Here is a 43102-nt window from a genome sequence, read left to right on the forward strand (position 1 = left end):
CTCACCCCTCCCCGTGACAATCTGCCATATCCGACAGATCAGCTCCGTCAATTGCTCCGCATCCAGGCCTGTAGTAGAGTCGTACCGCATCGGCTTCCCGTTCCGAAAATAGCGAGCTTTGGAACTTCTATTCTCCCGAATGGGAAGCCGATGCCTCGGAACGACACGCCCGAATCAGACCTTATGAATAACGCTCAAAATCTTCTCGAGAGCGCTCCAATTCCTTCGTATAATTACTCAGCCAGTCTTTGTACGCTTGGCCCTGTGCTCTCGAGCTCAGGAGCCGAGGATTCAGATGTGCCGTCTCGTGGATGCGACCGAGCTCATGTCCGAGAAGGGCCCTTGTATTCAATTCAATGTGAGAAAGCTGAGCGAATGCCATCGCCCGCAAGGTGGCGTCGAAGCGGTAAAGAGCGACCACGTCGGCGAGGGTGGTGCCAGGGTAGAACTGATCGAGGCGCGAGGTGCCGGCGAGCCGGCGAAAGGGGTACCAATACCCACTGAGGCGGTAATAGCTTGAGGTTGTGAGTGTCTCAATCGCCTCGTCGACGTCGCCCACGTCCATGCCTCGTGCGGAAAGAAGTGCGACTTGATCGCGGTAAGACTTGAACGTCTTGATCGGCGTCGGCAAGGTACCCCACACAGAGTGAAGACCGGCCCTGGACCTATGTATTAGGCGGAACCGGTCGTAATGATGGCCACTGTACACCGCGTGGAACGTCCGAGCAAGCGGCCGGGTCACCTGAAGGCAGGGACCATGAGAAGAGCCAGCGGCAGCCCGCGCCTCCTCGAGGGAGATGCCGCGTCGGGCGTTGGAGCGGTGTCGCGGAGAGGGCGGAGTGGAGGATCCAGGGCGGGCTCGTCTTCGACGACTCCCTCGCCTCCCCGCCGCCGCGGCAGCTCGGACTAGCGTGATCCCCGTCCCCCGACCCCGCAGGAGGCGCCGTGCCGCTCGATCCGTACCTCGCCGCCCGGCTGCCGCTTCTGGACGGTCTCGCGTATCCGCTCGACGCCGAGCAGGCCGCCCGAATGGCCGCGTTCGAGGAGGATCCCGGGCCGTGGTCGCTGCCCGGCGGGATCGTCGTCAGCACGGAGGTGGCGGCCGGCCCGCACGGACCGGTTCCGCTGCGCGTGTACTCGCCCACCGCGCCCGAGCGAGCGCTGCTCTGGGTCCACGGGGGAGGATTCGCCGCCGGCAGCATCGACATGCGCGAGTCGCACGTCGTCGCGGGGGAGCTCGCTGCCCGCGCTCAGGCCCACGTCGCCTCCGTCGACTACCGGCTCGCCGGCGCCGACATCCGCTATCCCGTTCCGCTGGACGACGTGCACGCGGCCTGGCGTCACCTCCGCGGGAGGACCCGCGAGGCGCAGCCGGTCGCGATCGGCGGCGCGAGTGCGGGCGCGGCGCTGGCTCTCGGCGCGGTCCTGCGCGAGCGCGACTCCGGTGCGTGCCTGCCCGATCACGTGCTCCTGGCCTACCCGTTCGCGCACTTCCCCACCCCCTCCCTCGACGACGCGGTCGCGGCCGAGCTGCGCCTGCTTCCGCCGATCCTCCGCTTTCCCCCGTCGAGCATCGAGAGCATGGTGCGCACCTACATCGGGCGGATCTCGGACCTGCCCGCCGAGGCGCTCCCCGGATCCGCGCCGCTGGCCGGGTTGCCCCCGGTCACGGTCCTCGTGAACGAGTGCGACGAGCTGCGCGGGTCGGCCGAGCTGCTCCTGCGCCAGCTCGCGGAGGCGGGCGTCGCCGTGACCGGGCACCTCGCCGCGGGGATGCCCCACGGCCACCTCAACCGGACTCCGGCGCTGCTCGAGGTCGACCGGTCGCTGCACCTCTTCGCCGCTCAGCTGCGCGCGATGGGCTGAGGCGCCCCACTCCGTTCAGGCCCGGTCGTGCAGGGTGATGTGGTAGCCGTCCGGGTCGACGAACGTGAAGGTACGGCCGAACGGGCCGTCGATCGGAGCCGCGACGACGGCCTGCCCGTCAGCGACGAGTGCGTCGTGGATCTCTTGCACGCCGGTCGCGTGCAGCCAGATCGCGGTGCCGACGCCGGGCCGGGAGGTGGAGTCGAGGTCGGTGCCGGGTGCGAGGTCGCGCAGGGCGAACGCGATCGGCGTGGTCGTGAAGACGACGGCGTGCGGCGGACCTGCGGGCGAGCGGACGAGGCCGAGGTAGTGCTCGTAGAACGCTTGCGAGGCGTCGAGATCGCGGACCTGGAGCGAGACGAAGTCGGGGCCGGTGACGGGCATAGGTTCCTCCTGGGCTTGTGTCAGATTTCTGACACGAGAAAGCGTATGTCAGGCTGTTGACATGAGTCAAGGCGGCATCGACCTCGAGACCTCGCTCGGCTACCTGCTCAAGGAGGCGTCGAGCGCCCTCCGCGCGGCGATGGAGGCGGTCCTCCGTCCGCTCGGGATGACCGTCACCCACTACTCCTGCCTCGAGCTGCTCGCCCAGCGCCCCGGCCTCTCCAACTCCGAGCTCGCCCGCGGCGCTTTCGTGACCCGGCAGTCGATGAACGTGCTCCTCCGGACCCTCGAGCGCGAGGGCATCGTTACGCGGCCCGACGCGGCTCCGGTCGGCAAGGTGCTGCCGACGCGGCTCACCGAGCGCGGACGCCGCAGCCTGGCCGAGGCCTCCGCCGTTGTCCGCGGGGTCGAGCTGCGGATGCTGGAGGGGCTCGCGGAGCAGGAGCGCGAGACCGCGGCGCGGCTGCTCCGCGGGATGATCCGGTCGTTGCGGGCGGGGGAGGGAAGCGCGACGCAGAAGTGATGCTGGGCGTCGACTCAGGTCGCCCACGGGCACCACACGGCGGCCGCGCCCGCGTTCACCGGCGTCGTCTATTCTCGCGGTCGTCCACGCCCCCTCCCTTGGAAGGAACCCCGGATGACCCAGCAGGACGTCCCTCAGATCATCGTGCCCCTCGGCCGCCCCGTCGCCGTCGAAGCGCTGCGCTACACCGCGATGTACGGCCCGAAGCCGTTCCCCGAAGCGCTGCTGATCCTGTTCGACAACGGCTCGTACAAGATCCTCTCGCCCGGGGAGGAGCACTACGGGAGCTACGTCTCGGCCATCGATCCGAGTGAGCCGCTGCGCCACATCGCCTTCCTCTCCTGGCCGTCGAGTGACTGGGAGAGCAACGTCGCGTCGCACACCCTCAGCTTCGAGCCGGAGACCCGCGCGTTCATTCAGACGCTGCTGCTGCCCGGCGCGCCGGTGCCGCACGCGCAGCACGGCTACACCGAGACGATCGAGGATCCGGCGAGCGTCGACCTCGGTGCCTCGTGGGAACAGGTGCGAGAGACCTACGCCGCCGTCTTCGAGCGGCTGCTCGATCGCGTGACGCGCGGCTGACGGGTCCGCCGTCGTCCGAGCGCTCGACGCTGGGGCGACGGCGGGCTACTGACGGCGCTGCTGCGCGGGCCGGTCGGTCGGCGAGGTCTCGGCTGAGGAGTGTTCATTCTCTTGTCGGAGGACTGACCTCACCGGCCTCGTCCTCGAGAAGGCGGCGGTTTCTGCGACGGATTCTGATGAGCTGGATTCCGTAGACGATTCCTCCGGCGAGGAGGCCGACGGCGGCCGATGCGACGAGACTCCAGGGAAGCTCCAGATTTCGGATGAGCGGCAGGGCAAGGAGTCCTGCTCCGAGAACGACGGCGATCGTCAGTGTGGGATGGGGACGCTCCGCAGCGTTGAGCATCAGCAGTCGATCGCTCCGGCTGCGCTCCCGACGATCCTTCCGAAAGCGAATCCCAGGGGTACCGACTTTTCGGCCCCTTCTTGTGCTTGACACGATAGCTTCTTACTCTCCTCGGCGGACGGCGAATGCAGGAGGGGCCACAGCCTTCGCTCGTGCGGAGTCGAAAACTGCGACGATCGAGAAGGCTACCTCTCGGGTCAGGTCCGGTCAATGACGTCCCCACTCCTCCCCCGCGAAGCCAACAGGCGTCGATCTCCCATTCGCCTGGCGCTTATCTGTCAGTATCGACAGGATCGACTCTGCGAGTGCGCTATCGTCGCGGTGGTGAATGGTCGGTCATCATTCCCGTGAAATGCCGTGTCTATTCTCATGCTCTCTCGGCGGCTCCTGATCTGCGTGTCACCGCCTTCGGCGAGACGCACTGTGTCGAAGGATCGGCGCGTGGCAAGCTGGCCGCATGGATCTGGAAGTGCGGCCCGGGCTGGTCGTGCCGGCGTCCGAGCTGCAGTGGCGGTTCTCGCGATCGTCGGGGCCGGGCGGGCAGCACGTGAACACCTCGGACAGCCGCGTGCAGCTCACCTGGAACGTCGCTGCGTCGACGGCACTCAGCGAGGAGCAGCGCGCCCGCGTGCTCGAGCGCCTCGGGCGGCGCTTGGTCTCCGGGGCGATCACCGTCACCGTTGCGCAGGAGCGTTCGCAGCTGCGCAACCGCGAGACGGCACTCGAGATGCTCCGCGGTCTCGTGAGCACCGCCCTCGCACCTCCCTCCGCCCCGCGGCGACCGACCCGACCCACCCGCGGCTCCACCCGCCGCCGACTCGCGGCCAAGCAGCAGCGCTCGGCGGCCAAGCAGCAGCGCCGTCGCCCGCCGGGGGAGTGACCTGAACGGAACCGAGGGTGGAAGGCGGCGATCCGCCCGCAGAGGGTCCGGCTGGGCCTCCCGCCCTCGGGTTCCGCACGCCGACCCGGCCGGCGCAGGGCCGGCTCAGGGCCGGAAGAACGCCTCGATCGCCGCGGTCAGTGCGACCAGATCGTCCACATGGGCGAGTTCGCGCGCCGAGTGCATGGAGAGCAGCGGGACTCCCACGTCGACCGTCGAGATGCCGAGCCGGGTCGCGGTCAATGGTCCGATCGTGGAGCCGCACGGTGCGGAGTTGTTGGAGACGAACTCCTGGTACTCGACGCCTGCCCGCTCGCAGACATCCGCCCACAGCGCGGCTCCCCGCGCATCCGTCGCGTAGCGCTGCGCCGCGTTGATCTTCAGCAGCGGCCCCTTCCCGGCGACCGGCTGGTTCACCGGGTCGTGCTTGTCGGAGTAGTTGGGATGCACGGAGTGGCCCGCGTCGGCCGAGAGGCACCAGGAGGCGGCGATCGCGCGGGCGCGCTCATCGACGCCGGCGCCCAGGGCCGTGCCGATGCGGGAGAGCACGTCCTCGAGGAACGGGCCGCTCGCTCCGGACCGGCTCGCGGAGCCGAGTTCCTCGTGGTCGAACGCCGCGAGCACGCTGATGTGCCCGGCCCGGGCGTCGGCGCTCGCCGCGAGGAGCGCGACGAGGCCGGCGTGCACCGAGCTGAGGTCGTCCATCCGACCGGCGGCGAGGAACATCTCGTCGAGGCCGAAGCGGCGGGGAGCCTGCGTGTCGGCGGTGAGCAGGTCGTAGCCGGCGATGTCGGAGGCGCCGTCGAGTTCGGCGTACGCGCCGAGCAGGTCGAGCAGGTCGACCTCGGCCGCGTCACCGACGCCGAACACGGGGACGGTGTGCTTCTGCCGATCGAGGGTGAGGGAGTCGTTCGCCGTGCGGTCGAGATGGATCGCGAGCTGCGGGATGCGCAGGAAGGGCCCCGTGCGCAGCAGCCGCGTCGAGCCGTCGCGCAGGATCACGCGGCCGGCCAGCTCGAGCTCGCGGTCGAGCCAGGAGGTGATCAGCGGGCCGCCGTAGATCTCGACGCCGGCCTGAAGCCAGCCCTTCGAACCGATTGTCGGCCGCGGCTTGAGCATGAAGCCGGGGGAGTCGGTGTGGGCGCCCAGGATGCGGAACGGCGTAACCGCCTCCGCGCCCTCGGGCAGGTGCCAGGCGATGATCGCACCGTCCCGGACGACGTAGTAGCGGCCGGGTTCCGCGGGCCACGCCCGCGTCTCGTCCAGCCCGGCGAATCCGGCGACGTCTAGGCGACGCGCCACCTCGGCCGCCGCGTGGTAGGAGGAGGGGGAGGCGGTCAGGAACTCGGCGAAGTCGGCGATATGGTGCTCACGCGTGGTCATCCCTCCAGTGAAGCACGCGCCTTCGCGGCGGCTCCCTCTGGCACCCCTCGCGTCGAGACGCCGGGATGGGGGCCCAGACACCGCTGTGGAGGCGGTGCCTCGGCGGCGCCGCGAAGACGGTTCCCGGAGATGTCGTGCAAGCGGACGTGTCGTTCCCTGGATAGCCGACCTGAGTGCCTATACCGGATGTTTTCAGCAGATCCATACTTTCTCTTTGCTGGGCGGATGAGCGCGCGATCACGCTTTCCCCCGCGCTCTCCCTCTTGCGTTCGGGGGCTCCGGGGCGTACACCATTGAGTGGAACGTCTCCGAGGCGCCTTGCTTCGATTGCACAGTGAACTTCTCCGCTTCAAGGGTCTGATGATGCTGAAAACAAGCGCCCTTTCTCTACTGGGTATGGCGACGGCGACACTGCTCGTCGGTGCGGGTGTCGAGGCTCCAGCCGCAATGGCCGCTGGCTCGCAGACCTCTGCCCGCTATTATCTGCCGAGTGGTTATCGTGATTTTCCCGCTGGGAGTGATTCTCTCGAAGCCAGTCTCTTGGACCCCGGGACGATCGGTCTGTGCAACATCGGTTTCGGAGATGTGAGCATCGCGTCGTGGGACGACACGGTTCTGGGGCATGTCGACCTGTTCTGTGGCGACAGCGCCAGTGGTTACATCCACATCCGTGACGGAGACGGTTCGCTTAACGATATCGGCCATGAAGCAGACTGGCAGGATGTCGTCGACTCGTTCGGCGGAGGGCTCTGGGATGACTTCATGCTCTACGCCACAGGTGAGGCTATCGTTAGCGACAAGGCGCCGGACGACCACGGAAACGACAAGCTCTGCTTTACTACTCCCATCGATATCTACACCTCTGACGGCACGTACATCACCACCTATCAGCCCACCGTCATCGTGTCCGCGAACAACAAGAGCGTCGTGACGAGCTACCCGACTCACTTCCAGTCGGACTGCTGACGATGGCGTCACGATGGTATGTCGATGGACCCGTCCCCGCCCGTGAGCCGGAGGGGAGAGTGACCCTGCGCCTGCGCGTCGACTACGGGCAGCGTTGGCCGTTGAACGATCACATCGGGGCGAGGCCCGCCGACCCGATCGAGTGGCGCAGCATTCTCTCGCCCGAGCTATACGACCGCCTGGTCGCCTGGGCAGCCTTCTTCAATCAATACGCCGACCATCGCACCGGGCTCTACGGCAGCGAGGAGCGTCGCAAGTGGTTCGACCAGGAGGGTCGCCGGCTTCTCATCGACCTGCGACGCGAAGCCGGAGACCGCTTCGATTTCACGCTGCACCTCTGGTTCTGACAGCGCCGTGAAGCCCGCCGCACCGGTGAGGTGCGACGGGCTCCCGGTGCGTCAGCCGCAGCTGCGCGCGCTGTACGGCGCCGTGGCCGTTGCCGTGACGGCCGTGCCACCGACCGTGGCCGTGCCGGTGACCGTCGCCTGGCCCGCGGCGAGCTGCGTCGAGCGCACCGTGTAGGCGGCGGACGCGGACGCGCCGGACTTCACTCCGGAGAACGTCTTCACGCCCTCCGAGGTGCTGACCGAGACGTCCATCGGCACGGTGTCGCCGTTCTTGGCAACCACCGTCAGCACGACCTTGCCCGCGACGCAGCGCGACGAGGCCGTCGCACTCACCTTCAGCGAGGACTGCACGGTGACGGTGACCTGCACCGGCATGCGCGACGCGTCCTGCGCGACTCCCGAGACCGTGAAGGTCCCGGCCGAGGCGTACGCGGCGGGCGCGACGGCGTCCCACGCCACATCGACCGTGCTGGTGGCACCGGCGGCGGTCGTGATGGTGGCACGGGGCAGGACCGGCGCGGTACCGGCCGTAGTCGTCGCGGTCAGCGGAGCGACCGAGGCAACGGCCAGGCCGGGCGCGTAGCCCTCGAGCACCTTCTGGTACTCGGCGCGGGTCACCGGGATGACGGTGCCGTGGCGGGGCTTGCCGCCGTCGGCGTTCTGCGGCAGGCCCGTGCGGAGCTTCGCTCCAAGCGGCTGCCAGGAGTCACCGTTCGCGAGGTCGTCGGTGCCGAACGGGATGTAGTGGTTCGGCCCGTCGTGGTAGTTCGGCTGGTCGATGAAGAGGAACCAGTCGAGGCCGTTCACGTCGCCCTCATTGGCGGGGAAGACGTTGGGGCCCTCACCGCTCGTGAAGGTCTTGCCGGGCTCGCCGTTGGGCAGGCCCGAGGCGACCCGCTCCTTGACCAGCGACCACTCGTCCGCGGGTCCGCCGGTGCCGGGCAGCGAGCCCGAGACGGTGGCCAGCAGGTCGGTGCTCTTCTCCTCGCGCAGCGTCATCGACGCCTCGTCCTTGGTGAAGCGGTAGTAGGTGTCGCCGTCCTTCGCGACCGTCGAGTCGATGGTGCCCTTGCCGGTGCCGCGCTTAACGTCGATCCACGGCTTCGCCTCCGAGAAGGAGGTGAAGTCCTCGGTCGTCGCGTACATCATCTGGTTGTAGGTGACGGCGGTACGGTCGGCGGTGTTCGTCGTCGGGTACATGTTGGAGGCCCAGAACACGACGTACGTCTGGAGCTCGTCGTCCCAATACGCCTCGGGAGCCCAGGTGTTGCCGGCGAAGTCCGTGGAGACCTTGATGTGGCGCTGGGCGGACCAGTTCACCAGGTCGGTCGACTCCCAGACCTCGATGTACTTCGACCCCGACTTCTGGGCGGTGTCGAAGCCGCCGGGGAGCCCGTCGATCTTGAGGTCGGTGGCGAGCATGAAAAACGTGTCGCCCTCGTGCGAGCGGATGATGAACGGATCACGCAGTCCCATCGTCCCCAGGTTCGAGGTGAAGACCGGCTTGCCATCGTTCAGCGTGTTCCAGCTGAGCGCGTCGTTGCCCTTCGAGGCGGCGAGGCTGATGCGCTCGGCGCCGTCACCTTCTCCGGTGAAGAACGCCCAGACGTACGCCTGGGTGTCCTCGGTGCCCGCGGGTAGCGGCTGCACCCGGAGGGTGACGTCGCGGGTGCGGGTGACGGATCCGCTGGTCGCGGTCGCTCGGACAACCACGTCGATCGCGGGGCTGCCGGTTGCGGGGCGGTCGACGTCGATGGTGCGGGTGCCGGCGGCGCTGCCGTCGCGGACGGTCGCTCCGCTCGGACTGACGACGCTCCAGGCGATGCTCGAGCCGAGCGTGCCGGTGGAGGGCACCGAGACGTTCGTGCGGATGTCGCCGACGTTCGGGATCGCGATCGCGGCGAGGTCGCGCTGGACCTTCGTGGCGTCGTCGAGTTGCGCGGCGACCCGCACCAGGTAGTCGACCGAGCGGGTCTCGGAGCCGACCGTGTACGTGGCGGTGAGGGTCGCGGAGGCGTCCGGTTGTCCCGCGGCGGGACGCGTGACGGTTGCGGTGCCGCCGGTGATCGCGACGGCTGCGCTGTTCGACCTCCAGGTGATGCCTACCCCGCTGGCGGTGGTAGGCACCGTGAATCCGGCGGTCGCCTCCGTGGGCACCGTGACCGACGCGACTGCGCGGTCGAGGGCCTCGGAGGAGTAGAGCGACTGCACCGCGGTGCTGCTGAGGGCGCTGTCGTAGACGGCGAAGTCGTCCATCTCGCCGTTCCAGCCCGGGTCGTTGTACGTCGAGCGCGCGATGTACGCGACGAGCGACGAGCCGAACGAGGAGACGTTGCGGGCGATCGTGCTCTGCGAGATCTGGGCGCCGTTGACATAGACGGTGAGCTTGCCGGTCGTGCCGTCGATGACGGTCGTGTAGAGCGAGAGGCCTGAGGGGGTGCGGGCGCCAAGGGTCGGGGTGCTGGTCGCTCCGGCGCCGACCTCCGTGTTGTAGGGAGCGTTCGCGTTGACGGAGTTGGTGACGACCGACTTCGTGTAGCCGGAGAGGTTGCTCGGGTTGAGCAGCCAGTAGCCGGAGGAGAACGGCGCCCCGGCGGCGACGGGTGCTCCGACGAACGCGGCGGCGACGTTGCCGGTGCCGCCCTTGTTCGCGAGCCAAGTGGAGAAGGTGAGGTCCTTCTTGCCGACGAGGCCGGCGGTGGGGATCTCGAGGTAGGGCGCGGCCGAGGCGGATCCGCCGGGGAGGCTGATGAGCCCGTTGCGGAACTGGGCTCCGGAGCCGCGCAACGTCGCGCTGTAGCCGTTGCCGCTGGTGTCCGCGACCGTGGTGCCGGTGGGGGCGGTGTCGAACGTGTAGTGGAGGAGCGGGGTCTCGGTGGCTCCGAAGGCGGAGCTGGGGACCGTGGCGCCGAGTAGCGCCGTGGCGGCGACGGTCGCGACCGCCAGAGCGGTCCTCACCGCCGATCGTGATCGTCTCATGCAGATGGCCCTCGTAATCGGGTGCAGCGTCGAGGCACGATCCGCAGGGCGGTGTGCGTCTTCGCACGGAATGTGAACGTGAACACTCTATGCGCGAGCCGTGCTTTCTGACCAGGGGCTCGAGGTCCGCAACACAACGTCAGCTGAGAGCACATCTCATCCACGATCGTCGATGAGACGTGCTCTCAGCTGATGTTGCGTCGCTCATCGGGTGCACGATGTCGGCATGGCCTCCGATCGCCCCGTCCTGCTCGTCGTCGACGTCGCCGACGGCGGCCGCGAGGATCCCGCGTACGAGATCGAGCTGCAGCTGCTGACCGCGAGCGTCGTTTCCGCCGCCACCGGCTTCGTCGTCGACCGCGTCCCGGCCGAGCAGACCGACACGGCCGAGCTCGAGCGCAGGCTTGCCGCCGCCGACGCCGTCATGTTGACCGGCGGGGAGGACGTCGATCCTTCTCTCTACGGCGGCCGACGGGATGATCCGCACCGCGGCCAGTCGTTCCCCACGGCCGATCGCGCACAGGTCGCGCTCGTCCGCCGCGCCGTCGAGACCCGGACTCCGCTGATCGGCATCTGCCGCGGGATGCAGCTGATCAACGTCGCTCTCGGGGGCGATCTCGTGCAGCACCTCGCCGGTGGCGGCCACGTCGGCCGGTCGATACCCGGCGAGCACCTCTCGGGAATGATCGACCACCGCGTGGCCCTCGATCCGGGGAGCGCCCTCGCCCGCATCCTCGGCGCGGTCGAACTCGACGTCCGCAGCTCACATCACCAGGCCGTCGACCGCCCGGGTGAGGGACTCGTCGTGGTCGGCCGCGCCCACGACGGCACCGTCGAGGCCCTCGAGCACGAGTCCGCGCCGCTCTGGTGCGTGCAGTGGCACCCGGAGGACGCGGGCTCGCGTGGCACCGTGCTCACCGACCTGCTCGGGGCGGCGCTCGCCGCGGTCCGCTGAGGCCGCTCACGAGGCGGGCCTCAGGAGGGCAGATCAGGAGCCGGGTAGCCGTCCCAACCGCCGTTGATACCGCCCTCGCTCGACTCCGCGGCGATCCGGCGACGGATGTAGGCGCCGAGGTAGGGGAGCGAGAACTGTACGTGCCCGTGGCCGGCCGGATGCACGTAGCCGGAGTCGATGAGCCGCTTCTTGTAGACCTGCACATAGGCATCGGACACCCCCATTCGACGAACGATGTCCGCGACTTTGCTCCGATCCTCGTCCTCGGCCATCGCGCCCAGGAACTTCTGGTCGACATCCGAGAGGTCCCCGTACACGCGACTGATGACCCGGCTCTCGACGGCGCGGATGGCTCGATCGTGTGCGACGGTGGCGTCGGCCAGCGTGATCGACGGGGCGGTGCTGTCGTTGCGCCAGGCGTAGTCGCCCGCAAGCTGGACGAGGTAAGGATAGCCCTGGGAGAGGGAGACGAGGGTGCGCAGCGCCTCCTTGTCGATGCTGCGCCCGCCCAGGCCCGCGGTCTCGACGAAGACGCGCTGCGTCTCAGAGGCGGACAGGCGCTCGAACTGCACCTCGCGGGAGCGTCGGAGGAAGGTGGTGTGCTCGGCCGCGAGGAGGGCGTCGAGACTGACCTTCACTCCGGCAAAGACGATCATGATCGGGGCGCCGTCCTCGAGCGCGTGCGAGACCTGCAGAGCGAAGGAGCTGAGCTCGCGCAGGCGGACTTTGCCGGAGGAGACCTCGTCGATCGTGATGAGAATGCCGCCGCTGCCGGCGAGCGCCGAGGACAGGGCGACGAGGTCCGTCCGGAGTTGCGGCTTGACCGTCCGCTGGCGATCGACGTACTGGACCTCGGCGCTGAACTGCCAGACGCCCAGCTTGGTGAGCCTTGCCCGGGTGGCAGGAGCCATCCCGTTGAGGAGAGCGGGGATGGCGGAGTCCATGATCCGCCCGGTGAGGCCTGCGCTGGCGTCATCGCTGATGACCAGCCAGCCCGCGTCACGAGCTGCGTCCTGCAGCGTGGTGAGGAACGAGGTCTTTCCCGCTCCGCGGAGTCCGGAGACGAGCACCGAGTGGTTCTCGCCGAAGTCGAGGGTCTCGAACACCGACTGGAGTTCGCGGAGCTCTTCCCCGTGGCCGCCGAAGACGGCAGGCTTCTTCCCGTACCCGGGTGTGAAGGGGCTGGGCGCGCTGCCGGTCATCAAGGCCTCCGAATCGTATTCATTTTATTCTATTCGGCGGCGCACGGCCCGGCCGGCGTCGGCCGAGACGGCCCGGCCCGCTTACGTGATCGACCCGCGCATCACTCCGCTGACCACCCAGGGCTGGGCGAACAGGTACACGATCAGCAGCGGCGCCATCGCCATCAGGTAGGACGCGAAGGCGACGGTGTAGTTCGTGTTGTACTGCCCCTGGAAGACGTACTCGGCCAGCGGCAGGGTGCGGGCGGACGGGTCCGAGAGCACCACGAGCGGCAGGATGAAGTCGTTCCACGCCCACACGCAGGTCAGGATGCCGACGGTCGCGTTCATCGGACCGAGCAGCGGGAAGATCACCTGCCAATAGGTGCGCCAGGTCGAGGCGCCGTCCATGCGAGCCGCCTCCTCGAGCTCGATCGGGATCGACCGGATGAACGCCGTGTAAAGGAAGGTGTTGATCGAGTGGCCGAACACGGCGTAGAGCAGGATCAACCCGGCCTGGTTGTCCAGGCCCAGCAGGGCCGTCTCCTTCACGACCGGCAGCATGATGATGGGGAACGGCACGAAGACCGCGGCGAGCAGGTAGAAGTAGACGCCCCTGAAGAACGGCCTGTGCATGTTGCGGGCGATCGCGTACGCGACCATCGAGTTCGAGAACAGTGTCAGCACGACCGCTCCGACTGTGATCAGCGCCGTGTTCACCACTGCCTGCGGGAAGCGGGTCGCCGTCCACGCCTCGGCGAAGTTGCCCCACGAGATAGAGGTTGGCAGCTCGAAGCCGGTTCCGCCGAGCTGGTCGGGCGTTTTCAGCGCCGTGACCACGGCGAAGGAGAGTGGCAGGAGGATCGTCAGCGAGCAGACGGCGATAAGCGCGGTCGCCCACCAGTTGATCCGGCGCGTGTCGCGGGAGGGCCGGCGCTGCCCCTCGGGCTCGCCGAGGGCGAGGGCGGTGCTGGGAGTGATGGTCGATGTCATCAGAACGAGGCCTCTCTGCGGCTGAGGATTCGGAACTGGATCAGCGAGACCGCGATGATGACAAGGAAGTAGAGGACGGCGTTGGCCGTCTGATACGCGTACTCGCCGCCCTGGAATCCGCCCCGGTAGATCAGCAGCGTGATCGACTCCGTCGACGTGCCGGGGCCACCGTTGGTGAGGGCGATGATGTGGTCGAACACCTGGAGGAAGTTCTTCATCGAGATGACCATGTTGATCGTGAAGAAGGAGGCGATCAGCGGGAACGTGATCGAGGTGAACTGCCGCCACGTCCCCGCTCCGTCGAGCGAGGCCGCCTCATAGAGCTCGCCCGGAATGCTTTGGAGCCCCGCGAGGTAGATGATGATCGAGAAGGCCGATGCCTGCCAGACCGCCAGCACCACGATCGCCACCCACGCCCAGTCGGCATTCGCCAGGATGTTCTCGCCGATCACCGGGATCGCACCGAGGATCTGCGGCAGCGAATGCGCAAAGAGGTACTGGAACACATAGCCGATGACGAGGGTCGAGAGCACGTAGGGGATGAAGTAGATCCCGCGGAAGGCCGTCTGGAATCGGATCTTCGCGTTGAGTCCAATGGCGAGGGCGAGCGAGATCACGTTCACCAGCACCGTCGCCACAATGGCGAAGCCGAAGGTGAATCCATAGGCCTTCCAGACCCGGTCGTCCTGGAGGAGCGCCAGATAGTTGGAGGCGCCGATCAGGTCCCAGGAGCCGTAGCCGGCGTAATCCGTGAAGCTGAAGAAAATGGCGGTGAGCACCGGAACCGTGTGCAGCACGAAGAAGAGCAGGACGGCGGGGACTGTCATCCAGTAGAAGGTGGTCGAGGTGCGCTTGCGACGCGCGGGCGGCGCAGGCGCGGTCGCCACCGCCTGCGCGGCGACCGTCGTGGTCGAGGTCATGGTGTCACTTCCTGGTCGTGCGTGCCGAAACTTTCCGCCACTCACTGTCGAGGGTCCGTAGCGCCGCGTCGGCGTCCCCGCTGGCGAGGAACTCCTGAAGCGTGGGGTTGAGCGGGATGCTCGCGGGGATCTGGTGGTCGACGAAGCCGACCAGCCGTCCCTGCTCGAAGTAGGGCTGCAGCTCGGCGAGCGTCGGATCCGCGGTGGGTGCGGCGTTGACCAGCGGCGAGAAGGCGGCCTGGCTCTCGACGTACGGCTCGACGACTCCGGGGGTCAGCAGGAAGTCGACGAAGCGGCGGGCTGCCTCCAGCTTCGGAGTGCCCCGGCCGATGGCGATCGCCACGTCGACGCCCGAGGTGACCCGCGTGTGGGCCGGGTCGTCGAGCACCGGGTAGGGGAAGACGCCCAGGTCGATGTCGGGGTTGTTGGTGCGCACCGGGTTGATCGCCCAGATGCCCTGCGGGTACATCGCCGCCTCGCCCGCGGCGAAGGCCCGGTTGCCGTCGTCGTAGCTGCAGCCGAACGAGCCCTCCTGGGTGTAGGAGAAGAGCTGCCCGAGCCGCTCCATCGTGCTCGCGTAGTCCTTCGAGAACGAGACGGGCGAGTCCGGGCCGAGGGTCGCTCCCTCCGCACGCATCGCGTCGAAGAAGCCGTCCGGTTGCAGCTGTCCGCCGAGCGCGTTGAAGGCCGGGGAGCCGGTCCAGTTGTCGAGCAGGGCGCCGTAGATCGCAGTGACGCCCGCGGCGGTGAGCGCGTCGCAGACGGCGATCAGCTCGTCCCAGGTGGTCGGCACCTCGATCCCGTTGTCGGCGAAGATCGTCCGGTTGTAGAGGATCCCGTCCGCATTGTTCGAGAAGGCGAGTGCGTTCACCTCTTTCCCCTCGTAGCTGCCGAGCGCGGCGACGATATCGAGGGCCGCCGGGTTCACCCGGTCGACCAGCTCGTCGCCGGTGAAATCGTGGAAGACGCCGGCCTTGGCCAGACCGGCGTAGTAGCGGCTGCCGTTCACGGTCAGCACGTCCGGCACCTTGTCCTTGACGAGCAGGGTGCGGATGGCCGTGTCCGGGTCGGGCACAGTGTTGGCGATCACGCGGATGTCGGGGTTGGCCGCCTCGAACTCGCGGATGATCCGCGCGAAGTCCTCGACCGCCTCCGCCTTGGATTGGAAGAAGTCGAGTGTGGTCACCCCGTCGCCGGCGCCGGCGCAGGAGGCGAGGGTGGCAGCGGACGCCGCGGCGAGCGGGACCGAGAGGAACAGGCGCCGGGAGAACTCGGGGGGACGATGACGTGCGGACATGCGGCGCCTCCTGACGCGCGGGAACAGGTCGGTGCCGAGCGGCGACTGACCGGGCCGGCCGAGCGGCGAGGGCCACGGCGGAGATGCGCCGCGGATCAAGGCCCGGGAGCGTCATCCTGCCCGGCGGGTAGCCCTCGCCCGCGCCGACGGCGGCACCCCAGTGCGCGGAGGTGGCGAGACGGGCGTCGACGCTGGTGCCGCCGTCCGCAAGGTGGAAGAGGCGGGATTCCCGGCCGATGAGGGCTACCGTGTCGTTCGTTGGGGCGACACTGGGGTGCATGGCTAGTTTCTAAAGCAGAACGAATCGGAGTGTCAAGAGCGGTGATGGCCCCCGTTTTCGTTCCTTTTGCCACTCGAGGCCGGGAGCTTCGTACCAGGCCGGAAAGAAGGAGCCCCGTGACCGACACCATTGTCGCCGAGGACGCCGCCGGGAGCTCGTCCGAGCTTCTGGCGCGCGAGGTGCTCATCCACGGTCCCGTTTCGCGCGCCGAGCTCGGCCGCCGCCTCGGTCTCTCGCCGGCCAGCCTCACCCGGCTCGCACGACCCCTCCTCGACGGCGGCCTCGTCGTCGAGGGCCCCGAGCAGAGCATCGGCGTCGGCCGCCCCGCCCGCCCGCTCGACATTCGCGCCGACGCGCTGAGCTTCGCGGGCGTGAAGATCACCGGGACCGAGGCGCTCGCGGTGCGCACCGACCTGCGCGCGCGGACCGAGCGGGAGCTGGTGCGCGCGCTGCCGAGCACGGAGCCCGCCGACGTGATCGCCGCAATCGTCTCGGTCGTCCACGAACTGGGCGGCGCCTCCGCCTTCGCCGGCCTTGGTGTGACACTCGGCGGCAGCATCGCCGCCGACGGCCGGGTCAGCCGCGCCCCATTCCTCGGCTGGCGCGATGTGGACCTTGCCGCTCCGCTCTCGGCCGCCCTCGGGCTGCCGGTCGCCCTCGAGAACGACGTGGTCGCCCTCACCGGCGCCGAGCACTGGTTCGGGCGGGGCCGCGGCATCTCGCACTTCGCGGTGCTCACCGTCGGCGCCGGAGTCGGCTATGGGCTGGTCGTCCACGACCGGGTGGTCGCGCCCCCGGAGGCGGGACTCGGCCTGGGTGAGCACTACCCGCTGGACGCCACCGGGCCCGTCTGCGAGGCCGGCCACCGCGGCTGCTCGACCGCGATGCTCAGCCTGCCCTCGCTCCTGCGTCAGCTTTTCGTCGCCACCGGGCGCGAGCTGACGCTGGCCGATGGTTTCGCGGCCGCGCGCGCGGGCGATGCCGGCGCCGCGCGCGTCCTCGCCGACTCCGCCCGCGCGCTCGGCACGATGATTGCCGCGATCGGCGACCTTTCGATGTCCGGCACGATCATCCTCGCCGGAGAGGGGGTCGCCCTCTACTCCGAGCAGGCGGCAGCGGTGGACGCGGCGATCGCGGCCGCGCGCGACCCGGATGCTCCGCCCCTGTCACTGCTGGTCGTCGACGGCGGGCTGGTGGAGTGGGCGCGGGGCGCGGCGGCCACGGCGATTCAGCGACTCCTGCCGCGGATCGCGCTCCGGGCGCTGATCTGAGCCTTCACCGCCCGCGCTGAGCCCGTCATGCGCCCGGCGGCCCGCGCACGCCGCGTCGGCTACTCCGCTGCTCGCACCGCCGCCTGTCCTGACTCTCAGAGGCTTCCTGGTGCTGCGCGACACGGCAGAGCAAGGATGATCAGCACTCGGCCTCGCTTCGGAGTGAGGGACCGGGTTCTCCGCTCGCCTTTTCGCGAGAGGGGAGGGGTTCGCGTGTCCGCGGTCACCCAGCTGCCCCAGAGGCATCGCCGCCCGCGGCCCCTGCCTGGGGGACGTTGGGTCCGCGGTCGTGTGCTTCGTGGAGACGCGCACGCCGGCGCTCGATCAGAGGGAGCCGGGATGACGCGACAAGCGCCCCACCGTCGTCGATCAAGAGGAGACACCATGACCAACCACACCGTCCGACCGCGATCCGCGGGAGCACTCGCCGCGGTACTCGCGGCCACCGCTCTCGTGACACTCGGAGCCGCGGCTCCGGCCTCCGCGTCCGGACCGGCGTGTCCCACGGACACGATCATCGACGGATCACGACTCGCGTCCATCAGTCCCGAGTGTTCCTTCGCCGGCGATCAGGTGAACGTCGGTGGTGTGGTGATGAGTATCCCGAACCCGGGAGCTTCCGTGCGAGCGTCCTCCGCGGTCGCCGCCGGCTACCAGGACGTCCCCGACGTCGTCGTGTACCGCGCGGGGAACGGCGGGGTCGCCGCCGTCGCCGGCGACCAGGAGTTCGGATCCGAGGGAACCCTCGCTGCCCTGCGGAGCGAGAACTCCGCCGTAGCCGCGAGCGCGCGTCCCTCCGCCGTCAGCACGCTGGACTCCGCCCCTGTCGTCCCCGGCTGCGATGACCGCACCGCCTACAAGCTGAGCGGAGAGAAGTGGGCGGGCGCGTACGAGTGGTCGTACAACAACACCGGTTCGCCCGTGACCAGTGGCGTCGCGAGAATCCAGGACGCACTGGACACCGTGACCGGGGGCGTCACACGCTGCGGCTCCGACGTGGACCTCACGGCGACCCACCGCTACCTGGGCACGTCCACCAACTCGGTCGATGTCACGAAGGCCGGAGGGTGCAGCGAGGGGGATGACCGCAGCACCATCGGTTGGGGTGAGCTGTCGTCGAAGTACCTCGCGACGACGTGCAGTTGGTCCCAGGACGGCATCATCGTGTCGTCCGACATCAAGTTCAACAACCGGGCGCCCTGGTGGGACAACACCGGCCGCGCCTGCCAGGGGAAGACCTACGATCTCCAGGGCACCGCGACCCACGAGGCGGGGCATGTCTTCGGGCTCGACCACGTCGCCCCCGCCACCCACCAGGTCATGAAGCCGGCCTCGGACCCGTGCGAGTACAGCCAGGAGAAGCTCGGAGCCGGTGACGCCGAGGGCTTGAAGCGCCTCTACGGATAGTCGACTCCCGGTGCTCCTCCGGTCGCTCGTCGCGCCGGGGGAGTACCGCGGCGCAGGATAGAGGCATGACGACGACACTTATCACCGGAGCCAACCGCTCCCTCGGCCTCGAGACCGCCCGCCGCCTCCTGGAGGCCGGCCACACCGTCTACGCCGGCCTGCGCGATACGGCCGACGGCGAGGCCGTCAGCGCGCTCGGCGCCCTTCCCGTCCGCCTCGATGTCACCGATCAGGCGAGCGTCGACTCCGCTCTCGCCTCGCTTCCCGAACTCGACGTTCTTGTCAACAACGCCGGCATCCTCGGCACCTCGTTCGGCGTGGACGACCTCACCCCGGAGGCGATGGCGAGCGTCCTCGAGACCAACGTGGTGGGAATCGTCCGCGTCACGCAGGCGGCGCTCCCCCTGCTGCGCCGCTCCTCGAACCCGGTCGTCGTGAACGTGGCCTCCGGAGTCGGCTGGCCGCGCTGGCTGAGCACGCAGGGTCACGACGAGTTCCCCGTCACCGCGATCCCGTACGCGGCCTCGAAGGCGGCGGTCGTCGCGCTGACCGTTCAGTACGCCAAGAATCTGCCGGGGATGCGCATCAACGCGAGCGATCCCGGCTACACCGCGACCGATTTCAACGGCCACGGCGGGCACCAGACCGTCACTGAGGGCACCGACGCGACCGTTGCGCTCGCCCTGCTCAGCTCCGACGGGCCGACGGGCGAGTTCCACGACCGTCGAGGGCGCATCGAGTACTGACGGCGGACGCGATAAGCCGCGGCGCCCAGACGCGGCGTGCCACCCGAGGCGCGGAGAGATCCCGCCCGCCGCCTCGGGTCGGCCCTCCCGTGCTCGGACGGCACGGCGACCCTCAGCCCAGACGCGAGGTCGGCACCGTCTCGAGGTGGCGTAGGTCGCGGCGCAGGCGCTGCGAGCGGACGTAGCTGCTGAGCGCGTGTTCGGGCGAGGGCGGCGCATCGCTCCCGCCGAGGAGCGCCCGCGCGGTGGTCAGGCGGGCGCGGCGGATCTCGTCGAAGACCGTCGTGCCGTTGCGCGCGAACGTGCGCTGGAGGGTCCGCTTGGGCACGCCGAGGCGCTCGCAGATCTCCTGCACCGAGAGTCGGGAGTCGGTGGACATCGCGGCGATCAGCGCGAGGGCACGGGTGTAGACGTCTTCGCTGCTCTCGCGCGGGAGCGAGGTTGCGAGTATGGCTCCGGCGAGCTGCTCGATGGCCGCCCGCACCAGCGGGAACGCCGGGGAGTCGGCGTCCAGGGCCGAGGCGAAGGTCGAATTGACGGTCGAGAGAAGGATGCCGCGGCTGGCCGCGTCGGCCTCAGTGACGACAGCGCCACCGTCGGCCGAGTCGACCAGACCCAGCAGCGGCCGGTCGAGGGCGATCTCGGTGCGGGCGCTCGGGGTGTCGGTGACGATCGTGAACGACGTGTCGCACCGGAGGAAGGCGATGTCGCCCGGGCCGAGCTGTACTTCGAGAGCCGCAGGATCGTCGGGCTGGATCACGAGCACACCCTCGAGCGGGATGATCAGACGAATTCCCGCGCCGACGCGTGCCGTGCGGTGCAGGCGGCCGGGCGAGTGCCAGATTCTGAGCACCTCCACTCCGTCGCTGCACACGGTGTCGGCGACGATGCGGAACGAGCCGACGGCGCGAACGTCCACTCCGCTCCCGGCCAACCAGGCGGCTGCGGCCGCATCTCGGCGGGACACCCCACGGTCGACGATCGGCCGGCTGCCTTCTACGATCCCCATCACGTCGTGGTCCTTTCCTCTGGCGCGTCCCTCGGGGGACGCGATACCCCTAGCCTGACTGATCAGACCCCGTCGTGAGAAGTCGTCACGCGACGGCATCCGTCGTTCACCGCCAGCGTAGGCTGTCGGACCCCGTCCTCGGGGGACGAAAGCGTACCTCGGGAGAGCGGCGAGGATCGACGTGCACCTCGAGAGCAGCGGCGTCGGTGAAGGGTCGGCCCTCGCCCGTGCGACCACGCAGCACGATCGAGTGGCGGAGCATTCGAGGGGCCCGCAGCGGTGCGGTCGTGTAGTGCGCGACGGCAACGAACCCGGCGCCAGGAGCAACGCGCTCGGGTCGGCCGACCACCGTGATCGGGGCCTCGTCGTACTCGAGCTCGGTGCCGGAACCGTCAGTGAAGGAACCGCAGAGCAGGGCGAGGTCGTGCAGTGCGGTGGGTCCGGGGTTGTGGAACTGCATCCAGAAGGTGATCAGCGCGAACGAGCGGCGGGGCGGACCGAGGCGCACGGCCGTGCCGTCGAGGACGAGGTGCGGGAGTGCAGCAGTAGGTGTCCGCCGTCGCAACATCAGCCGTGTCTCCCGGCTCCCGGCTCGACGGGTGGCGCCGGTGTTGCGCTCCGGGCGAGTTGGAGGAGGGTGCACGCCGCGAGCACCCCGACCAGGGCCGCTGCCCAGCTCAGGTCCTGCGGGTCGAATTGCAGCAGCTGGGCCGGAATACCCGTGAATCCGAGGATTCCTTGGGCCGCGGCTGCCGTCGCAAAGGCGAGTAAGGCGGACGCCGCGGCGACGGGGGCAGGAGCGGCCGGAGTGTCCTCTTCGCCGAGGACGAAGCCCCGGAGAGCGGCGGCGAGGGAGAGCGCGCACAGGCCGGCCGCGATGAGGGCCGCGGTCGTGTAGGCGGGCCCGGCGGCGAGGAGGAGGAGGCAGCCGACGACGATCTGCAGACCGGCTCGGGCGATCCTGGAGGTCGGGTGCGCGGGCACCGGGCGGCCTCCACCGAGGGCCAGAGCAAGGGCGCGCGTCGCGCCACTGCGCCGTCGGGCCGGTCGGCGGCCGGGGGTGCGGAGCAGCGCGGCGGCTCCCGAGACGAGCAGGGCGGCGCCGACGAGGAGGGGGAAGACGAGAGCGGCGGCGGGCAGGCCGGGAGCGGCGTCGGCGGGGGTCATCAGGTCTCCTTCAGGGGGCGAGAGCAGCGCACGGAGCACCTCGATGATCGAGCCTGCGGGAGCCGCTCGGGACGCCGGGCGCGAACGCTCCGAGGCCAGGCGCGCCCGCCCGTCAGAACGCGCCGCGAATCGTGCCAAACAAGACTCCATAACGCGCCACGCTTCGCTCTGAAGGGGTCTCGCGGGGTGAAGCTGACCAGGCTTTGGGTCGCCTCCGCCGCCGCGGTCACCGCTCCGCACGAGCGTCTCCGCCCCCGCGCCGGTCGACCCGACCCGAGCCCAGCCGTCGTGCCATCCCGACCGACGGCGACCGCATCTCTTCGAAGGCGAGCCGCTATGACCGCACCTGTGCGCCCCCGGATCCCCACTCTCAGCGAGCGGATCGACCGCTCCCTCCTGTCCCTGCACGCGCTCCCCGGACTCGACGTGCGCACCCTCGCCCGCACTCTCGGTGTCCCTGCCCTGATCGTGACGGCGAACCATTGGCTGCACCGCGGGAGTTCTGTGCGCTCCGCGCTGGCCCGCATCCGCGTCGATGTGGCGCAGCGAGTCCTCCGCGAGCAGGCGGTCTCGGTGCCTAGCACGCTGGTCCGTCGCCGCGCCGCCGAGTACGCGGGTTTCCGCTCGCTCGACGAGATGGACCGCGCGTTCCTCCGCTACCGCCACCGTACGAGCTTCGATCTGCTGCTCTCGACCCGGGTGACGGCCGCCGGCCCGGCGTGAGGCGCTGCGCGCCCGCGACTCCGCCTGGCGTGGAGATGCTCACGCGTGGCGGCGTTGTGGGTTCCGGCTATGCGGACGGTCGACGGCGTACGCTCACCGGGTGGACGAGCTACGGCGGGCGTACGGCGCGCGGGCAAAGGAGTACGCCGCGCTGCTCGGGTCGGTCGAGGCGACTCCTGCTGCGGATCGGGATCTGATCGGCTCGTGGGCGGACGGCCTGGACGGGCTGGTCGCGGACGTCGGCTGCGGACCGGGGCACTGGACGGAGTTCCTCCGGCAGCACGGAGTCGCCGCGGTCGGTCTGGATCCGGTGCCGGAGTTCGTCGCCCTGGCGCGCGCGCGATTTCCGGAGGCGTCGTTTCGTCTGGGGTCGGCACGCGACCTCGACCTCGACGGCCTCGTCGGCGTGCTCGCGTGGTACTCGCTCATCCACCTCCCACCCGCTGAGCTGCCTCCTGCCGTCGCCGCGCTCGCCGAGCGGTTGCGTCCGGGTGGCGGCCTGATCATCGGCTTCTTCGAGGGGCCGCGGACGGAGGTGTTCGCGCATGCGGTCGCGCCGGCCTGGTTTCATCCGCTCGCCGCGATGCGTGCGCTCGCCGAGCAGGCCGGGCTCGAGGTGACCCACGCCCTCCGCCGCAGCGCACCCGGCACTCGTGACCACGGCGAGCTGATCGCCGTCCGCCCCCGGTGAACCGCCCCGCTGGCCCACCCCGGCCGGTAGCAGGTGACGGCGCGAGACACCGCCATCCGAGTGGCGCCCCGGCCGCCGGAGCGGCCGGGGCGTCGTGGGTTCCGGCTGCTAGAGCCGGTCGGCGCGCCACTCCGTGGAGATCTCCTCGCCGCGACTGAAGGCCTCCTCCTCGCGCTCGCGTAGTTCGACGCGGCGGATCTTCCCCGAGATCGTCTTGGGCAGCGGGTGGAACTCGAGGCGACGGACCCGCTCGAAGGAGGAGAGCAGCTCACGGGTGTGCGCGAAGATCGCTGTCGCCGTCTCGGCGGTCGGCTCCCAACCCTCCGCGAGAGTGACATAGGCCTTCACCACGCTGTGGCGGACCTCGTCCGGAGCAGGGACCACGGCCGATTCGGCGACGGCGGGATGCTGCAGGAGCACGCTCTCGACCTCGAACGGCGAGATCTTGAAGTCGGAGGACTTGAAGATGTCGTCGGTGCGGCCCACGAAGGTGATCGTGCCATCGACGGCGCGCACCGCCACGTCTCCGGTGTGGAAGTAGCCGTCGGCGCGGGCACGCTCGGTCCGATCCTCATCGCCGTGGTAGCCGGACATCAGGTTGACGGGCTCGACGGAGAGGTCGAGGCAGATTTCGCCGGTGGGGGCGGGCTCGCCGGTCAGCGGATCGACGAGGGCGATGGCGACACCGGGCAGCGCGCGGCCCATCGCCCCGGGGACGACGTCGGCTCCGGGCGGGTTGGCGATGATCGCTGTCGTCTCGGTCTGGCCGTAGCCGTCGCGGATGGTCAGGCCCCACTCCCGCTCGACGGTCGCGATGACCTCTGGGTTGAGCGGCTCGCCCGCCGAGAGGATCTCGGTGAGCGCGCGCGGCTTCGCTCCGAGGGCCGACTGGATCAGCATCCGCCACACGGTCGGCGGAGCGCAGAACGTGGTGACCTCGGCCCGGTCGAGCTGCTGGTGCAGGGCCGAGGGTGAGAACCGGCTGTAGTTGTAGACGAACACCGTCGCCTCGGCATTCCACGGCGCGAAGAAGCAGCTCCAGGCGTGCTTGCCCCAGCCGGGCGAGCTGATTGCCATGTGCACGTCGTCCGGCTGGACGCCGAGCCAGTACATGGTGCTGAGGTGGCCGACGGGGTAGGACTCGTGGGTGTGCACGACCATCTTCGGCTTCGACGTGGTGCCGGAGGTGAAGTAGATCAGGCACGGGTCCGAACTCTCGACGACCACCGTCGGGCTGACGCCGAAGGGCTCGACGGAGTCGGTGTAGTCGAGCCAGCCCTCCGCCGCGCCGCCGACGACGATGCGGCCGAAGTCGCCCTCCATCTCGTCGAACTTGGCGGTCTCGGAGGCATCGGCGATGACGTGCGCCACCTCGCCGCGCGCGAGGCGGTCGGCCAGGTCGGCCGGGGAGAGCAGGGTCGTGGTGGGCAGGATGACCGCGCCGAGCTTCATGATCGCGAGCATCGACTCCCACAGCTCGAGCCGGTTTCCGAGCATGAGCATCACGTGATCGCCGTGCTCGACGCCGACCGAGTGGAGCCAGGCGGCGACCTCGTCCGAGCGCCAGCGCATCCGGTCGAAGGAGTACTGCTGCTCGGAGCCGTCCTCCTCGACGATCCACAGCGCGGTGCGCTCGTTGCCGATCGCGATCGCGTCGAACCAGTCCACCGCCCAGTTGAAGTGCGGGCCGACGTCCGGCCACTGGAACGCCTCCGTCGCGGCGACCGCATCGGTGCGGTGCTGCAGGAGGGTGTCGCGGGCGGCGCGGAAGCTCCCGGTGGGGTTCATGCATGTCTCCGTCGTGGTCGAGGTCCGGTCGCTGGCGGGACCGCCCCCCATTCTGCTCCCGCTGCAGGACCGCCGCCGCGTGGACCAGGGCCCACTCGCGAACTCGGACCCGGGGAAGAGCCTGTGGAGGGACTTCTGCTGCGCCGTGCCGCCGCCGGCCGGTAATGGCCCCAGGACCCCACGAGGTCCGCGGCCCCCGCTACGGGCCTCCCGAATCGACCATCGACGCGATAACGTCTCATCCGCACAGGTGTCGACGTTGTTCTCGGCAGGATGCAGGAAGGGCCAGGCGATCGAGATCGCGTGGCCCTTCGATGACGACGCGATAGGCAAGGAACAGTGATGCCCACGAGGAGCAGGGTGCTCGACTCACGTACTTCTCTGGGTGCCGCTCGTGTCCTTGTGGCCGTCGGTGCGGTGATTGCCGTCCTCGCGACGCTGATGCTCCTCCTGCTCTCGCCGCGCGGGACGGAGTGGCAGGCGATCGACGCCGTGAGGCCGCTGGCGCTCACGGCGTCGCTTACGGTCGCCTGCCTGCTGACGGCCGGCGCTCCCTACTACGTGCTCCGTGGACGAGCGCCCTGGCCGGCGCTGTGGCTCGCATCCGTCCTGTGCCTCCTCGGCGTGGTCCTCGTCGTCGCCGTAATGGCCGACCAGTTCGGCGCCGACGACGGGACCACAGTGCTCACCGCTCTCGTCGTCATGGTCCCCGTCTGCTGCTCCTGCACCGTCGCGATCGTCGTGACGGAGTCGCTCCTCCGGCGCGGGAGGGGCTCCGCGCGGTGACGCCGATCCACCGCCTCCGCGCGGGCGGGCCCTCAGTACTTGATGGACTGCCCGCCGTCGACGGGGAGGACGGTCGCATTGACGTAAGAGGCGTCGTCCGAGAGAAGGAAGGCGACGACGGAGGCGATTTCGTCGGCCTCGCCGAAGCGCTTGGTCGGGTTGACCTGGATGAACTCCTCGGCCGCCTTGCGCGGGTTCTCGGGGTCGAGCTGCTTCATCGAGTTCTCGACCATCGGGGTCCAGATAGCGCCGGGGGCGATCGCGTTGATGCGGATGCCGAATTCGCCGTACTCGATCGCGGAGTTGCGGGTGAGGCCGACGACGCCGTGCTTGGCGGCCGCGTAGCCGGACTGGTTGCCGATCGCGGTGATCCCGCCGACGCTCGCGGTGTTCACGACCATGCCGGAACCTTGCTCGCGCATGACCTTCAGCACTTTCTCGAGGCCGAGGAAGACGCCGCGGAGATTGATCGCGACGACCTTGTCGAATTCGTCGGCCGTGAAGTCCTCAGTGCGGTTCTGGCGCCCCTCGATACCGGCGTTATTGAAGAAGCCGTCAATCCGCCCGAAGCGCTCGAGGGTGCGGGCGACGTAGGCGTCGACGTCCGCCTCCTTCGACACGTCGGCGACGACGCTGATCGACTCGGTGCCCTCGGGAAGCGCCTGCACAGTGGTGGCGAGACCCTGCTCGGAGAGGTCGACGAGGGCGAGGCGGGCGCCCTCCTGGGCGAGGCGGACAGCGGCGGCGCGACCGAGGCCGGATCCGCCTCCGGTGATGAGGACGACGCGGTCGGTGAAGCGAGTGCTGGTGGTGGTCATGACGACTCCTGCTCGAAGAGGGATGGGCTCGGAGGCCGTGCGGTCGGCGAGTCCGTATCCATGCGTCTGCATGCAATTAGCTTCACGATACGCCACACCTGTTGGCTGAGGCTGAGTGCGCTGCCAGGGGGAGTCGCGGCGGTCGATCGGCCGAGCACCACCGATCCCGACCCTGGCAACCGTCGCAGAGTGCGTGCGACCGCCGCCCGGGCTCGGGTAGACCGGAGGAACGCCAGTGGACAGGGGGAACCACGATGGACACCGGAACACCGACCGGCGCTCAGCTCGGAACCCGGCGGTGCGCCGAGTGGCAGTGCTGGGGGCGTCCGCACTGCTCGCCGGATCGGCCCTCAGCGGATGCACGCCGGGCGCCGACGAGGCGGAGGACGGGACGTCCGCTGCTCCGGCATCCGTCGCTCCGCTCGGGCCCGTGACGCTGCCGGAGGGCGCGAACGCAGCCGTGACCTGGACCGACCGGATCGGCGCCGTCGATTCGCAGACCGTGAACCTCAGCGGCCAACCGCTGCACATCACCGTCTCCGTCGCCTGCGACACCGAGGACGCCGAGGTCACGATCGAGGTCGTCGGGCTGATGACGAGCGGATCGTCCTGCGTCTACAGTCCGAACACCACGCGCACCGGCACCGGCGGCGGCACTACGGGCAGTATGCAGATCGCCGTCGACCAGGACGCGGAGATCAGAGTGACGACGGTCCCGGACGACGCGCACTGGTCGGCCGCCGTCTCGACCGGCCCGCGCACCATCCCCGGATGAGGCCCGCGAGGACGCACACATCGCGGTACCCGAGAGCGACCATCGCAACGTCTCGGTGCTGAGCCGTCGCTCCGAGGCGTCAGCCGATCGGGACGCCGAGTTCGGCCATGAAGGGGACGGCGTCAACGGCCTCGCCGTCGACGCGCGTCTCGAAGTGCAGGTGGCAGCCGGTGGAGGCACCGGTCGAGCCGCGCAGGGCGATGACCTCACCCGCGGTGACCGTGTCGCCGACCGACACCATCAGCTCGCTGTTGTGCGCGTAGCCGGTCTCGATGCCGCCGCCATTGTCGAGCAGGATCCAATTGCCGTAACTGCCCTGGTACGACGCCTCCTCGACGGTGCCGCTGGAGGCCGCGAGGACCGGGGTGCCGCAGGCGCCGGCGAGGTCGGTGCCCTTGTGGAACAGATTCACGCCCGCGACGGGCGCGTCAGGGCGCGGACCGTATCCGCTGCTGATGTGACCCGAGATCGGGACGACCCACGCGCCCGACGCGCCCGCGGCGGCGGCCGTCGACTCGCCGGAGGTGGCGGTGATCGCGTCGAGGGACGCGGTGGGCACGAGGACCTCGGGCTTCGCCTCGGCAGCGAAGGCGTCGCGGGTGACGCTCTGCTGCACGACTCCGGCGGCCACGAAGCTCTGCGGGCGGGCCGCGGCGACGGCGCTCGCCGTGTCGCGGGTCAGCTCGGAGTCGGCGGTGCCGCCCACGGCGAACGCGGGCATCGTCGAGGTGATCGCGATGCCGGCCACGAGGGTCATCGCGGCGACGGCGGAGACGCGGGGGCGCGAGGAGCCGCGGGTAGCGCGGCGGGTGCGGGTCTCCTGCTCACGGAGGGAGCGACGGGTCGGAAGGGCGGACGGGCTGCCGGTCTCGGCTCCTGCGGGGGAGGAAGTCGAGGCGCGAGACGAACGGTGCATGCAGAGAGGTTCCAGGTCTGCCGGCGCTCGCTGGGGGAAGCGAACGTCGGGTGGGGAGGGGGCGGATCGCGCGGCCGAGCCGAGGCGACCCTCCAAGTTACCTGCGTTCTGCCGCTGCGGAGCTGAGAAAAAGCTCCGGAGTCAAGTGGTTGCCCGCGTCGATCTGCTCTCGATCCCTCGTGTCTGCCTCGATCGGCCGAACGAGACGCCGCCTCCGCCTCGGTCGGCCCGGGGGCGGGGTCAGCGGTGCGAGGTGACGACGAGCAGGGCGACCACGCCCGCGACCGTCGCCGCGACTCCGGAGCCGAGGCGCCACCACATCCACTTGTCGCGCTTGGGCCCACGCATCGGACGGCGAAGGCCTGCGCGTCCCTGGTAGCCGCCGGGATCGTTCTGGAAGACCATGCCCCCAGCCTGCCGAACGCAGCCTCACCGCCGAGCCGACTCGCCGGAGCCCTCCCGCGAGATGCCATCCTCCCCTCCGCGAGATGCCACTTACGACGCCTCCGCCCGGCGTGTCGCCTACCTAAGTGGCATCTCGCGGAGAGGGGGTGGCGTCTCGCGGGCGAGCGGGGCTCGGTAGCGTGGGGGGCGTCGGCCGGAGTGGTCGACGAGCGGAGGAGCGGACATGGCCGGGACCGAGAAGGACGCACGCGACAAGGCGGCGAAGAAGCGCGCGAAGAAGGCGCTGAAGAAGGCCGAGAAGTCGGTGCGCGCGGCGCACGAGGCTGTCCGCGACTCCAGCAAGAAGCTGCGCAAGAAGGCCCGCAAGCTCGCGGAGCAGACCGAGAAGCTCAAGCGCGCCCAGGAGAAGGCGGCGAAGAAGGCGGCCGCGGCCGAGAGCCAGCCATCCACCCCGAAGCACGCCGCCGAGCCGGCGGTCGGCGCCCTCGACCTCACCCCGCCGTTGCCCGGCTCGCCGAAGCCCGCTGACGAGCCGGCCCCCGACTCCGACCCCGCGCACACGCCCAACCTCACCCCACCGCTACCGCGGTCGACCTCCTGAGCGCATGCCTGAGAATCCGCACAGGGTACCGGGGCAGGCGCATCCCTCGAGGTGAACAGTCGGTGAAGCCTCACCGCCACGCCGAACGGGCTCCCGGGGCCGAGGCATCATGTCTGCGTGGATCCCTTTATCCTGCTCGCGCTCGTCGTCGTCACGGCCCTCGCCTTCGATTTCACCAATGGCTTCCATGACACGGCGAACGCGATGGCGACGTCCATCGCGACCGGTGCCCTGAAGCCCCGAACCGCGGTCGCCCTCTCGGCGTCGCTGAACCTCGTCGGGGCGTTCCTCAGCATCGAGGTGGCGCTGACCGTCACCAACGCCGTCGTGAAGATCCAGGACTCCTCGGGCGCACCCGACCCGGCGCTGCTGGAGGGCGGCGGATCCGCTCTGCTGCTGATTGTGCTGGCCGGCCTGATCGGCGGCATCGTCTGGAACCTGCTCACCTGGCTGCTCGGCCTGCCCTCGAGCTCCTCGCACGCCCTCTTCGGCGGCCTGATCGGCTCCGCTCTCGCGGGCCTGGGGCTCAACGGGGTGAACTGGGCGGGCGACGGCACCACGCTCGACGGCGTTGTCGGCAAGGTGATCCTCCCGGCGTTGATGTCGCCCGTGCTCGCCGGAGCGGTCGCGGCAATCGGTACCTGGCTCGTCTTCCGGGTGATCGGGAACCTCGCCGAGAAGGGCCTGCACCGCGGATTCCGTATCGGCCAGATCGGCAGCGCCTCTCTCGTCTCACTTGCACACGGCACCAACGACGCGCAGAAGACGATGGGAGTGATCACGCTGGCGCTGATCGCGGCCGGCGGCTGGAGCGACACCGAGTCGGTCCCGTTCTGGGTGAAGCTCAGCTGCGCGCTGGCCATCTCGCTCGGCACCTACATCGGCGGCTGGCGGATCATCCGCACCGTCGGCAAGGGCCTGGTCGAGATCAACACGCCGCAGGGCATGGCCGCCGAGAGCGCCTCCGCCGCGGTCATCCTCGCCTCCAGCCACCTCGGCTTCGCGCTCTCGACCACGCACGTCGCGACCGGCTCGATCCTCGGCTCCGGAGTCGGCCGGCCCGGCGCCCAGGTGCGCTGGCGGGTGGCGCTGCGCATGGTGATCGCGTGGGTCATCACCCTGCCGGCCGCCGCCCTCGTCGGCGCCGTGATGTGGTGGGTCGGGCACCTCGTCGGCGGCGCGGCAGGTGGTCTGCTGATGGCCGCGGTCCTCGTCGCCGTCGCCTCCTTCATCTCCATCCGCTCGCGCCGCGACAGCATCGGCGCGCACAACGTCAACGACGAGTGGCAGGACGCGGCGGCACGCCCCGCGCCCGAGACCGCCGGCGTCTGAGCGAAAGGATCCGCACCGTGTTCTCCCTCTTCCTCTCCGCCGCCGGCCAGGTGGCCCTCGTCGCCGTTCTCCTCGGAGCGGGCCTGCCCGTGCTCTTCGCCGTCGGTGTCCGCTCGTTCGCGCTCGCCTCCGGTGCGGTCAGTGCCGGTGCTCCCGCGGCCGGTGCCCCCGCCGCCGGTGCCCCCGCCGCCAGTGCCCCTACGGAACGGCGTGGCCTGCCCGCCCCGCTGCTGCGTGGGATCGGAGTGCTCTGCTTCGCGCTGGTCGTCGGCTCCGTGGTGATCGGTCTGAGCGTCATCGTCGCGACGGGCCTCGGCCAGTCGGTGAGTTTCGAGCACGTGATCCCGACGTTCGCGCCCAAGGGCTGAGCATGGCATCGACGGATCCGATCGCGGCGCGGGAGGGGATCGTCGCCCGCGTCGTCGGCTGGCTGCGCGCGGGCTACCCGTCGGGAGTGCCGGAGCAGGACTACCTACCGCTGTTGGGCCTGCTGCGTCGCAGCCTGACGACGGACGAGGTCGAGCAGGTCGTCGCGCGGCTCCTGTCGGAGTCGGAGCGGGCCGAGACCGTCGTTTCGCGAGCCGTCGTGCGCGAGCGGATCGAGCAGCTGCTGCTCGGGCCGGCGCTGCCGGAGGACGTCGCCCGCGTGTCCTCGCGTCTCGCGAACGCGGGCTGGCCGCTGGCGGGTCCGGAGTCGCTCGCCGAGCCGGACACCCGCGACGGCCTGGTCACGCGCATCGTCCGCTGGTTGCGGGCCGGCTACCCCTCCGGCCTGCCCGAGCAGGACTTCGTGCCGCTGCTGGCGCTGCTCCGCCGTCGCCTGAGCGACGAGGAAGTCGCCGAGGTGGCCGCCGGGTTGGCCGCCGATGCGCCCGCCTCCCGCGCTGACGTGGGCACCGCGATCGTCGGAGTGACCTCGGAGCTGCCCTCGGAGGAGGACATTGAGCGGGTGCGCCGGTCGTTGGCCGCGCTGGGCTGGCCGGACGAGTTCGCGAGCTGAGCGGTTCGTCCCCGATGGGCGGGGGACACGTGTCGGATCTCTTCCGCCCGGTCAGGAGCACAGCGGATTCGGCGGAAGCAGGTCGGTCAGCTCCACGTCGAGTACCGCGCAGAGGGCGAGCAGCGTCCGTAGCGTCGGGTTGGCGGGCGACCCCGGCTTCGATTCGCCCTTCTCGAACTTCTGGTAGGTGTAGCCGGCCAGGTCTGCGGCATCGGCGACACTCTGCTGGCTCAAGCCTTTCGCGATGCGGGCGCGATGCATCCTGATACCGAGCTCGCGCGTGTACAGCGCCCAGTCGTGGTCGTGGGAGGAAGTCGCCATGCCCGCCAGTCTCGGCGAGGATCACGCGAGGAGGTACCATACACACATGTGAAAGTGCAGATGGTCATCCGACGCGTGCTCGGGGCAGGCGCACGGCCCGAAGGCCGGCGCCGGGTGCGCCTGGTCACCGGCCGTTCCGTCAGATCCCACTCCAAGCTTCGTGATGGCTGCCTCCAGCAGAGTGGAGCCATGACAGCACCCGAGGAGCAGGCGCGATCACTCGCGATCATCGGCGGTGGCCCCCGTGCGGTGGGCGTGCTCGAACGCCTCGCCGCGAACGCCCCCGAACTCGGCGCCGGCCCACTCGTCGTGCATGTGGTCGACCCGTTCCCCATCGGGCCGGGGCGGATCTGGCGCTACGAGCAATCGCCGCTGCTGAAGCTCAACTCCCGCGCCGCGGACGTCACGATGTTCACCGACGCGAGCTCGACGATCGAGGGCCCGGTCCGCCCCGGACCGTCGCTGATCGAATGGGCGGAGGCGGTACGCGCGGGCGAGGTGGTCCTGGACGTCGGGGACCCAGCCGTCCGGTGCGAAATCGAGGGGCTTCGAGCCGAGAGCTTCCCCACCCGCCGTCTGCAGTGCCTCTACCTCCGCTGGTTCTACCGGGAGGTGGTGGCCGCGCTCGGACCGGACGTCGAGATCCGCGAGCACCGGGCTCGCGCGACGGAGGTCCTCGGCTGCGCCGAGGGCGCTCAGGTGATCGTTCTCGACTCCGGCGACAGGCTCACCGCCGATCTCGTGCTGTTCGCGCTCGGCCGCAGCGGCGCCCTGCCGACGGAGGAGCAGGCCTGCCTGGCCGCCTTCGCCGCGCGGCACAGTCTCGACTACCTTCCCCCGTCCTCTACCGCCGACGCCGACCTCAGCGCTCTGACCGCCGGCCGCGACGTGATCGTGCGCGGCTTCGGGCTCGTCGCCGTTGACCTCGTGGTGCTGCTGACGGAGGGGAGAGGCGGCCGGTTCACGCGCGACCGCGCCGGCGTCCTGCGATACCTGCCGTCCGGCCGTGAGCCGCGGATCACGATCGGCAGCCGCCGAGGTGTGCCCCACCACTCCAAGATCACCTCGACGCTGCAGGGGGAAGCGCCTGAGCTTCGGTGGTTCACCGCCGCCGCAGCCGAGGAACTGCGCTCGCGCGGTCGAGCACTCGATTTCACCGAGGATGTCTGGCCGCTGATCGCCAAGGAGCTGCTCTGGGGCTACTACCGCGAGCTCTTCACGGGACACCCCGAACGGGTGGGTGTCGGCTGGTCGCAGTTCGCGGCGGTGTTCTCGCGGCTCGACCCGCGCGCGGCGGTGCTCGCCGGAGCCGAGGGTCCCCGCCCCGACGCTGCGCAGGGCTACGCCGTCCCGGCCCTCGGCCCCGATGCTGCCCGGGTACTGGCGGATGCGCGGGCGCTCGCGGCGCTCGTCGCCGACACGGTGCCCGACGAGATCGACCGGCTCTTCCTCCCCGACCTCGATCGCCCGCTCGCCGGCGCCCGCTTCGCGGATGCGGGGGCAGTGCAGGAGGCGGTACGCGCGTGTATCCGTGACGACCTCGCCCTGCGCACCCGTCAGGAGCACAGCGCCACCGTGGGCCTGTTCCTCGCGGTGCTGCGCAGTCACGTCCTCCTCGCCGACCTCGCCGCATCGGCCGAGTGGACGCCGCGCTCGCGCATCGAGGACCTGCACGGCTGGTGGCGCGGCTGGTTCAGCTTCCTCGCGAGCGGCCCGCCTGCGCATCGCCTCGACGACCTGCTCGCTCTCTCGGCGGCCGGTGTCGTCGACTTCCTCGGCCCGGGCATCCGCGTCGTCGCCTCCGAGGAGGAGGGCCGCTTCGTCGCGAGCAGCCCCGCCGCCGATCGCGTGGTCGCGGCGGACGCGCTCGTCGACGCGCGCCTCCCGGAGGTTGGGGTCGCCACGAGCGACGACCCTCTGCTGCGCGCACTCCTCGCCTCGGGCGAGGCCGTCGAGGACGTCGTCGATCGGGGCGACGCGCTCGTTTCGACGGGGCGGTTGCGCGTCCACCAGGACGACGCGCTGCTGTGTTCGATCAGGGGCGACCGCACGGGTCGGAGGTACGCGATCGGGCCGTACACCGATGCGCCGTTCGTCGGCGCGTTCGCGCGGCCGCAGACGAACGCGGTGTCGTTCCGCGAGCACGACCGGGTGGCGCGGGCGCTGCTGCGGCGCCTCCGCGGCCTGGGGCACGGCGACCCGCAGCCCGGCGCCACCAGTTGTCGATCACCGGCTGCGAGAGGTCGACGCCCGGCCGGTTGAAGCCGTAGAACGCTCCGGAGGCGACGGCCTGGAAGAACTCGCCGCGATTCACCGCGAGCGGGTCGCCGTCCGTCGCGACGCAGGGGGCGACCCGGCCGCCCGCGGGGTCGGATCGACGTCCGTCACTTCTCCGGATGGACCACCAACCCGACGCCACCGCCGCGCCGCACCGGTTCGGCGACCGCCGTCATCCGGCCGGACGGATCGACCTCGATGGCCGCCGCCGCGCCGATCTTCGCGGCCGAGGTGAGGGTGTCGCCCGACGGGGTCAACTGCTGGCCGTAGGGAGCGAGGACATCGGCGTACGCCGTGATGAACTCGGGCTCGGCCGAGGTCGACGCGGTGTTGCGCTGGGACGCGCGCGGCGCCGCCACCGCCTCCGGGAGCGTCATGCCGAGGTCGATGCGGTTGATCAGCGTCTGGAGCACCGTCGTGATGATCGTCGATCCTCCGGGCGAACCGACGACAAGCCGGACGTCGCCGCCGTCGAGCACGATCGTCGGCGCCATCGATGAGCGCGGTCGCTTGCCCGGTTCGATCCGGTTCGGGTCCCCGTCGACGAACGTCGTGGAGAAGTCGGTGAGCTCGTTGTTGAGGAGGAAGCCCCGTCCGGGGACGGTCATCGCCGAGCCGCCGGTCTGCTCGATCGACAGTGTGTAGGAGGCGGCGTTGCCCCACTTGTCGACCACGGAGAGGTGGGTGGTCGATATGTTCTCGGTGTCGGGCTCCGTCACGGCGGGGGCGATCGAGCATCCGAGTCCCTCGAGAGTGCCGGGCCCGACCGGGTGCACGGACGCCGTCCTCGGGTCGATCGTGCAGTCCCGGGTGTCCGCGAACTCCTTGCTGAGGAGCGTCTCGGTCGGCACATCGGAGAATGCCGAGTCGCCCACGAAGGCGTCGCGGTCGGCGAAGGCGCGGGCGGACGCCTCGAGGTAGAGGTGCAGGGCGTTGCCGGGGTCCTCCGCGCTGAGATCGTGGTTCTCGAGGATGTTCAGTGCCTCGCCGACCGCGATCCCTCCCGCGGCGGAGGGCCCCATGCCGTAGACGTCACGTCCGCGGTAGGAGACGTGGGTGGGCGCCTGCTCGACCACGGAGTAGGCGCCGAGGTCGGCGGCGGTCAGCGAGCCGGCCGGGGTGGGGAGGTCGGAGCCGGATGCGACGCGCGGGTTCTGGACCGTGTCGGCGATCTCGGCGGCCAGCGCGCCTCCGTAGAACGCGCTCGGCCCGTGAACGGCGATGGAGGTCAGGGTCTTCGCGAGATCGAGATTGCGGAACGTGCTCCCCACCTTCGGGGCATCGCCGCCCGGGAGGAACAGCTTCGCCGTGTCCGGGAACGCCTGGAACCGCTTCAGATTGTCGAGCGTCTGGCTGCGGAAGGTGTCATCGACCCGGAAGCCCCTCGCCGCGAGCGCGATCGACGGCGCCAGCACGACGGGGAGCGGCAGGGTGCCGAAGCGCGTGACGGCGGCGTCCCAGGTCGCCACCGTTCCGGGGACGCCGACCGCGACGCCCGAGGAGACGAGGTCTGGGCTGAACGGATAGGGAGCGCCCGTCGCCGGATCGATGAACGCGTCCGAGGTGATCCCGGCCGGCGCGGTCTCGCGCCCGTCGATGGTGCTGACCTCACCGGACGCCTTGTCGAAGTAGACCAGGTACCCGCCGCCGCCGATGCCGGCGCTGTAGGGCTCGGTGACCCCCAGAGCGGCGGCCGTCGCGACCGCGGCGTCCGCGGCATTGCCGCCGCGCTTGAGTACTTCGAGGCCCACCCGGCTCGCGTTCGCGTCGACGGAGGAGACCGCACCGCCGTAGCCGACCGACGTGGAGGGGGACAGAACGGGCCCACCGAGGACGTCGCGGATCTTCTCGGGCGAGAGCCTGGCGTCCGTGAGGTGACCGGAGATCGGCTGGTCGAGCGCAGATGCCGGCGCGGCACCCGCCGCTCCGAATGAGACGACCGCGACCAGCGCGATCGCGATCCGGCGGAACACGGGTGTCGTGGCCAAGGTGTTCCTCCATCAGAACTCAGTGGGGTGCGGAGTGCGGGTCTGGGGTCCCTCATCCAGGGGTAGGTCTCGGATGCGGGGTAGGGACTGTACCGCGGCTGCCCGCCGACGTCGAGGTGTTCCTCGCGCTGTCTCTCAGCCTTGCCTCGGTGGCGATGTCCAACCCGGAGGTGCGGGGAGAGCGTCGGCCGCGGGAATCCCCACCCACAGAATTCCATCGGCACGTCGTGCGCCCACGGCGAGTGCGCCGAGGGGCTCCGCCATGTCCTCGGCGGCATCGGCACCCGTCGACTCCGGATTATCGACGGTCCTTTCGTAGTGGCGGGCCGACGGATCGGCCCGCCACCAGCGTCGGCTACTTCGCGGAGATCGTCTCCGGAAGGGGCTGATCGGAGAACTGCGTCCGGGTCGTGCCCGCGCCGATCTCTGCTCGCAGCGACTGGATCTCCTGACCGTTCAGAATGCTTGACTGGCTGGACTCCTGTTGCGGCGTCAGCCCTTCTTCCACAGACGCCGACATGGATTCATCCCCCTGCGGTCGTGCTGTGTCCGACGCGGTCCCGTACGGGTTGTCGACCCTGTGGTTCAGTATTGAATACGTCACCCAGTCTGGGCACTTCTCCTTGCCGCCATTGTCGCAATACATGTTTTGCAGGCCGAGCACGCCGCCCGCGGGCCACCCGTCGTACGTGGAGACCTCGTGGGGGTTGTACACGCCGATCAGCTTCCGGCGGTCCGTCAGCGTGCAGGTGGCACTGTCGCACGCGTACTTCCCCGCGTAAGCGGCCAGCGCATATCGACCGTCGGCCTGCCGGGTGTAGTTCTTCGACATCATGACTCTTCTCTGAGCCTCGACGCTCCAAACGTTGTACTTATTCCAGGCTTTGTCGACTCCCCAACCGAGTCCGCTGTCGGCGTCGTAGAATCCGCGTCGAAGCGGAATGTTCCCCAGCCTGGGGTGTGCGGCGGTAGCGAGAACCTCACTGGTGGGATATCCACTGGGCGGGGGTGCCGCGTTCGCCACCGCCGCTCCTGACAGCCCGATCCCGACCGCCAACGCGGAAGCAATGACCGCTCGAATCGTGAGCCTCCGGGCGGCCGTTGGAGCAGCGATGGTCGCGCGGATGGCCTTGGCGCGCTCGACAAGTGTGAGTTCGACGTGTGGCTTCACAGGTTCTTTCCCCTCAGATCATTGGATGGAAGTTCCTTCAGTAGGCCACCATTCTCCGTTTGGGGGAGATCCTCAAAGCCCCCGTAGGGTGGGGCTCAATTCTGCTAGGAAGTTCAGGATCCGCCCGTAGAGGGCTCCAATCATTGTCGAACCGTGAATGATCCGCAGCTCGATCACGAGCGCACTCGAACGGGCGCCGCGGTCGGTGCGGGAAAGATCAGTCACCACGCTTCTGCCGCTTCTCGACCAGCCCTTCCACTCCCGTGGGTGCGCTGGATGGTGTCAACGTCGACGCGGGTCTCGCCCTGGGTTTATCGGGACCCGATGGAGAAGAGCGCTTGAGGCGTTGTTTCGAGGGCGTCGCAGATGAGGGTGAGTGTGGTGAAGCGGATGGCCTTGGCTCGGTTGTTCTTGAGGATGGACAGATTGGCCACGGTGATCCCGGTTCGAGCGGACAGCTCGGTAAGAGTGACCCGCCGATCGGCGAGAACTGCGTCGAGGTGGCAGAGGATCCGATGGTTGCCGTTCCCCTCGTCGGGGGCGCTAGACGACGCCATCGACGTCTTCTTCTAGGAGAGCGCCCGCGCGAAAAGCGGCCGTCAGCGCTGCGGCGATCAGCCCAGCGATGATGATGGGAATCGGCCACTGAGGCAGGTTCGTGCCGATCGTTCGGTAATCGCTGCCAAGGAAGGCGATCCGCTGTTGCTCGCTCACGTGGCCTGTCCCGAAGAGGAGGCCGATCCTCGTGTTCAGGTAGATGGTCGCGGCGGTATCGGCAAGCCCCTGCGCACTACCGCCGGCGAGGAGTGCGACGCTGAGGCGTTGCCAATTGCCGAGGACGAACGTGTCGAAGGGACGAGCCAACGAGATCCCACGCAGCGCTCGAAGCAGGAAAAGAGCGCCAAGGACGACAGTTGCAGCATGGAGAGCTGTGGGCAGCGCGCAGATGAGACGCACACTGAAGGTTGAGTCCGCGAGCGTCCCTGTCGCTCCGTCTCGGAGATCGGCTTGTAAGAGCTGCGGGAGGTAGCTCAGCGGCACCGCTCCGTCCGCTCGTCCGAAGGCGAACGGTGCCCGACCCGTGACGATCGTCATCGCCTGGATGGCGTCGAGGACCACGGTGAATGCGGCGACGATCAACAGAGTCGCTCGCACGAAGCGAAGGAGCGGCGGCCGGTCTTTGACGCGTCCGCTGAGGACCGTTCCTGTGTGCTTCATTTCTTCGTGTGCTTCATCTCTTCGCCTTTATTGATGATCGATGTTATCGAAAAACAATAATACGGCGGGGGCTGGTAGCGCAAGAACCTCTCCGCGGGTCAGCGACGAGCGGGCGCCCCTGTTCTACCGTCTCGACCCGTCGTCGCGCAGCAGCACCTTCCCGTCCGCATACGCGTCATGCGAGAACCACACCGTCACCCCGGCCGCCTCTGCCCGCTGAAGCTCTATCGACGTCCGCTCATGCGCCTCCGCCTCGTCGCTGATGAACCGCGGCAGCCACCGCAACCGCCGCGACCACCCCAGGAACTCCCGCCCCCACGCCGCGTCCCCCGCCACGAGCACCTGGCCGTCGAAGAGCACCCCCAGGTGCCCCCGCGCGTGCCCCGGCAGCGACACCACGAGCACCGATCCGTCCCCGAGCAGGTCGAACCCGCTCAGCCCAGCGACCGTCACCGCGGGCTGCTCGTCCGCCACGATCCCGGGCGTGAACCACGCAGGCAGCAGCGCGCGGAAGATGCCCTCCCGCACCCGACTCCGCCGCAGCGACGCGACCTGCCCCGACGACAGGACGAACGTCGCGTCCGGGAACCAGCGCACCCCGCCCACATGATCCGGGTGCAGGTGCGTCAGCACCACGAACTCCACGTCGTCCGGCGTCAGCCCGAGGGCGAGCAGCCGCTGGTCGACGGTCTCCTCGCCCGACACCAGCGCCGGCAGGATCCGCCCGTACAGCCACCCGACGAGCCCCGTCCCGCGGAACGTCGGCGGGTACCCCGTGTCCACGAGCACCCGCCGCCCGCTCGCGTGCGTGTAGAGGAACACGTTCGAGGGGAACACTCGCCGCGGCAGCCCCTTCCCGCGGAACACCCGCGACAGCGGGAACACCGTGCTCCCGCACGCCATCACCTGCACCGATGACTCAGCCACGCGTCCTCCTCAGATGCTCTCCGACCCGGCGGATCCCCTCGGCCAGCGGCACGGTCGGCTCGTAGCCGAGCTCGGCCCGCGCCCGCGAGATGTCGAGGGTCTGCGCGTAGGCGAGCGTCGCGACGGTGTACCGGGTGAACGGCGGCTCCCGCCCGGGCAGCAGCCGGTACACCCGCTCCAGCACCTCCGCGAGCACCGTCAGCACGCGCAGGTCCACGCGGATGAAGCGCGGCTCCTCGCCCATCGCGGTGAAGAAGCGCGCGAGCAGGTCGCCGAGCGGGGCCGGCTCGCCGTTGGTGATGTTGTAGACGCCGCCCTCGGCGACCGGAGCGTCGGCCGCGAGCACCAGCGCGTGCGCGGCGTTCTCGACGCAGGTGATGTCGACAGGGTTCCGGCCGCCGTCGAAGAGGGGGATGCCGCGGCGGCGGCTGGCGGCGACGAAGCGGGGGAGGAGGCTGGGGTCGCCGACCCCGATCAGACCCCGGGGGCGCAGGATGACGAGCTCGCGGATCCGGCCGATGCGGTGCGCCTCCTGCAGCAGCCGTTCGGCCTCGATCTTGCTGCGGATGTAGAGGCTCATCCGGCTGCCGGTGTCGACGTCCTCCTCCCGCACCAGGAATTGGTGGCGCCGCGCGGAGTAGATACTCGGCGACGAGACGAAGACGAACCGGCGGATTCCGCAGCGCTCGGCCAGCGCGATCATCGCCTCCGTGCCCGCCACGTTCGCGCGTTCGAACTCGCTCCACCGGCCCCACGGGCTCGACAGTGCGGCGGCGTGCACAAGGACGTCGGCGTGCACGTCCAGACGGCCCAGCTCGGCGAGGTCGGCGCGGAGGATCGTGGCACCCTCCTCCTCCAGCCGCGCCAGCGCCCGCGGGTCGCGGCCCGTGGCGAGCACGTCGTCGCCCGCGGCCAGGAACTCCCGCACCGCGTAACCGCCGAGAAAGCCCGTCGCTCCGGTGATCAGGACGCGGCGCTCACCGGACATCGACGACGTCCAGCCTGCGCTTGCGGCCCCAGTACCAGAGCAGGGTCCCGAGGTAGCCGAGCGCCTTGCCCTTCCGGATCGAGATCAGGACGACCGCGCGCGTATTGAAGACGGCCTCGCGGCGGTCGATCACCTGGCAGACCTTCAGGTGCAGTTCCAGGTCCTCATCGGTGTCGTCGATGCTCGAGCGCGGGAATCCGCCGACCTCGAGGTAGAGCGCGGCGTCGATCGCGAGGTTGCAGCCGGCCGCCATGAACATCCGGTACCGCTGGCCGGGGCGACGGTAGAAGACGGCCGGCGCGTGCTCCATCAGGCGGATCAGCGCGGTGCCGAGCACGCCGTCGTACCAGCGGTAGACCGCCTCGTCCGTCCGCGGGGACAACCGTCCGCCGACGAAGCGAGCGCCGCCGCGCACGTCGGCTTTGAGACGCGCGACCCACTCGGGACTGGGCAGGCAATCGGCGTCGGTGCGGGCCACGACTGACGCGCCGTCGGCAATCGCGTGGCGGAACCCGGTGTCGGACGCGGCTCCGGTGCCCTTCTGCGCCTCGTCGATCACGGCGATCTGGCGTTCCGGGCACCGCCGGCGGAACTCTTCGATCACGGCGCGCGAGCCATCGGTGCTCCCGTTGTCCACGAGCAGGAGCGTGAACTGCGGATCTGTCTGCCGAGCGAGCGCGTCGAGGGCGCCGTCGAGCAGCTTCTCCTCATCGAGGAAGGGCACGACCACCCAGAACCCGCGCGCGCTCATCCGTCCCCCGCTCCGGGACCATGCTGTCGGCGGGGGCTCGCGCCGTCAAACTGTGACGCCGCGGCACGCTCCAGTGCACAGGCGCGCTATACAGTGAGGCGCTCCGTGCGTCCCGGAGCAGGAAGGGGCCAGCGTGCCCGACCTCCTCCCGCTCCGCATCCTCGGCACCGGAGAGGCCCTCCCCGAGCGGATCGTCAGCACCGCCGAGGTCGCCGCGGTCTGCGGTCTGCCCGCCGACGAGGCCGAGCGCCGCTCCGGCGTGCGCACCCGCCACTGGGTCACGGATGACGAGGATCCCCTGGAGCTGGGCCTGCTCGCCGCCCGTCGGGCGCTCGCGGCCGCCGGACTCGACACGGTCGACGTGGTGCTCAACGCCTCGGGCACGCAGGTGCAGGCGATCCCGGACGGAGGCGCGCTGCTCGCGGCGGGCCTCGGCCTCGACGACGTCTCGGCGTACAGCGTGCACGCGACCTGCCTGTCGTTCCTGGTTGCGCTGCAGGAGGCGGGGTTCCTGCTCGCGACGGGACGGGCCGACCACGTGCTCATCGTCTCGACCGACTGCGGCAGCCGCGGCATCGATCCGACCCAGCCGGAGAGCGCCCTCCTGTTCGGCGACGCGGCCGCCGCCGTCGTGATCGGCCGTGCCGACACTCCGTGCCAGGGCCTGGTGACCACGCGCTTCCGCACCCGCCCGAGCGGAGTGAGGCACGCGGAGTTGCGCGGGTTCGGCTCGCGTATCCGCATCGAGGAGGCGGCCGAGCGGCTGGCGGATTTCCGCTTCGACATGCAGGGCAAGGCGCTCCTCCTGGATGCACTGCGGCACTTCCCGGCGTTCCTGGAGGAGGTGCGGCCCGGCCTTTCGACCGGCCTCCCCGGTATCGACCGCGTCGTTCCGCACCAGACCAGCGCGGCCGGCCTCGCGGGCATGGCCCGCTTCTGGGGACGCGAGCGGATGACGATCACGCTCGGCGAGGTCGGCAACACGATCGGCAGCGCGATCCCGCTGGCCCTGCACCGGACGCGCGTCCAGCCGGGGGAGTCGGTGCTCCTGGTGGGGACGGGTGCGGGCACGCACTACGGGGCGGTGGTGCTGCAAGCGTGAGCGGGGCGGGCGGACCTGCTCGGGAACGGCGAGGCGGTGGGTAGGGGAGAGCTTCGAGAGAGTTCAGCGGTGCGCCCATCGGCGAGGTCCAGGCCGGCGGAACCGGTTGTGACGCGGGACAGGTGCTCGATCCATTCGCGATTCACTTGCGGGCGGCGCACGAACACTGCGATCGCGTTCAGAACGGATCTGACCCACCCTCGTCGTTCCACCGGTCAAGGTCCTTCTCGGCCCGCGCGGCAGCGGCGGGACTCTGCCAGGCGATCATCGCCGCGTCGGCCCACGCTGTGGTCGAGGCAGGGTTCATGTCGTAGGAAGCCCAGAAACGAGCTTCTCGATCGGTCTCCAGTGCGAGAAGCGTCAGCGGGCTGGACCGGACGGGTGTCGCGGAAATCGAGAATGGAATCTCGGTGCCGCCGTGAGAATTTCCCTCAGCTGATGCTGGGGTCGTGCTGTTCAGTGCAGCCATGCTCGGACTGTACACCTGCGCCGACGCTTCACATCGAATCGAAGAGGATCGGCTCCACGTCGGCGCTTATCGCCGGGAAGGTCTTGTGAAATGATCTCCCATCGCGGTGCGATCGGGCCTACTCTAAAACGCCGACCGCGCCGCGGAGGCGCACGACCCTCCTCCTGTTCTCCACGAGCGTGTCGTGAATGGCGAGGGTTTCTCCTAGCTGAGCCGAGTCCTCATGTCCCCAGCGGACGAAATGAATGCCAAGTCCCGAGCAGTGCTGAATGAGCTAGTCAATGCCTTCGCGGAAGCCGGCGGTGCGAATCCCGGGTTGGTCGCTAGCGTTCTCCGCGACGCCGCCGATCTCCTCGATGTAACTAATTCGGACACTCTTGCCCATCGACGGCGGCGAATGCCGACGTCGATGGACAAGCGCTCGGCGGCCTTTGATGCGCCGGATCTTCCCTCCGTCTCACCCGGCGCTTTGTGGGCTCTTCGCAGTTGAGGGTGTAGCCGTACGAGTGTGGGGTCGGCGCGTCGTGGCCGGGAGTGGGGTCGAGGTCTTCCGATGATGGAGGTTCCTACGCC

The 43102-nt window shown here is 69.7% G+C and carries 44 protein-coding genes; 20 read left to right on the forward strand and 24 right to left on the reverse strand.

What is annotated here, in order from left to right; genetic code table 11:
- Positions 1 to 181: 181 nt before the first annotated feature.
- Entirely contained in the window at positions 182 to 559 is a 378-nt protein-coding gene (locus C5D07_RS03645) for an Abi family protein (protein ID WP_170063500.1), read from the reverse strand.
- Between the two features lie 386 nt (positions 560 to 945).
- On the opposite strand from C5D07_RS03645, the gene C5D07_RS03650 reads away from it, so the two are divergent.
- Positions 946 to 1866, forward strand: a complete 921-nt coding sequence (locus tag C5D07_RS03650) for an alpha/beta hydrolase (RefSeq protein ID WP_104258709.1) — start codon at positions 946 to 948, stop codon at positions 1864 to 1866.
- Between the two features lie 15 nt (positions 1867 to 1881).
- On the opposite strand, the gene C5D07_RS03655 is transcribed toward C5D07_RS03650, so the two are convergent.
- Positions 1882 to 2250, reverse strand: coding sequence for a VOC family protein (locus tag C5D07_RS03655; protein ID WP_068256608.1), 369 nt, complete (start codon positions 2248 to 2250; stop codon positions 1882 to 1884).
- A 61-nt stretch (positions 2251 to 2311) separates the two neighbouring features.
- Between C5D07_RS03655 and C5D07_RS03660 the strand changes: the two genes are divergently transcribed.
- The 3 genes from C5D07_RS03660 (at position 2312) to arfB (ending at position 4581) form a co-directional block, all read left to right on the forward strand.
- On the forward strand, positions 2312 to 2773 hold the full coding sequence (locus C5D07_RS03660; RefSeq protein WP_068256605.1) for a MarR family winged helix-turn-helix transcriptional regulator: 462 nt from the start codon (positions 2312 to 2314) through the stop codon (positions 2771 to 2773).
- Between the two features lie 114 nt (positions 2774 to 2887).
- Positions 2888 to 3355 carry a hypothetical protein gene (locus C5D07_RS03665; protein WP_068256602.1) on the forward strand — a complete coding sequence of 156 codons (468 nt, stop codon included), beginning with the start codon at positions 2888 to 2890 and terminating at the stop codon, positions 3353 to 3355.
- An 803-nt stretch (positions 3356 to 4158) separates the two neighbouring features.
- Positions 4159 to 4581 carry an alternative ribosome rescue aminoacyl-tRNA hydrolase ArfB gene (arfB, locus tag C5D07_RS03675; RefSeq protein ID WP_104258710.1) on the forward strand — a complete coding sequence of 141 codons (423 nt, stop codon included), beginning with the start codon at positions 4159 to 4161 and terminating at the stop codon, positions 4579 to 4581.
- A gap of 105 nt (positions 4582 to 4686) precedes the next feature.
- On the opposite strand, the gene C5D07_RS03680 is transcribed toward arfB, so the two are convergent.
- Positions 4687 to 5964: a M18 family aminopeptidase gene (locus tag C5D07_RS03680; RefSeq protein WP_104258711.1), complete on the reverse strand. Its 1278-nt coding sequence runs from the start codon at positions 5962 to 5964 to the stop codon at positions 4687 to 4689.
- Between the two features lie 360 nt (positions 5965 to 6324).
- On the opposite strand from C5D07_RS03680, the gene C5D07_RS15205 reads away from it, so the two are divergent.
- Together C5D07_RS15205 and C5D07_RS03690 are read left to right on the forward strand one after the other, a co-directional pair.
- On the forward strand, positions 6325 to 6930 hold the full coding sequence (locus C5D07_RS15205; protein WP_146076759.1) for a hypothetical protein: 606 nt from the start codon (positions 6325 to 6327) through the stop codon (positions 6928 to 6930).
- A 59-nt stretch (positions 6931 to 6989) separates the two neighbouring features.
- Positions 6990 to 7277, forward strand: coding sequence for a hypothetical protein (locus C5D07_RS03690; protein ID WP_068256588.1), 288 nt, complete (start codon positions 6990 to 6992; stop codon positions 7275 to 7277).
- A 51-nt stretch (positions 7278 to 7328) separates the two neighbouring features.
- On the opposite strand, the gene C5D07_RS03695 is transcribed toward C5D07_RS03690, so the two are convergent.
- Positions 7329 to 10235 carry an immunoglobulin-like domain-containing protein gene (locus C5D07_RS03695; protein WP_170063501.1) on the reverse strand — a complete coding sequence of 969 codons (2907 nt, stop codon included), beginning with the start codon at positions 10233 to 10235 and terminating at the stop codon, positions 7329 to 7331.
- Positions 10236 to 10482: 247 nt separating this feature from the next.
- On the opposite strand from C5D07_RS03695, the gene C5D07_RS03700 reads away from it, so the two are divergent.
- A complete protein-coding gene (locus tag C5D07_RS03700) occupies positions 10483 to 11211 on the forward strand; it encodes a gamma-glutamyl-gamma-aminobutyrate hydrolase family protein (RefSeq protein ID WP_104258713.1) in 729 nt (242 codons plus the stop codon).
- A 20-nt stretch (positions 11212 to 11231) separates the two neighbouring features.
- On the opposite strand, the gene C5D07_RS03705 is transcribed toward C5D07_RS03700, so the two are convergent.
- The 4 genes from C5D07_RS03705 to C5D07_RS03720 form a co-directional block, all read right to left on the reverse strand.
- Entirely contained in the window at positions 11232 to 12413 is a 1182-nt protein-coding gene (locus tag C5D07_RS03705) for an ATP-binding protein (RefSeq protein ID WP_068256585.1), read from the reverse strand.
- Positions 12414 to 12494: 81 nt separating this feature from the next.
- Positions 12495 to 13385 carry a carbohydrate ABC transporter permease gene (locus C5D07_RS03710; protein ID WP_346243093.1) on the reverse strand — a complete coding sequence of 297 codons (891 nt, stop codon included), beginning with the start codon at positions 13383 to 13385 and terminating at the stop codon, positions 12495 to 12497.
- Positions 13385 to 14305, reverse strand: a complete 921-nt coding sequence (locus C5D07_RS03715) for a carbohydrate ABC transporter permease (RefSeq protein WP_068256579.1) — start codon at positions 14303 to 14305, stop codon at positions 13385 to 13387. The genes C5D07_RS03710 and C5D07_RS03715 overlap by 1 nt, the downstream gene beginning before the upstream one ends.
- A gap of 4 nt (positions 14306 to 14309) precedes the next feature.
- Positions 14310 to 15602: an ABC transporter substrate-binding protein gene (locus C5D07_RS03720; protein ID WP_104258714.1), complete on the reverse strand. Its 1293-nt coding sequence runs from the start codon at positions 15600 to 15602 to the stop codon at positions 14310 to 14312.
- A 396-nt stretch (positions 15603 to 15998) separates the two neighbouring features.
- On the opposite strand from C5D07_RS03720, the gene C5D07_RS03725 reads away from it, so the two are divergent.
- The 3 genes from C5D07_RS03725 to C5D07_RS03735 all read left to right on the forward strand — a co-directional run bounded on the left by C5D07_RS03725 (position 15999) and on the right by C5D07_RS03735 (position 19306).
- The gene (locus tag C5D07_RS03725; RefSeq protein WP_249028165.1) at positions 15999 to 17153 is read left to right on the forward strand and encodes an ROK family transcriptional regulator; all 1155 of its coding nucleotides are present in this window, start codon (positions 15999 to 16001) and stop codon (positions 17151 to 17153) included.
- A gap of 384 nt (positions 17154 to 17537) precedes the next feature.
- Positions 17538 to 18560 carry a matrixin family metalloprotease gene (locus C5D07_RS03730; RefSeq protein ID WP_068256570.1) on the forward strand — a complete coding sequence of 341 codons (1023 nt, stop codon included), beginning with the start codon at positions 17538 to 17540 and terminating at the stop codon, positions 18558 to 18560.
- Between the two features lie 65 nt (positions 18561 to 18625).
- Positions 18626 to 19306, forward strand: coding sequence for an SDR family NAD(P)-dependent oxidoreductase (locus C5D07_RS03735; RefSeq protein ID WP_068256567.1), 681 nt, complete (start codon positions 18626 to 18628; stop codon positions 19304 to 19306).
- Between the two features lie 112 nt (positions 19307 to 19418).
- On the opposite strand, the gene C5D07_RS03740 is transcribed toward C5D07_RS03735, so the two are convergent.
- From C5D07_RS03740 to C5D07_RS03750, 3 genes are all read right to left on the reverse strand, one after another.
- The gene (locus C5D07_RS03740) at positions 19419 to 20315 is read right to left on the reverse strand and encodes a helix-turn-helix transcriptional regulator (protein WP_068256565.1); all 897 of its coding nucleotides are present in this window, start codon (positions 20313 to 20315) and stop codon (positions 19419 to 19421) included.
- Between the two features lie 106 nt (positions 20316 to 20421).
- A complete protein-coding gene (locus C5D07_RS03745; RefSeq protein ID WP_068256562.1) occupies positions 20422 to 20883 on the reverse strand; it encodes a hypothetical protein in 462 nt (153 codons plus the stop codon).
- Positions 20883 to 21482 carry a hypothetical protein gene (locus C5D07_RS03750; protein WP_068256560.1) on the reverse strand — a complete coding sequence of 200 codons (600 nt, stop codon included), beginning with the start codon at positions 21480 to 21482 and terminating at the stop codon, positions 20883 to 20885. The genes C5D07_RS03745 and C5D07_RS03750 overlap by 1 nt, the downstream gene beginning before the upstream one ends.
- A 336-nt stretch (positions 21483 to 21818) precedes the next feature.
- Between C5D07_RS03750 and C5D07_RS03755 the strand changes: the two genes are divergently transcribed.
- Together C5D07_RS03755 and C5D07_RS03760 are read left to right on the forward strand one after the other, a co-directional pair.
- Positions 21819 to 22205 carry a hypothetical protein gene (locus tag C5D07_RS03755; protein WP_068256559.1) on the forward strand — a complete coding sequence of 129 codons (387 nt, stop codon included), beginning with the start codon at positions 21819 to 21821 and terminating at the stop codon, positions 22203 to 22205.
- A 100-nt stretch (positions 22206 to 22305) separates the two neighbouring features.
- Positions 22306 to 22896, forward strand: a complete 591-nt coding sequence (locus C5D07_RS03760; protein WP_068256558.1) for a class I SAM-dependent methyltransferase — start codon at positions 22306 to 22308, stop codon at positions 22894 to 22896.
- Between the two features lie 108 nt (positions 22897 to 23004).
- Here C5D07_RS03760 and C5D07_RS03765 read toward each other — a convergent pair whose 3' ends face one another.
- Positions 23005 to 24684 (reverse strand): AMP-binding protein, encoded by a 1680-nt coding sequence (locus C5D07_RS03765; protein WP_104258717.1) that lies wholly within the window; start codon positions 24682 to 24684, stop codon positions 23005 to 23007.
- Positions 24685 to 25044: 360 nt separating this feature from the next.
- Here C5D07_RS03765 and C5D07_RS03770 point away from each other — a divergent pair, with 360 nt between their 5' ends.
- Positions 25045 to 25470, forward strand: a complete 426-nt coding sequence (locus C5D07_RS03770; protein WP_104308615.1) for a hypothetical protein — start codon at positions 25045 to 25047, stop codon at positions 25468 to 25470.
- Positions 25471 to 25502: 32 nt separating this feature from the next.
- Here C5D07_RS03770 and C5D07_RS03775 read toward each other — a convergent pair whose 3' ends face one another.
- Complete coding sequence (locus tag C5D07_RS03775; protein ID WP_104258719.1) at positions 25503 to 26288, reverse strand: glucose 1-dehydrogenase; 786 nt, start codon at positions 26286 to 26288, stop codon at positions 25503 to 25505.
- A gap of 307 nt (positions 26289 to 26595) precedes the next feature.
- On the opposite strand from C5D07_RS03775, the gene C5D07_RS03780 reads away from it, so the two are divergent.
- Positions 26596 to 27063: a hypothetical protein gene (locus C5D07_RS03780; RefSeq protein WP_146076757.1), complete on the forward strand. Its 468-nt coding sequence runs from the start codon at positions 26596 to 26598 to the stop codon at positions 27061 to 27063.
- Positions 27064 to 27142: 79 nt separating this feature from the next.
- On the opposite strand, the gene C5D07_RS03785 is transcribed toward C5D07_RS03780, so the two are convergent.
- Both C5D07_RS03785 and C5D07_RS15655 read right to left on the reverse strand, forming a co-directional pair.
- Positions 27143 to 27979, reverse strand: a complete 837-nt coding sequence (locus tag C5D07_RS03785; RefSeq protein ID WP_068256540.1) for a M23 family metallopeptidase — start codon at positions 27977 to 27979, stop codon at positions 27143 to 27145.
- Between the two features lie 240 nt (positions 27980 to 28219).
- On the reverse strand, positions 28220 to 28384 hold the full coding sequence (locus C5D07_RS15655) for a hypothetical protein (protein WP_157593831.1): 165 nt from the start codon (positions 28382 to 28384) through the stop codon (positions 28220 to 28222).
- A gap of 223 nt (positions 28385 to 28607) precedes the next feature.
- Here C5D07_RS15655 and C5D07_RS03790 point away from each other — a divergent pair, with 223 nt between their 5' ends.
- The 4 genes from C5D07_RS03790 (at position 28608) to C5D07_RS03805 (ending at position 31317) form a co-directional block, all read left to right on the forward strand.
- A complete protein-coding gene (locus C5D07_RS03790) occupies positions 28608 to 28985 on the forward strand; it encodes a histone (RefSeq protein ID WP_104258721.1) in 378 nt (125 codons plus the stop codon).
- A gap of 117 nt (positions 28986 to 29102) precedes the next feature.
- A complete protein-coding gene (locus C5D07_RS03795) occupies positions 29103 to 30317 on the forward strand; it encodes an inorganic phosphate transporter (protein WP_068256536.1) in 1215 nt (404 codons plus the stop codon).
- 17 nt (positions 30318 to 30334) lie between these two features.
- Positions 30335 to 30685 carry a hypothetical protein gene (locus tag C5D07_RS03800; protein WP_104258722.1) on the forward strand — a complete coding sequence of 117 codons (351 nt, stop codon included), beginning with the start codon at positions 30335 to 30337 and terminating at the stop codon, positions 30683 to 30685.
- Between the two features lie 2 nt (positions 30686 to 30687).
- Complete coding sequence (locus C5D07_RS03805; protein WP_068256530.1) at positions 30688 to 31317, forward strand: DUF3349 domain-containing protein; 630 nt, start codon at positions 30688 to 30690, stop codon at positions 31315 to 31317.
- A gap of 51 nt (positions 31318 to 31368) precedes the next feature.
- On the opposite strand, the gene C5D07_RS03810 is transcribed toward C5D07_RS03805, so the two are convergent.
- Positions 31369 to 31638, reverse strand: coding sequence for a helix-turn-helix domain-containing protein (locus C5D07_RS03810; RefSeq protein WP_068256527.1), 270 nt, complete (start codon positions 31636 to 31638; stop codon positions 31369 to 31371).
- A 189-nt stretch (positions 31639 to 31827) separates the two neighbouring features.
- Between C5D07_RS03810 and C5D07_RS03815 the strand changes: the two genes are divergently transcribed.
- On the forward strand, positions 31828 to 33900 hold the full coding sequence (locus tag C5D07_RS03815) for an FAD/NAD(P)-binding protein (RefSeq protein ID WP_104258723.1): 2073 nt from the start codon (positions 31828 to 31830) through the stop codon (positions 33898 to 33900).
- Positions 33901 to 34022: 122 nt separating this feature from the next.
- Here C5D07_RS03815 and ggt read toward each other — a convergent pair whose 3' ends face one another.
- From ggt to C5D07_RS03855, 7 genes are all read right to left on the reverse strand, one after another.
- Entirely contained in the window at positions 34023 to 35903 is a 1881-nt protein-coding gene (ggt, locus tag C5D07_RS03825) for a gamma-glutamyltransferase (protein ID WP_104258724.1), read from the reverse strand.
- Positions 35904 to 36258: 355 nt separating this feature from the next.
- On the reverse strand, positions 36259 to 37074 hold the full coding sequence (locus C5D07_RS15210; protein ID WP_146077216.1) for a hypothetical protein: 816 nt from the start codon (positions 37072 to 37074) through the stop codon (positions 36259 to 36261).
- Positions 37075 to 37385: 311 nt separating this feature from the next.
- Positions 37386 to 37631 (reverse strand): helix-turn-helix domain-containing protein, encoded by a 246-nt coding sequence (locus C5D07_RS03835; protein ID WP_068256518.1) that lies wholly within the window; start codon positions 37629 to 37631, stop codon positions 37386 to 37388.
- Complete coding sequence (locus C5D07_RS03840) at positions 37618 to 38292, reverse strand: hypothetical protein (RefSeq protein ID WP_068256515.1); 675 nt, start codon at positions 38290 to 38292, stop codon at positions 37618 to 37620. The genes C5D07_RS03835 and C5D07_RS03840 overlap by 14 nt, the downstream gene beginning before the upstream one ends.
- A gap of 123 nt (positions 38293 to 38415) precedes the next feature.
- On the reverse strand, positions 38416 to 39219 hold the full coding sequence (locus tag C5D07_RS03845) for an MBL fold metallo-hydrolase (RefSeq protein WP_068256512.1): 804 nt from the start codon (positions 39217 to 39219) through the stop codon (positions 38416 to 38418).
- The gene (locus C5D07_RS03850; RefSeq protein WP_104258725.1) at positions 39212 to 40207 is read right to left on the reverse strand and encodes an NAD-dependent epimerase/dehydratase family protein; all 996 of its coding nucleotides are present in this window, start codon (positions 40205 to 40207) and stop codon (positions 39212 to 39214) included. The genes C5D07_RS03845 and C5D07_RS03850 overlap by 8 nt, the downstream gene beginning before the upstream one ends.
- A complete protein-coding gene (locus C5D07_RS03855; RefSeq protein ID WP_104258726.1) occupies positions 40197 to 40958 on the reverse strand; it encodes a glycosyltransferase in 762 nt (253 codons plus the stop codon). Before C5D07_RS03855 ends, C5D07_RS03850 begins: the two co-directional genes overlap by 11 nt.
- 133 nt (positions 40959 to 41091) lie before the next feature.
- Between C5D07_RS03855 and C5D07_RS03860 the strand changes: the two genes are divergently transcribed.
- Complete coding sequence (locus C5D07_RS03860) at positions 41092 to 42060, forward strand: 3-oxoacyl-ACP synthase III family protein (RefSeq protein ID WP_068256502.1); 969 nt, start codon at positions 41092 to 41094, stop codon at positions 42058 to 42060.
- Positions 42061 to 42238: 178 nt separating this feature from the next.
- Here the strand turns inward: C5D07_RS03860 and C5D07_RS15215 are convergent, their stop codons facing one another.
- Positions 42239 to 42529, reverse strand: a complete 291-nt coding sequence (locus C5D07_RS15215; protein WP_146076820.1) for a hypothetical protein — start codon at positions 42527 to 42529, stop codon at positions 42239 to 42241.
- Between the last annotated feature and the right edge of the window lie 573 nt (positions 42530 to 43102).

Source organism: Rathayibacter tritici (assembly GCF_002932875.1).
GTDB classification, from domain to species: domain Bacteria; phylum Actinomycetota; class Actinomycetes; order Actinomycetales; family Microbacteriaceae; genus Rathayibacter; species Rathayibacter tritici.

Coding starts and splice junctions, on each gene's coding strand:
- C5D07_RS03655 (WP_068256608.1), bottom strand. CDS start 2,250: ATGCCCGTCACCGGCCCCGACTTCGTCTCGCTCCAGGTCCGCGATCTC.
- C5D07_RS03660 (WP_068256605.1), top strand. CDS start 2,312: ATGAGTCAAGGCGGCATCGACCTCGAGACCTCGCTCGGCTACCTGCTC.
- C5D07_RS03665 (WP_068256602.1), top strand. CDS start 2,888: ATGACCCAGCAGGACGTCCCTCAGATCATCGTGCCCCTCGGCCGCCCC.
- arfB (WP_104258710.1), top strand. CDS start 4,159: ATGGATCTGGAAGTGCGGCCCGGGCTGGTCGTGCCGGCGTCCGAGCTG.
- C5D07_RS03680 (WP_104258711.1), bottom strand. CDS start 5,964: ATGACCACGCGTGAGCACCATATCGCCGACTTCGCCGAGTTCCTGACC.
- C5D07_RS15205 (WP_146076759.1), top strand. CDS start 6,325: ATGATGCTGAAAACAAGCGCCCTTTCTCTACTGGGTATGGCGACGGCG.
- C5D07_RS03700 (WP_104258713.1), top strand. CDS start 10,483: ATGGCCTCCGATCGCCCCGTCCTGCTCGTCGTCGACGTCGCCGACGGC.
- C5D07_RS03705 (WP_068256585.1), bottom strand. CDS start 12,413: ATGACCGGCAGCGCGCCCAGCCCCTTCACACCCGGGTACGGGAAGAAG.
- C5D07_RS03710 (WP_346243093.1), bottom strand. CDS start 13,385: ATGACATCGACCATCACTCCCAGCACCGCCCTCGCCCTCGGCGAGCCC.
- C5D07_RS03715 (WP_068256579.1), bottom strand. CDS start 14,305: ATGACCTCGACCACGACGGTCGCCGCGCAGGCGGTGGCGACCGCGCCT.
- C5D07_RS03720 (WP_104258714.1), bottom strand. CDS start 15,602: ATGTCCGCACGTCATCGTCCCCCCGAGTTCTCCCGGCGCCTGTTCCTC.
- C5D07_RS03730 (WP_068256570.1), top strand. CDS start 17,538: ATGACCAACCACACCGTCCGACCGCGATCCGCGGGAGCACTCGCCGCG.
- C5D07_RS03735 (WP_068256567.1), top strand. CDS start 18,626: ATGACGACGACACTTATCACCGGAGCCAACCGCTCCCTCGGCCTCGAG.
- C5D07_RS03740 (WP_068256565.1), bottom strand. CDS start 20,315: ATGGGGATCGTAGAAGGCAGCCGGCCGATCGTCGACCGTGGGGTGTCC.
- C5D07_RS03745 (WP_068256562.1), bottom strand. CDS start 20,883: ATGTTGCGACGGCGGACACCTACTGCTGCACTCCCGCACCTCGTCCTC.
- C5D07_RS03750 (WP_068256560.1), bottom strand. CDS start 21,482: ATGACCCCCGCCGACGCCGCTCCCGGCCTGCCCGCCGCCGCTCTCGTC.
- C5D07_RS03755 (WP_068256559.1), top strand. CDS start 21,819: ATGACCGCACCTGTGCGCCCCCGGATCCCCACTCTCAGCGAGCGGATC.
- C5D07_RS03765 (WP_104258717.1), bottom strand. CDS start 24,684: ATGAACCCCACCGGGAGCTTCCGCGCCGCCCGCGACACCCTCCTGCAG.
- C5D07_RS03775 (WP_104258719.1), bottom strand. CDS start 26,288: ATGACCACCACCAGCACTCGCTTCACCGACCGCGTCGTCCTCATCACC.
- C5D07_RS03785 (WP_068256540.1), bottom strand. CDS start 27,979: ATGCACCGTTCGTCTCGCGCCTCGACTTCCTCCCCCGCAGGAGCCGAG.
- C5D07_RS15655 (WP_157593831.1), bottom strand. CDS start 28,384: ATGGTCTTCCAGAACGATCCCGGCGGCTACCAGGGACGCGCAGGCCTT.
- C5D07_RS03790 (WP_104258721.1), top strand. CDS start 28,608: ATGGCCGGGACCGAGAAGGACGCACGCGACAAGGCGGCGAAGAAGCGC.
- C5D07_RS03805 (WP_068256530.1), top strand. CDS start 30,688: ATGGCATCGACGGATCCGATCGCGGCGCGGGAGGGGATCGTCGCCCGC.
- C5D07_RS03810 (WP_068256527.1), bottom strand. CDS start 31,638: ATGGCGACTTCCTCCCACGACCACGACTGGGCGCTGTACACGCGCGAG.
- C5D07_RS03815 (WP_104258723.1), top strand. CDS start 31,828: ATGACAGCACCCGAGGAGCAGGCGCGATCACTCGCGATCATCGGCGGT.
- C5D07_RS03835 (WP_068256518.1), bottom strand. CDS start 37,631: ATGGCGTCGTCTAGCGCCCCCGACGAGGGGAACGGCAACCATCGGATC.
- C5D07_RS03840 (WP_068256515.1), bottom strand. CDS start 38,292: ATGAAGCACACAGGAACGGTCCTCAGCGGACGCGTCAAAGACCGGCCG.
- C5D07_RS03850 (WP_104258725.1), bottom strand. CDS start 40,207: ATGTCCGGTGAGCGCCGCGTCCTGATCACCGGAGCGACGGGCTTTCTC.
- C5D07_RS03855 (WP_104258726.1), bottom strand. CDS start 40,958: ATGAGCGCGCGCGGGTTCTGGGTGGTCGTGCCCTTCCTCGATGAGGAG.
- C5D07_RS15215 (WP_146076820.1), bottom strand. CDS start 42,529: ATGGCTGCACTGAACAGCACGACCCCAGCATCAGCTGAGGGAAATTCT.